At 61.9% G+C, this 55047-nt stretch carries 57 protein-coding genes and 2 pseudogenes (2 of these 59 only partly in view); 36 read left to right on the top strand and 23 right to left on the bottom strand.

The window, feature by feature from the left end; all coding sequences use genetic code 11:
• The 3 genes in view from PRJ_RS18780 to PRJ_RS18770 are tightly spaced (at most 60 nt apart) and all read left to right on the top strand, a layout consistent with a single transcriptional unit that may run on beyond the window.
• Positions 1-1018, top strand: partial view of a lipoprotein-releasing ABC transporter permease subunit gene (locus PRJ_RS18780; protein ID WP_010953141.1) — the 3' portion only. 233 nt of this gene lie to the left of the window's left edge; only the last 1018 of its 1251 coding nucleotides appear in the window; its start codon lies off the left edge, out of view; the stop codon is at positions 1016-1018.
• A 7-nt stretch (positions 1019-1025) separates the two neighbouring features.
• Positions 1026-1709, top strand: a complete 684-nt coding sequence (gene lolD / locus PRJ_RS18775; RefSeq protein ID WP_172830932.1) for a lipoprotein-releasing ABC transporter ATP-binding protein LolD — start codon at positions 1026-1028, stop codon at positions 1707-1709.
• 60 nt (positions 1710-1769) lie between these two features.
• Positions 1770-3011, top strand: coding sequence for a lipoprotein-releasing ABC transporter permease subunit (locus PRJ_RS18770; RefSeq protein ID WP_028697568.1), 1242 nt, complete (start codon positions 1770-1772; stop codon positions 3009-3011).
• A 39-nt stretch (positions 3012-3050) separates the two neighbouring features.
• Here the strand turns inward: PRJ_RS18770 and cinS are convergent, their stop codons facing one another.
• Both cinS and cinR read right to left on the bottom strand, forming a co-directional pair.
• Entirely contained in the window at positions 3051-4403 is a 1353-nt protein-coding gene (gene cinS / locus PRJ_RS18765; RefSeq protein ID WP_104962203.1) for a two-component system sensor histidine kinase CinS, read from the bottom strand.
• Entirely contained in the window at positions 4400-5080 is a 681-nt protein-coding gene (cinR, locus tag PRJ_RS18760; RefSeq protein WP_010953145.1) for a two-component system response regulator CinR, read from the bottom strand. The genes cinS and cinR overlap by 4 nt, the downstream gene beginning before the upstream one ends.
• A gap of 201 nt (positions 5081-5281) precedes the next feature.
• Between cinR and PRJ_RS18755 the strand changes: the two genes are divergently transcribed.
• Together PRJ_RS18755 and queF are read left to right on the top strand one after the other, a co-directional pair.
• Complete coding sequence (locus tag PRJ_RS18755; protein ID WP_104962202.1) at positions 5282-5791, top strand: plastocyanin/azurin family copper-binding protein; 510 nt, start codon at positions 5282-5284, stop codon at positions 5789-5791.
• 68 nt (positions 5792-5859) lie between these two features.
• Positions 5860-6690 (top strand): NADPH-dependent 7-cyano-7-deazaguanine reductase QueF, encoded by an 831-nt coding sequence (gene queF / locus PRJ_RS18750; protein ID WP_104962201.1) that lies wholly within the window; start codon positions 5860-5862, stop codon positions 6688-6690.
• A 31-nt stretch (positions 6691-6721) separates the two neighbouring features.
• On the opposite strand, the gene PRJ_RS18745 is transcribed toward queF, so the two are convergent.
• Both PRJ_RS18745 and PRJ_RS18740 read right to left on the bottom strand, forming a co-directional pair.
• On the bottom strand, positions 6722-6985 hold the full coding sequence (locus PRJ_RS18745) for a DUF4404 family protein (RefSeq protein ID WP_003248815.1): 264 nt from the start codon (positions 6983-6985) through the stop codon (positions 6722-6724).
• Positions 6986-7107: 122 nt separating this feature from the next.
• The gene (locus PRJ_RS18740) at positions 7108-7671 is read right to left on the bottom strand and encodes a hypothetical protein (protein ID WP_012053149.1); all 564 of its coding nucleotides are present in this window, start codon (positions 7669-7671) and stop codon (positions 7108-7110) included.
• Positions 7672-7872: 201 nt separating this feature from the next.
• On the opposite strand from PRJ_RS18740, the gene PRJ_RS18735 reads away from it, so the two are divergent.
• Positions 7873-8580, top strand: coding sequence for a VacJ family lipoprotein (locus tag PRJ_RS18735; protein ID WP_064491079.1), 708 nt, complete (start codon positions 7873-7875; stop codon positions 8578-8580).
• Positions 8581-8614: 34 nt separating this feature from the next.
• On the opposite strand, the gene PRJ_RS18730 is transcribed toward PRJ_RS18735, so the two are convergent.
• Positions 8615-8914: a PilZ domain-containing protein gene (locus PRJ_RS18730; RefSeq protein WP_104962200.1), complete on the bottom strand. Its 300-nt coding sequence runs from the start codon at positions 8912-8914 to the stop codon at positions 8615-8617.
• Between the two features lie 270 nt (positions 8915-9184).
• Between PRJ_RS18730 and rssB the strand changes: the two genes are divergently transcribed.
• Together rssB and rssC are read left to right on the top strand one after the other, a co-directional pair.
• Positions 9185-10366: a two-component system response regulator RssB gene (rssB, locus tag PRJ_RS18725; protein ID WP_010953151.1), complete on the top strand. Its 1182-nt coding sequence runs from the start codon at positions 9185-9187 to the stop codon at positions 10364-10366.
• The gene (rssC, locus tag PRJ_RS18720; protein WP_104962199.1) at positions 10363-10845 is read left to right on the top strand and encodes an anti-sigma factor antagonist RssC; all 483 of its coding nucleotides are present in this window, start codon (positions 10363-10365) and stop codon (positions 10843-10845) included. Before rssB ends, rssC begins: the two co-directional genes overlap by 4 nt.
• 145 nt (positions 10846-10990) lie before the next feature.
• Here the strand turns inward: rssC and PRJ_RS18715 are convergent, their stop codons facing one another.
• The 3 genes from PRJ_RS18715 to dusA all read right to left on the bottom strand — a co-directional run bounded on the left by PRJ_RS18715 (position 10991) and on the right by dusA (position 15117).
• On the bottom strand, positions 10991-12844 hold the full coding sequence (locus tag PRJ_RS18715) for an alkaline phosphatase D family protein (protein WP_104962198.1): 1854 nt from the start codon (positions 12842-12844) through the stop codon (positions 10991-10993).
• Positions 12845-13023: 179 nt separating this feature from the next.
• The gene (gene tal, locus PRJ_RS18710; protein ID WP_020190071.1) at positions 13024-13950 is read right to left on the bottom strand and encodes a transaldolase; all 927 of its coding nucleotides are present in this window, start codon (positions 13948-13950) and stop codon (positions 13024-13026) included.
• A 156-nt stretch (positions 13951-14106) separates the two neighbouring features.
• Positions 14107-15117, bottom strand: coding sequence for a tRNA dihydrouridine(20/20a) synthase DusA (gene dusA, locus PRJ_RS18705; RefSeq protein WP_104962197.1), 1011 nt, complete (start codon positions 15115-15117; stop codon positions 14107-14109).
• Between the two features lie 97 nt (positions 15118-15214).
• Between dusA and PRJ_RS30440 the strand changes: the two are divergent.
• Both PRJ_RS30440 and PRJ_RS18695 read left to right on the top strand, forming a co-directional pair.
• Positions 15215-15352: pseudogene (locus tag PRJ_RS30440) on the top strand (site-specific integrase); the annotation flags it as partial.
• A gap of 211 nt (positions 15353-15563) precedes the next feature.
• Positions 15564-15872, top strand: coding sequence for a chorismate mutase (locus PRJ_RS18695; RefSeq protein ID WP_104962196.1), 309 nt, complete (start codon positions 15564-15566; stop codon positions 15870-15872).
• 45 nt (positions 15873-15917) lie between these two features.
• Here the strand turns inward: PRJ_RS18695 and PRJ_RS18690 are convergent, their stop codons facing one another.
• Positions 15918-16535: a LysE family translocator gene (locus PRJ_RS18690; RefSeq protein ID WP_104962898.1), complete on the bottom strand. Its 618-nt coding sequence runs from the start codon at positions 16533-16535 to the stop codon at positions 15918-15920.
• 174 nt (positions 16536-16709) lie between these two features.
• On the opposite strand from PRJ_RS18690, the pseudogene PRJ_RS18685 reads away from it, so the two are divergent.
• From PRJ_RS18685 to PRJ_RS18665, 4 genes and pseudogenes are all read left to right on the top strand, one after another.
• A pseudogene (locus PRJ_RS18685) lies at positions 16710-16826 on the top strand (IS5/IS1182 family transposase); the annotation flags it as partial.
• Positions 16827-17012: 186 nt separating this feature from the next.
• Positions 17013-17501: a hypothetical protein gene (locus tag PRJ_RS30435; protein ID WP_256597857.1), complete on the top strand. Its 489-nt coding sequence runs from the start codon at positions 17013-17015 to the stop codon at positions 17499-17501.
• Positions 17502-17939: 438 nt separating this feature from the next.
• A complete protein-coding gene (locus tag PRJ_RS18670) occupies positions 17940-18503 on the top strand; it encodes a TetR/AcrR family transcriptional regulator (protein ID WP_104962195.1) in 564 nt (187 codons plus the stop codon).
• Positions 18500-19477, top strand: coding sequence for a DMT family transporter (locus PRJ_RS18665; protein WP_104962194.1), 978 nt, complete (start codon positions 18500-18502; stop codon positions 19475-19477). The genes PRJ_RS18670 and PRJ_RS18665 overlap by 4 nt, the downstream gene beginning before the upstream one ends.
• 75 nt (positions 19478-19552) lie before the next feature.
• Here the strand turns inward: PRJ_RS18665 and PRJ_RS18660 are convergent, their stop codons facing one another.
• The 4 genes from PRJ_RS18660 to PRJ_RS18645 all read right to left on the bottom strand — a co-directional run bounded on the left by PRJ_RS18660 (position 19553) and on the right by PRJ_RS18645 (position 23422).
• Positions 19553-20419 (bottom strand): oxaloacetate decarboxylase, encoded by an 867-nt coding sequence (locus PRJ_RS18660; protein ID WP_104962193.1) that lies wholly within the window; start codon positions 20417-20419, stop codon positions 19553-19555.
• Positions 20420-20551: 132 nt separating this feature from the next.
• Positions 20552-21160: a L(+)-tartrate dehydratase subunit beta gene (gene ttdB / locus PRJ_RS18655; protein WP_004576751.1), complete on the bottom strand. Its 609-nt coding sequence runs from the start codon at positions 21158-21160 to the stop codon at positions 20552-20554.
• A complete protein-coding gene (gene ttdA / locus PRJ_RS18650) occupies positions 21157-22065 on the bottom strand; it encodes a L(+)-tartrate dehydratase subunit alpha (protein ID WP_104962192.1) in 909 nt (302 codons plus the stop codon). The genes ttdB and ttdA overlap by 4 nt, the downstream gene beginning before the upstream one ends.
• A 10-nt stretch (positions 22066-22075) precedes the next feature.
• Positions 22076-23422 carry a dicarboxylate/amino acid:cation symporter gene (locus PRJ_RS18645; RefSeq protein ID WP_104962191.1) on the bottom strand — a complete coding sequence of 449 codons (1347 nt, stop codon included), beginning with the start codon at positions 23420-23422 and terminating at the stop codon, positions 22076-22078.
• A 186-nt stretch (positions 23423-23608) separates the two neighbouring features.
• On the opposite strand from PRJ_RS18645, the gene PRJ_RS18640 reads away from it, so the two are divergent.
• Positions 23609-24535 carry a LysR substrate-binding domain-containing protein gene (locus PRJ_RS18640; protein ID WP_104962190.1) on the top strand — a complete coding sequence of 309 codons (927 nt, stop codon included), beginning with the start codon at positions 23609-23611 and terminating at the stop codon, positions 24533-24535.
• 376 nt (positions 24536-24911) lie between these two features.
• The gene (locus PRJ_RS18635; protein ID WP_104962189.1) at positions 24912-25397 is read left to right on the top strand and encodes a hypothetical protein; all 486 of its coding nucleotides are present in this window, start codon (positions 24912-24914) and stop codon (positions 25395-25397) included.
• 94 nt (positions 25398-25491) lie between these two features.
• Here PRJ_RS18635 and PRJ_RS18630 read toward each other — a convergent pair whose 3' ends face one another.
• Positions 25492-26196: an SDR family oxidoreductase gene (locus tag PRJ_RS18630; protein ID WP_104962188.1), complete on the bottom strand. Its 705-nt coding sequence runs from the start codon at positions 26194-26196 to the stop codon at positions 25492-25494.
• Between the two features lie 99 nt (positions 26197-26295).
• A complete protein-coding gene (locus tag PRJ_RS18625; RefSeq protein ID WP_104962897.1) occupies positions 26296-27189 on the bottom strand; it encodes a LysR substrate-binding domain-containing protein in 894 nt (297 codons plus the stop codon).
• Between the two features lie 213 nt (positions 27190-27402).
• Between PRJ_RS18625 and PRJ_RS18620 the strand changes: the two genes are divergently transcribed.
• The 10 genes from PRJ_RS18620 (at position 27403) to PRJ_RS18575 (ending at position 38501) form a co-directional block, all read left to right on the top strand.
• Positions 27403-27957, top strand: coding sequence for a helix-turn-helix domain-containing protein (locus PRJ_RS18620; RefSeq protein ID WP_014591753.1), 555 nt, complete (start codon positions 27403-27405; stop codon positions 27955-27957).
• A 27-nt stretch (positions 27958-27984) separates the two neighbouring features.
• Positions 27985-29331, top strand: coding sequence for a glutamine synthetase family protein (locus tag PRJ_RS18615; protein WP_104962187.1), 1347 nt, complete (start codon positions 27985-27987; stop codon positions 29329-29331).
• 84 nt (positions 29332-29415) lie between these two features.
• On the top strand, positions 29416-30189 hold the full coding sequence (locus PRJ_RS18610; RefSeq protein WP_104962186.1) for a gamma-glutamyl-gamma-aminobutyrate hydrolase family protein: 774 nt from the start codon (positions 29416-29418) through the stop codon (positions 30187-30189).
• A 69-nt stretch (positions 30190-30258) separates the two neighbouring features.
• Entirely contained in the window at positions 30259-31617 is a 1359-nt protein-coding gene (locus PRJ_RS18605) for an aspartate aminotransferase family protein (protein WP_014591751.1), read from the top strand.
• 173 nt (positions 31618-31790) lie between these two features.
• Positions 31791-32345 (top strand): helix-turn-helix domain-containing protein, encoded by a 555-nt coding sequence (locus tag PRJ_RS18600; RefSeq protein ID WP_104962185.1) that lies wholly within the window; start codon positions 31791-31793, stop codon positions 32343-32345.
• A 123-nt stretch (positions 32346-32468) separates the two neighbouring features.
• Complete coding sequence (locus tag PRJ_RS18595; RefSeq protein ID WP_064493514.1) at positions 32469-32984, top strand: ProQ/FinO family protein; 516 nt, start codon at positions 32469-32471, stop codon at positions 32982-32984.
• A gap of 402 nt (positions 32985-33386) precedes the next feature.
• Positions 33387-33869, top strand: coding sequence for a formate dehydrogenase subunit gamma (locus tag PRJ_RS18590; protein WP_012053129.1), 483 nt, complete (start codon positions 33387-33389; stop codon positions 33867-33869).
• Positions 33863-35422, top strand: a complete 1560-nt coding sequence (locus tag PRJ_RS18585; protein WP_014591748.1) for an NADH-quinone oxidoreductase subunit NuoF — start codon at positions 33863-33865, stop codon at positions 35420-35422. The genes PRJ_RS18590 and PRJ_RS18585 overlap by 7 nt, the downstream gene beginning before the upstream one ends.
• Positions 35419-38301 (top strand): formate dehydrogenase subunit alpha, encoded by a 2883-nt coding sequence (fdhF, locus tag PRJ_RS18580; protein WP_104962184.1) that lies wholly within the window; start codon positions 35419-35421, stop codon positions 38299-38301. The genes PRJ_RS18585 and fdhF overlap by 4 nt, the downstream gene beginning before the upstream one ends.
• Positions 38298-38501: a formate dehydrogenase subunit delta gene (locus PRJ_RS18575; RefSeq protein WP_010953171.1), complete on the top strand. Its 204-nt coding sequence runs from the start codon at positions 38298-38300 to the stop codon at positions 38499-38501. The genes fdhF and PRJ_RS18575 overlap by 4 nt, the downstream gene beginning before the upstream one ends.
• A gap of 113 nt (positions 38502-38614) precedes the next feature.
• Here the strand turns inward: PRJ_RS18575 and PRJ_RS18570 are convergent, their stop codons facing one another.
• Positions 38615-39478, bottom strand: coding sequence for a universal stress protein (locus tag PRJ_RS18570; RefSeq protein ID WP_010953172.1), 864 nt, complete (start codon positions 39476-39478; stop codon positions 38615-38617).
• A gap of 154 nt (positions 39479-39632) precedes the next feature.
• Here PRJ_RS18570 and PRJ_RS18565 point away from each other — a divergent pair, with 154 nt between their 5' ends.
• Entirely contained in the window at positions 39633-40250 is a 618-nt protein-coding gene (locus PRJ_RS18565) for a tRNA-(ms[2]io[6]A)-hydroxylase (protein WP_003248869.1), read from the top strand.
• A 22-nt stretch (positions 40251-40272) separates the two neighbouring features.
• Here the strand turns inward: PRJ_RS18565 and PRJ_RS18560 are convergent, their stop codons facing one another.
• Positions 40273-40698: a YqjD family protein gene (locus tag PRJ_RS18560; protein ID WP_223843500.1), complete on the bottom strand. Its 426-nt coding sequence runs from the start codon at positions 40696-40698 to the stop codon at positions 40273-40275.
• A gap of 22 nt (positions 40699-40720) precedes the next feature.
• Between PRJ_RS18560 and PRJ_RS18555 the strand changes: the two genes are divergently transcribed.
• A complete protein-coding gene (locus PRJ_RS18555) occupies positions 40721-40984 on the top strand; it encodes a hypothetical protein (protein WP_003248880.1) in 264 nt (87 codons plus the stop codon).
• 20 nt (positions 40985-41004) lie between these two features.
• Here PRJ_RS18555 and PRJ_RS18550 read toward each other — a convergent pair whose 3' ends face one another.
• The gene (locus tag PRJ_RS18550) at positions 41005-41484 is read right to left on the bottom strand and encodes an LEA type 2 family protein (RefSeq protein ID WP_020192401.1); all 480 of its coding nucleotides are present in this window, start codon (positions 41482-41484) and stop codon (positions 41005-41007) included.
• A gap of 131 nt (positions 41485-41615) precedes the next feature.
• Here PRJ_RS18550 and PRJ_RS18545 point away from each other — a divergent pair, with 131 nt between their 5' ends.
• Complete coding sequence (locus PRJ_RS18545) at positions 41616-42740, top strand: sigma-70 family RNA polymerase sigma factor (protein ID WP_104962183.1); 1125 nt, start codon at positions 41616-41618, stop codon at positions 42738-42740.
• Between the two features lie 227 nt (positions 42741-42967).
• Positions 42968-45394: a TonB-dependent receptor gene (locus PRJ_RS18540; protein WP_104962182.1), complete on the top strand. Its 2427-nt coding sequence runs from the start codon at positions 42968-42970 to the stop codon at positions 45392-45394.
• 770 nt (positions 45395-46164) lie between these two features.
• On the opposite strand, the gene PRJ_RS18525 is transcribed toward PRJ_RS18540, so the two are convergent.
• Positions 46165-47055 carry a LysR family transcriptional regulator gene (locus tag PRJ_RS18525; RefSeq protein ID WP_104962179.1) on the bottom strand — a complete coding sequence of 297 codons (891 nt, stop codon included), beginning with the start codon at positions 47053-47055 and terminating at the stop codon, positions 46165-46167.
• A 102-nt stretch (positions 47056-47157) separates the two neighbouring features.
• Between PRJ_RS18525 and PRJ_RS18520 the strand changes: the two genes are divergently transcribed.
• The 6 genes from PRJ_RS18520 to PRJ_RS18495 all read left to right on the top strand — a co-directional run bounded on the left by PRJ_RS18520 (position 47158) and on the right by PRJ_RS18495 (position 52691).
• Positions 47158-48237, top strand: coding sequence for an extracellular solute-binding protein (locus tag PRJ_RS18520; protein ID WP_064491662.1), 1080 nt, complete (start codon positions 47158-47160; stop codon positions 48235-48237).
• Between the two features lie 25 nt (positions 48238-48262).
• On the top strand, positions 48263-49228 hold the full coding sequence (gene speB, locus PRJ_RS18515; protein WP_004576768.1) for an agmatinase: 966 nt from the start codon (positions 48263-48265) through the stop codon (positions 49226-49228).
• A gap of 234 nt (positions 49229-49462) precedes the next feature.
• Positions 49463-49780, top strand: a complete 318-nt coding sequence (locus PRJ_RS18510) for a hypothetical protein (RefSeq protein ID WP_010953180.1) — start codon at positions 49463-49465, stop codon at positions 49778-49780.
• 22 nt (positions 49781-49802) lie between these two features.
• Positions 49803-50948, top strand: a complete 1146-nt coding sequence (locus tag PRJ_RS18505; RefSeq protein ID WP_104962178.1) for a PQQ-dependent sugar dehydrogenase — start codon at positions 49803-49805, stop codon at positions 50946-50948.
• A gap of 41 nt (positions 50949-50989) precedes the next feature.
• Positions 50990-52096 (top strand): cell division protein ZapE, encoded by a 1107-nt coding sequence (gene zapE / locus PRJ_RS18500; protein WP_010953182.1) that lies wholly within the window; start codon positions 50990-50992, stop codon positions 52094-52096.
• Positions 52097-52109: 13 nt separating this feature from the next.
• On the top strand, positions 52110-52691 hold the full coding sequence (locus PRJ_RS18495) for a DinB family protein (RefSeq protein ID WP_010953183.1): 582 nt from the start codon (positions 52110-52112) through the stop codon (positions 52689-52691).
• A gap of 72 nt (positions 52692-52763) precedes the next feature.
• On the opposite strand, the gene PRJ_RS18490 is transcribed toward PRJ_RS18495, so the two are convergent.
• The 4 genes from PRJ_RS18490 to PRJ_RS18475 form a co-directional block, all read right to left on the bottom strand.
• The gene (locus PRJ_RS18490; protein WP_010953184.1) at positions 52764-53762 is read right to left on the bottom strand and encodes an alpha/beta fold hydrolase; all 999 of its coding nucleotides are present in this window, start codon (positions 53760-53762) and stop codon (positions 52764-52766) included.
• A gap of 75 nt (positions 53763-53837) precedes the next feature.
• Positions 53838-54275, bottom strand: coding sequence for a YqaA family protein (locus PRJ_RS18485; RefSeq protein WP_104962177.1), 438 nt, complete (start codon positions 54273-54275; stop codon positions 53838-53840).
• On the bottom strand, positions 54275-54703 hold the full coding sequence (locus PRJ_RS18480) for a DUF411 domain-containing protein (RefSeq protein ID WP_010953186.1): 429 nt from the start codon (positions 54701-54703) through the stop codon (positions 54275-54277). Before PRJ_RS18480 ends, PRJ_RS18485 begins: the two co-directional genes overlap by 1 nt.
• Positions 54704-54717: 14 nt before the next feature.
• Positions 54718-55047, bottom strand: partial view of a copper resistance protein B gene (locus tag PRJ_RS18475; protein ID WP_104962176.1) — the 3' end only. 555 nt of this gene lie beyond the right edge of the window; 330 of the gene's 885 nt are visible here — the last part of the coding sequence; its start codon lies off the right edge, out of view; the stop codon is at positions 54718-54720.

Below are 55047 nucleotides of genomic sequence, written 5' to 3'. Positions count from 1 at the left end.
GGCCCTTGCCCAACAAGTAAAGCAGAATCCGCAGGTGGTAGCGGTTGCGCCGTTCACCCAGATGCAGGGCCTGCTGACCCATGATGGCAAGGTGCAGAAGGTGCTGCTCAATGGCATCGACCCCGCTCGCGAGCGCGAGGTGTCGATCATCGACAACTTCGTCCTGCAAGGCCGCCTGGACCAGTTGGCGCCGGGCGAGTGGGGCATCATGATCGGCGACAAGGCGGCGGCCAAGCTGGGCGTTGCCATCGGCGACAAGCTCACCTTCGTCGCCCCCGAGGTCAGCGTGACCCCCGCCGGCATGTTCCCGCGCATGAAGCGCTTCACCGTGGTTGGCACCTTCCACGTTGGTGCGGGCGAGATCGACGGCTACCTGGGCCTGACCAACATCAGCGACCTGTCCCGCCTGCACCGCTGGAAGCCCGACCAGGTCCAGGGCCTGCGCCTGAAGTTCGACGACCTGTTCCAGGCGCCGCGCGTAGCCTGGAGCATCGCCCAGCAGCTGGGCGACCAGGAATTCTATAGCCGTGACTGGACCCGTACCCACGGCAACCTGTACCAGGCGATCCGTATGGAAAAGGCCATGATCGGCCTGCTGTTGCTGCTGATCGTGGCGGTGGCGGCGTTCAACATCATTTCCACCCTGGTGATGGTGGTCAACGACAAGCGCGGCGACATCGCCATCCTGCGCACCCTGGGCGCCACGCCCGGGCAGATCATGCTCATCTTCATGGTCCAGGGCACGGTGATCGGGGTGATTGGTACGCTGATCGGCGCCGTGGTCGGGATCTTCGCGGCACTGAACGTGAGCGCGGCGATCGCCGGCATCGAGACACTGATCGGCCACAAGTTCCTCAACGCCGACGTGTACTTCATCGATTACCTGCCGTCGCAGATCCTGGCCCAGGACGTGTACATGGTCTGTGGAGCGGCACTGGTCCTGAGTTTCTTCGCCACCCTGTATCCGGCCTGGCGTGCGGCCCGCACCCAGCCTGCAGAGGCGCTACGTTATGAGTGAGTCGCGCATGAGTGATAAAGCCGTTCTGAGTTGCCGCAACCTGGGCAAGTCCTACGACGAGGGCCCGGAGTCGGTGCAGGTGCTGTCCGGGCTCAACCTGGAACTGCGGGCCGGTGAGCGGGTGGCCATCGTTGGCAGTTCCGGCTCGGGCAAGAGTACCTTGCTCAACCTGCTGGGCGGCCTCGACCGGCCGACCCAGGGCAGCGTGTGGCTGGCGGGCGAAGAGCTGTCGGCACTGGGCGAGCGTGCCCGTGGCCTGCTACGCAACCGCGAGTTGGGCTTTGTCTACCAGTTCCACCACCTGCTGCCGGAATTCACCGCCATCGAGAACGTGTGCATGCCGCTGCTGATCGGCCGGACGCCCATCCCCGAGGCACGGGAGCGTGCCGAGGCGCTGCTCAAGCGGGTAGGCCTGGGCCACCGCTTGAACCACAAGCCGGCCGAGCTTTCCGGCGGCGAACGCCAGCGCGTGGCGATTGCCCGGGCGCTGGTCAACCGCCCCGGCCTGGTGATGCTCGACGAGCCAACCGGTAACCTCGACCACCATACCGCCCAAGGCATCCAGGAGCTGATGCAGGAGCTGTCCAGCGCTTCGCGAACGGCATTCCTGGTGGTCACCCACGACCTCAACCTGGCGCGGCAGATGGACCGTGTGCTGAAGCTCGACGATGGCCACCTGGTGGCCATCTGATCGACTGCCGGGGTGGCAGGTGCTGCCCCGTTTTCCTGTTTCCATTGGGTGATTTCGTACATGTTCAGACCCTTGCCCATCTTTATCGGCGCGCGCTACACCCGAGCCAAGCGTCGCAACCACTTCATCTCGTTCATTTCGATGACTTCGATGATCGGCCTGTCGCTGGGCGTGCTGGCGATGATCGTGGTGCTGTCGGTAATGAACGGCTTCCAGCGCGAAATGAGCTCGCGCATTCTCGGCCTGGTGCCGCATGCCGCCATCCTGGGCGTGCAGCCGCTGGACGACTGGCACAAGGTGGCCGACGCCGCCATGAAAAATCCGGCGGTGATGGCGGTGGCGCCGATTACCGAGATGGAAGGCATGCTGTCGTACAAGGGCGCCATGCAGCCGATCCAGGTGGGGGGTATCGACCCGGCCGAGGAGGGCAAGGTTTCCATCGTTGGCCAGCACATTGTCCAGGGCCGCCTGCAGGACTTGCAGCCAGGTGAGTTTGGCGTGGTCATCGGCGAGCTGACCGCACGGCGCTTTCGCCTGAACACCGGCGACAAGCTGACCTTGATCGTGCCGGAAATCAGCAAGGAACCGGGTGGCATCACCCCGCGCATGCAGCGCCTCACCGTGGTCGGCATCTTCAAGGTCGGCGCCGAGCTGGATGGCTCGCAGGCCTATATCCATGTTGCTGATGCAGCCGAGATGCAACGCTGGGCGCCAGGCCAGGTGCAAGGTGTGCGCCTGAAGCTGCACGACCTGTATGCCGCTCCGCAGGTGTCCAAGGCGATTGCTGCCGGGCTTGGTGACGCCTACCGGGCCGATGACTGGTCGCATACCCAGGGCAGCCTGTTCAGCGCCATGAAGATGGAAAAGACCATGATCGGCCTGTTGCTGATGATGATCATCGCGGTCGCGGCGTTCAATATCATCGCCACCCTGGTGATGGTGGTGAACGACAAGGGGCCGGACATTGCCATCCTGCGTACCTTGGGCGCCACGCCGGCGCAGATCATGGGCACGTTCATGGTCCAGGGCAGCCTGATCGGCATTGTCGGCACGCTGATTGGTGGCGTACTGGGCGTGATTGCGGCGTTCAATGTCAGCCAGATCGTCGGCTGGCTGGAGCGGGTGAGCGGGCAGCACATCTTTACCTCGGATGTGTACTTCGTCAGCAGCTTGCCGTCGCAGTTGCAGTGGGGGGATGTGGCGATCATCTGCACCGCCGGCCTGGTGATGAGTTTCCTGGCGACCATTTACCCGGCCTACCGGGCGTCGCAGGTGCAGCCGGCGATTGGCCTGGCGGTTTGATGTCTGCCTGAGATCCTGGGGGCGTGAAGCCCCTCAGGGTTACCGGTCTTGAGTGAACTCGATCACGAATCGGGTCCACCCATCCTCGCATTCTGCCCGTATACACCCGCCATGGGCCTGCACGATCGACCGGGTAATCGCCAGGCCCAGCCCCGCATGCTCGCTGCTGCCTTCCCGTCGAGCCGGGTCCACCCGGTAGAAGCGGTCGAAAAGCCGCGGTAGCGCGGCCGGGTCGATAGCCAGCCCGGTATTGGCCACGTTGATCGTCGGCCCCGGCCCCAGGGTCACCTTGATCTGTCCTCCAGCCGGGGTAAAGCGCATGGCGTTGTCCAGCAGGTTGGACAGTGCCCGGCGCAGCATATGCCGGTCACCGTGCAGTACGGCTTCACCCTCGCGCAGCATCTGCACGTCGCTGTCTTCTGCCAGGGGCGCGTAGTACTCCAGCAGCGCATCCACCTCGTCATGCAGCGCCAAAGGCGCGTCCCCTGGTACCAGCAGGCCGTGGTCGGCCTTGGCCAGAAACAGCATGTCGTTGATCATCTGCGCCATCCATTGCAGTTCTTCCAGGTTGCCATGCAGCGCCTCTCGGTATTCTTCGAGGCTGCGTGGGCGGGTGAGGGTGACCTGGGTGTGCGTCAGCAGGTTGGACAGCGGCGTACGTAACTCGTGGGCAATATCGGCGGAAAACGCTGACAGGCGCTGGAAGGCATCGTCCAGGCGCTGCAGCATCGCGTTCATGCTGCTGGCCAGCTCGGCCAACTCTTCGGGCATCTGCGCCACCGGCAGACGGGTGGTGAGGGAGCGCGCTGACACGCTGGCGGCCACCTGGCCCATCTGCCGCAATGGGCGCAGGCCGCTGCGGGCGGCCCAGGCACCCAATAGTGCGGTGATTAGCGCCGACAGGCCGACCGTCAGCCAGATCAGCCGTTGCATGCCCTGCAGGAAGTGCTGGTGGTGGGTGATGTCGAGGTACAGGGTCAGTTGCGGCGACTGCATGGCGCCCTGTGTCAGGGGCACGGACAGGCTGCGGTAGTCGATGCCTGGCGCATGCAGGGTGGCCAGCCCGGTGGCCTGCGCTGCATGCGGCAGCCCGCTGCGGCTTTCGAACCAGGTGGCGCCATTGCTGGCACTGATACGCAGGGCCAGGTCGGCCTGGTGACTCAGTTCATCGCGCAGGGCAGGCAGGCGGGCCTGGAGCTCATCAGCCGTGCTGACGCCAGCCAGTTGCGTACGAAACAATGACAGGCGCGAGTCCAGCAGTTGTTGGTCGAGTTCGACGAAGTGCTGCTCGCTGGCCCGGCTGAACAGCAGACCGGCGCCCAGCGAGACGGTGGCGGTGCAGGCGGCGAACAGCAGGGCCAGGCGGCTGCCGAGGGAAACCCGGCGCATCACTCGGTGCGCTCTTCGAGTACGTAACCCATGCCGCGGACAGTGTGGATCAGCTTGTTGGGGTGCGGGTCGTCGATCTTCAGGCGCAGGCGGCGGATGGCCACTTCGATCACATTGGTGTCGCTGTCGAAGTTCATGTCCCACACCTGCGAGGCGATCAGCGATTTTGGCAGTACCTCACCCTGGCGGCGCAGCAGCAGCTCAAGGAGTGAGAACTCCTTGGCGGTCAGGTCGATGCGCAGCCCGGCGCGCTCGGCGCGGCGGCGGATCAGGTCCAGGCGCAGGTCGGCCAGGCTCAGGATAGTGTCCTGGCTCGGGCTGGTGCCACGGCGCAGCAGGCTGCGTACCCGGGCCAGCAGTTCGGAAAAGGCGAACGGCTTGACCAGGTAGTCGTCGGCGCCCAGTTCCAGGCCATGCACGCGATCCTCGACGGCGTCGCGGGCGGTCAGGAACAGCACTGGCGTATCCAGGCCTGCCTGGCGCACGGCCTGAAGAATCTGCCAGCCGTCGCGGCCGGGCAGCATCACGTCGAGGATCAGCAGGTCGTGGTCGCCGGTCAGGGCGAGGAACTGGCCGGTCTCGCCATCGGTGGCCAGCTCGGTGGCAAAGCCGGCCTCGCTCAGGCCTTGGCTCAGGTACTGGCCGGTGCGGGCCTGGTCTTCGACGATCAGCAGTTTCATGCACTGTCCATATTCTGAAAGTTTGCGCGTAGCCTATGGGGGCTTCACCCTGCTAGCACAGGGGGCAATGTGATGGCTGAAATGATACGTGACGATGTGCCCGCTCGCCCAAGCTGACAAAGTTGTAATGTGCCTGTCAGGTAGCTACCAGTCGCCCCCGGCTAATGTGGCTTCATCCTGCTGTGTATTCCCGGAGCCATCATGAAACACCTGTTCATTGCCGCCACCCTTGCCCTGGGCAGCCTGCCGACTTTCGCTGGCCAGGCGCAGACCTTCGCCTTTGGCGAGCCTGCCCCGGCGGCCAAGGCCACCCGCACGGTCAACGTGGTGCTCAAGGACATCGCCTTCGAGCCAAAAAGCCTGCAGGTAAAAGCCGGCGAGACGGTGCGCTTCGTGCTGGTCAACGAGGGCAAGCTGCCGCACGAATTCAACCTGGGCGACAAGGCCATGCATGCCGAACACCAGAAGGAAATGGTCGCCATGCAAGGCAAGATGTTCACCGAGGCCATGAACCACGAAGGCATGGACCACGGCAAGATGATGAGCCATGGTGACGGCCATGGCCACGTGGGTGGCAACACCGTGCTGGTCATGCCCGGCCAGCGCGCCGAGCTGACCTGGACCTTCCGCCAGTCGGCGCCCATCGAGTTTGCCTGCAACGTGCCGGGGCATTACCAGGCGGGTATGGTCGGGGCATTGACCATTGAGTGACTGGCCCTGCAAGGCGGGGTGCAAAACCGTTAGACTAGAGGTAAATCCGAACCTCTAGGTCAGTTTCCATGCATCCCGCTGCCGAACATTCCCCGCTGGGCAAGTCCAGCGAATACATCGCCACCTACTCCCCGGAGCAGCTGTTCCCGATCCCGCGCACTGCCAAGTGGGCCGAGCTGGGCGTCACTGCACAGACCTTGCCTTGGCAGGGGGTGGATTACTGGAATTGCTTCGAGCTGAGTTGGCTGCTGCCTTCGGGCAAGCCGGTGGTAGCGATCGGCGAGTTCGCCATCCCGGCTGATTCGCCAAACATCATCGAGTCCAAGTCATTCAAGCTGTACCTCAACTCGCTGAACCAGACGGTGTTCGCCTCGCTGGGCGAGTTGCAGGCTTGCCTGGAAAAAGACCTGTCCGCCGCTGCCGGCAAGCCGGTGGGGGTGACGGTGCGCACCCTGGCCGAGGTTGAAGCCCAGGGTGTGGTGGCTTTGCCGGGGCAGTGCATCGATGCACTGGACGTGGCCATCAGCAACTACGAGCAGCCGCAGCCAGAGCTGTTGCGCTGCAACCCGGAGCGGGTGGTGGAAGAAACCCTGCACAGCCATCTGCTGAAGTCCAACTGCCCAGTCACCGGCCAGCCGGATTGGGGCAGCGTGGTGGTCGAGTACAAGGGCAGGGCGCTGGACCACGCCAGCCTGCTGACCTATCTGATCAGCTTCCGCCAGCATGCCGACTTCCATGAGCAGTGTGTGGAACGGATTTACCTGGACTTGAAGAATCTGCTGCAGCCGGAGCACCTGACGGTCTATGCCCGCTATGTGCGCCGCGGTGGGCTGGACATCAACCCGTATCGCAGCACCGGGGCGATCAGCCCGGATAACAAACGCCTGGTACGGCAGTAATACAGGGGGCCGCTTTGCGGCCCCCGCTATTTCAGATCCCCATGCTGTGCAGCGAGTTGGCAATGCTGCGCAGGGTGGCTGTGAGGTCGGGGTGGTCGGCCTCGAAGCGTTCGATCGCCAGATTCACGCCGTCCACCAGGTTGTTGTCTGGCGTGGCTTCCTCAAGTTTCAGTTGCGCCTCGATCTGGCGCGCCTCTTCGTGCAGGGCGGCCAGCTCTTCTTCCGAAAGCGGTACGTTGCGGTCCAGTTGCTCGCGCAAGCTGTTCAGGCGCTCTTGCAATTCGCGGGCAGGCATTGGCTATTCTCCATCAATGGCTTGGCAAGCCATGGACCTCGGCGACGTGGCAAAGGTTCTGGCCTGTCTTCAGGGTAATCTACCTGCTGCCGATTTGCATGATCCGCGTCAAGGCTGCTGTATCAGGGTTTTTCACCCTTGCGCCGGCGCTGGGCGATGTCCACCAGGCAGGTGTCCAGCGCTTCCAGATGGTCGATCACCGAGTGCACGCCCAGGCTGAATAGCGCCAGCGTCGCCTTGCTACGCGCCAGATCCTGCTCTTGCGGGCTCATGGCTTGCCATTGCGCAGAAGTGCGGTCGCATAACGGGCTGCAGGCGGCCAGGCCCACTGTCCACAAGCCGGCGTTAAGGCCAGACTGCAGCAGGCGGGGGTCGCCGCTGACCAATACGCAGCCATCCAGGCGCTCGCTGTCCAGCGCCATCAGTGCCTGCCAGCAAGCGTTCGGCGCCGGCCAGCGCACGCCATTGACCGCATGCCCTGGCAGCCAGTCGGGCAGTACATGGGCCAGGCGCTCGCTTTGCGCGGTATTGAGGTCATCCAGCCAGATGCACGGCACTTGGCGCTGACGCAGGCTGGCAAGGGTGGCCAGGGCGCCGGGGGCGGGTGATGGCGCGCCATGGGTAGCCTGCACCAGGCAGCCGCGCAAACCGAACAGTACAGCAGTGAAGGCGGGCGCAGTGTCCATGGCAACTTCCCCCAAATGGTTCGAAGGCTATGCGTTGATTGTTACCGTCCTGTGACATCGCCCGCTGCGCAACAGTTGTTCACAAAATATTGAGCAAAAATGTGTAAGGCTGTTTATCAGCCCGCAAGTCTCTATACTGCCGCCTTGATAGCAGCGCGACGTGTTGCGCTTGCGGCCAAGAAATTCGATGGAGAAACATCTATGCGTAGGATCGGTGCCAGTGTGATCGAACGAGTCACCCAGGCCTGTGTCTGCGCCAGCATGCTGCTGGCGCCCGCGGCAGCCACCCAGGCCGCCACCGAGGAAGATCCCTGGGAAGCGGTCAACCGCCCGATCTTCCGCTTCAACGACACCCTCGACACCTATGCCCTCAAACCATTGGCCAAGGGCTACCAGGCGGTCACTCCACAGTTCCTCGAAGATGGCATCCACAACATCTTTCGCAACCTGGGGGACGTGACCAACCTGGCCAACAACGTGTTGCAGCTCAAGCCGCATGCGGCGGGCGTGGATACGGCGCGGTTGATCGTCAACACCACCTTCGGCCTGGGTGGCTTCTTCGATGTGGGTACCAAGATGGGCCTGCAGCGCAACGACGAGGACTTTGGCCAGACCCTGGGTTACTGGGGTGTGCCGAGCGGGCCGTATGTGGTCATCCCGCTGCTGGGCCCAAGCACTGTGCGTGATGGTGTGGCCAAGTACCCGGACACCTACACCAAACCCTATCGCTACATCGACCACGTGCCTACGCGCAATTCGATCTTCGCGCTGGACCTGATCGACACCCGCGCCAGCCTGCTCTCGGCCGAAAAGCTGATTCAGGGTGACAAGTACATCTTCATTCGCAATGCCTACCTGCAAAACCGCGAGTTCAAGGTGAAGGATGGCGAGGTCGAAGACGACTTCTGATCTGTGAACCTGGGGCCGCAAAGCGGCCCCTAGTTCAATGCATGGCCAGAATCCGCAGCCCGAACTTCTGCTGCCCGCCCGGCTGGTCGGCAATCCATACCACTTCGGTGCTGGCATGCAGCCCCTTCAGCGCCGGATGGTCGGAGTCGATCCGTACCTCGATCTGATCACCCACCAGAAAGCGCTGTGGCGCCTGCACTTGCAGGCCGCCGCTGGACAGGTCCAGGCACACCGCCGCAATCACCTGGCCTTCGTGCAAAAGGCTGACCTCGGTGTCGATGCGCATGCGAATGAAGTCGCGTTTCTCGCTATGGCTGGAGGGCGTGTGGGGCATGCTGCATCCTTCCCGTCGGGTTGCGCTGGTCGACTTTCTTATAACTCCCGGTGATTTGCCCTGTAAAGAGCGGCGAGGTCGACCCCAGCATGCTTGAAACCCCTGCCGGATGGGAGTACCGTCTGCGCCTTACAAGGTACCTCTGACAGTTGCCGGGCAGGTGTTCTTGTCCTACAACTCAAGTAGAGTGTGACCATAAAGAATTCCCGTAGCTGGCCGTCTGCCTTGCCGACACCGCTGCACCAACCTAAATCGGCGCCGTTCGCCCACATGCAGAAAACCAGTGCAACGCTGCTGATCATCGATGACGACGACGTGGTCCGTGCCAGCCTCGCCGCCTATCTTGAAGACAGTGGTTTCAGCGTCCTCCAGGCCGGTAATGGCCAGCAGGGGCTTCAGGTCTTCGAAGAACACCAGCCCGACCTCGTGATCTGCGATCTGCGCATGCCGCAGATGGGCGGCCTCGAACTGATCCGTCAGGTCAGCGAGCGTGCGCCGCAGTTGCCGGTGATCGTGGTGTCCGGTGCCGGCGTCATGAGTGATGCGGTGGAAGCGTTGCGCCTGGGCGCCGCCGACTACCTCATCAAGCCGCTGGAAGACCTGGCCGTACTCGAGCATTCGGTGCGCCGCGCCCTCGACCGCTCGCGCCTTGTGCTGGAAAACCAGCGCTACCGCGACAAGCTCGAAGCCGCCAACCGCGAACTGGAGGCCAGCCTGCACCTGCTGCAGGAGGACCAGACCGCCGGTCGCCAGGTGCAGATGAACATGTTGCCGGAAAGCCCCTGGGTGGCCGGCGAGTTCGCCTTCGAGCACCAGATCATCCCGTCGTTGTATCTTTCGGGTGATTTTGTCGATTATTTCCGCGTGGACGAGCGGCGCATTGCTTTCTACCTCGCCGATGTATCCGGGCATGGGGCGTCGTCGGCCTTTGTCACCGTGCTGTTGAAATTCATGACCACGCGCCTCATGTTCGAGCTCAAGCGCAGCAGAATGCGTGAGTTCAAGCCGTCTGAAGTGCTCAGCCACATCAACCGCGGCCTGATCAACAGCAAGCTGGGCAAGCACGTCACCATGGTCGGCGGGGTGATCGACGAAGAGTCCGGCCTGCTGACCTACGCTGTCGGCGGCCATTTGCCGTTGCCGGTACTGTACACCCCCGAACATTGCCGCTACCTGGAAGGCCGCGGCCTGCCGGTGGGGTTGTTCGATGAGGCCACCTACCAGGACCTGGTGGTGGAGCTACCCCCGCAGTTCAGCCTCAGCCTGATGTCCGATGGCATTCTGGACCTTTTGCCGGGTGATACGCTCAAAGATAAAGAAGCCGCCTTGCCGGAGATCGTCAAGGCAGCAGGTGGCAGTCTGGATGGGCTGCGTCAACGATTTGGATTGGCTACGCTTGGGGAGATGCCGGATGATATCGCCCTATTGGTGTTGAGCAGGAACCTTCAATGAGTACCGGTAGAATTCAGTTCGCCGAGCAGAGCGGTACCTTCGTACTGAAATTCGTTGGTGAAGTGCGCCTGACCCTGTGTTCGGCGCTGGATGCGACGATCGAGAAGATTTTCACTGCGCTGAACTTCTCGGCGATTGTCATCGACCTGACTGAAACCGAGAGTATCGACAGCACCACGCTGGGCCTGCTGGCGAAGCTGTCGATCCTGTCGCGACAGAAGGTGGGCCTGCTGCCGACGGTGGTGACTACCAATCCGGACATTTCACGGTTATTGCAGTCGATGGGCTTCGATCAGGTGTTCAACATCGTCGATCGGCCGATACCCTGCACCGATTGCCTGACCGACTTGCCGTCGCAGGACCAGAATGAAGATGTGGTGCGCTCCAAGGTGCTGGAGGCGCACAAGATCCTCATGGGCCTGAATGACTCCAACCGCGAAGCCTTCCATGATCTGGTCAATGCGCTGGAGCGGGGCTGATCTCTGGCCTGTGCCGGCCTCTTCGCGGGTAAACCCGCTCCTACGACGGCCTGTGCCCAAACACCAATGTGTGTCCACCCCCAATCAGGTGTAGGAGCGGGTTTACCCGCGAAGAGGCCGGCACAGGCTGTAAAAATTCTGAATCTCACTGCTCCCGGTTTTTAAACTCTGTAGCCTCACCCCCGCTCGCATCCAGCTGATACACCCGCGCCGGCCGCCCCTGTTCATCAAAGAACACCTGTCCCAGCCCGGCACCATTCCACAGCCGTTCCCCGGCCTTGCTGTGGCTGGGCGTACGCGGCACCACCTCCATTTCTCGGCGCTTGGTAAACCAGTTGAGCGGCGAGCGTGGCGCATACAACCAGCGGTTGAGCCGGTCGAGCACATCCAGCAAGCGCCGGGGGAACTCGTTCTTGATTCCGCTGCTGGTCACCTGCCACAAGTGCGGGCTGCGCTGGCGGTGGCGAATCAGCACCTCATACACGAACGAGTAATGCACATCCCCCGACAGCACCACGTAGTGCCCCGGCGTGCGCGAGTGGCGGAAGATATTGAGGATGACCTGTGCTGCACCGCGGTGGGCCATCCAGTTTTCGGCATCCACCAGCAGCGGGTAGCCCAGCCAGCTGAACACCTTCTGCACCGTCTCGATCAGCTTCACCCCGAAAATCGGCGCAGGTGACACGATGACCGCCGAAGGATGATCGAGCAGTGCTTGCTGCAATTCACTCAGCGCTTCCCAGTCCAACAGGCCGGACGGCTTGGCCAGGTTGCTTTCGCTGCGCCAGCGGCGGGTGCGGGTGTCCAGTACCAGCAGCGGTGGTTCTGTAGGCAGGCTGAACTGCCAGCCCTGGAAGCGCAGCAGCTCGCCTATCAACTCATCCTGGTTCTGGCTGGTCAGCACCTGGCAGTGCTTGATCAGCGGATTGCAATCGTCCGGGTTGTTGCCCCAGGCCTGGCAGAGCAGGTAGCCGAGCAAGGCGTTGCCGATGATCCTTCGCGAGAATGGGTGGCCGTAGGCCGTTTCCTCCCACTGCGCCGAGAGGTTCCAGTCGTCGGTGATGTCGTGGTCGTCGAAGATCATCAGGCAGGGCAGGTGGGCCATCACCCGCGCCACCTGACCGAGATTGTCGGCAAACCCCTGGATAAGCGGCAGCTCTTGCCGGTATCGGGCTTGATGCTCGTCGCTGAGCCCGCTGGGGATGCCCAGGTCCACCAGCTGCCAGGGCACCGGCGACCACACCAACAGGTACATGGCCATGACTTCGGCGAAGGTCACCAGGTGGTTGTCGGCGTTGCTGGACGAGAAGATCGGCTTGCGCTTGCCGCCGAAAAAACGCTCGCGCAGGGTATCGTTGCGTTCCAGCGCCGGCAGCAGGTCGGCGCGGTGGTAGTAGCTGGCCGGGTGCTGGTACAGCGCCTGGCTGTCGGCTACCACCGCACCTTCCAGTTGCTCGTCGAACAAGCCCAGGCGCGAGATCAGGCTATGGATGGCGCGCAGCATGGGACCCGCGACATCGTCGGCGTAAACCTGGTCGCCCGTCATCACTAGCACGGCGGGGCGGTCTTCGGGCTTCTTGCACCCCTGCAGCAGCCGGTCGGCGCACAGCAGGCCGTCGGCAGCAGGGTGGTGCGGCTTGCGGCAGGAGCCGTGCAGCAAATGGTCGAGGCGCTCACGCAGCACCAGGCTCGGGCGTGGATTGCCGGGGTAGAGCAGGTGTGGGGCCCAGTCGGCGATACCCTGGCCGTTGATCAGCAGGTCGTAGTCGAGCAGCTGGTTGCAGGGCAGGGGGCTGGCGAATTGGATGTCCAGCAGGTGAACGTAGGCATGCCGGCCAATCGGCACCACTTGGCAATCGACATGGGCCTTGCTTGCCAGGCAGACGAACGCGGGCTGCAGTGGTTGGGTAGTGACCAGCCAGACGGCCAGACGCTGGGGTTCCAGGCGGCGCAGTACCGGGCCGGCGAGAACGAGGGGCAACGGGTTAGGGGAGGTCATCGACAGCTCGGGTGGCTATGGCGGCCTGTTCGCGGGCAAGCCCGCCCTTACATCGATCGGTGTAGGAGCGGGCTGGCCCGCGAACAGGCCCGAGAATTCAATACACAACTAAGGCGTGGCAAACAAAACGGGCGGAAAATACTGAACACTTCCCGCCCGTCGGGCAAACACGAACTGTATCAGGCCTTTTCAGCCATCAACTTCTCCAGCTTTTCCTGGTCCCGCGCAAACTGGCGGATACCTTCGGCCAGTTTCTCGGTGCCCATGGCGTCTTCGTTCATCGCCCAGCGGAACTGGCTTTCGTTCAGGTGCTGCTTGGCTTCACCGGCGTTGCCCGGTTTCAGCACCTGCGGCAACTCACCCTGGTCATCGCTGAGCTGCTGCAGCAATTCGGGGCTGATGGTCAGGCGGTCACAGCCGGCCAGTTGTTCGATCTGGCCGATATTGCGGAAGCTGGCGCCCATGACCACAGTGTTGTAACCATTGGCCTTGTAGTAGTTGTAGATGCGCGTGACCGACTGCACGCCTGGGTCCTCGGCGCCCACGTATTCCTGGCCGGTGCTCTTCTTGTACCAGTCGTAGATACGGCCCACGAACGGCGAAATCAAAAACACCCCGGCATCGGCGCAAGCCTGGGCCTGGGCGAAGGAGAACAACAGGGTCAGGTTGGTCTGGATACCTTCCTTCTCCAGCTGCTCGGCGGCACGAATGCCTTCCCAGGTGGAGGCCAGCTTGATCAGTACACGCTCTTTTGCCACTCCGGCCGCCTCGTACAGGGCGATCAGCTGGCGAGCCTTGTTCAGCAGGGCTGGCTCATCGAACGACAGGCGTGCATCCACCTCGGTGGAGATACGCCCCGGGATGACCTTGAGAATGCCCGAGCCTACCGCCACCGCAAACTTGTCGCAGGCCAGGTCGACATTACCCTTGGCGTCGGCCTTCACCTGTTTAAGCAGGTCGGCGTAGCCCGGGATGGCAGCAGCCTTGAGCAGCAGCGACGGGTTGGTGGTGGCATCGACCGGCTTCAGGCGGGTGATGGCGTCCAGGTCCCCGGTGTCGGCGACCACGGTGGTGAACTGCTTGAGTTGTTCCAGCTTGGAGGTCATGGGCGTGCTCTGTCCTGTGCATTTACTCGACATTACCCGAGCCCCGGCAGCCGCTCAAGGGCCGCCGAAACCCTGCGGACCCGCTGGCCCGCACGGGGCTGTACGAAAGGTGAAGGTTCGAGTCGCAAGCAAGCCCGAGGTTCCCTCCCACTGAGGTCACCGCCCTTGCAACAACTCCACGGCCTGGTCAAACACCGCCAAGGGTTGGGCCGCCCTGTGAATGTCTGCCGACAGCAACTGGCGGAAGCGCCGCGCCCCTTTGAATCCTTGTGCCAGCCCCAGAATATGCCGGGTAACGTGGTGCATCGCACCGCCACTTTCCATATGCGTCACGATGTAAGGCCGCAGTTGCGCCAATGCCTCGCTACGGCTGACCACCGGCGCATCGCTGCCAAACAGTTGCTGGTCTACCTCGGCCAGCAGATAAGGGTTGTGATACGCCTCGCGCCCCAGCATCACGCCATCGAAGGTTTCAAGGTGTGCCTGGCATTCGTCCAGGGTCTTGATCCCGCCGTTGAGCACGATCTCCAGGTCCGGGAAGTCCCTCTTCAACTGCGCTGCGATGTCATAGCGCAGCGGCGGAATCTCGCGGTTCTCTTTCGGCGACAGCCCTTCCAGAATCGCGATGCGTGCATGCACGGTAAAACTTCGGCAGCCGGCCTCACGCACCTGGCCGACGAAGTCGCTCAGTTCGGCGTAGCTGTCACGGCCGTTGATACCAATGCGGTGCTTCACCGTGACAGGCGTCGATACGGCATCACGCATGGCCTTCACGCAGTCGGCCACCAGCGCCGGGTGAGCCATCAGGCACGCGCCGATCATGTTGTTCTGCACCCGGTCGCTCGGGCAGCCAACGTTGAGGTTGACCTCATCGTAGCCTGCTTCTTCAGCCAGGCGCGCACAAGCGGCCAGGTCGGCCGGCACACTGCCGCCAAGTTGCAGGGCCAGCGGGTGCTCAGAAGCATCGTGGCGCAGGAAACGGTGAGCGTCGTTGTGCAGCAGGGCACCGGTGGTGACCATTTCGGTGTAGAGCAGGGTTTGCCGGGAGAGCAGGCGCAGGAAGAACCGGCAATGTCTGTCGGTCCAGTCCATCATGGGGGCAACGCTGAAGCGGCGTGACGGCTCAGGGCGCGTGGTTTGTGGCTTTGAAGCGTTTTCTAGGAGCATTCTGGGCTACGCATTTATGTACCATTTTCCGGGGGCGTGTTGGGTTTGACAGTGGTGCGGGCTACCGCCGCCAAACACACTCGTACCACCGGAGATCATGGCAACGATCAGAGCAAGGAAAAAGGCCGATTCGACGGTTAGCTATACCGTCCAGATCCGCCTCAAGAAAAAGGGTGTCCTAGTCTACCAAAGGTCTCAGACATTCGCCCGCCAGCAGGCTGCCCAAGCCTGGGCGACAGATGGTTGGCGTGGAGGTTCTGCATTTTCGCGATCTGCGCCACGCAGGCGTGAGCTGGTTATTCGAAATGGACTGGGATATCCCTGCGGCGTTACACCCCTCTGCGGAGCGTGAAGCAGACCTAGCACAGAAGCTACACTGCACGCCCCGATCACCCACGACAGCCTGCTCCAATCAATCGCAGGCCTCTGAAAAGGAAGTCAAGCAAATGGATGTACGTTGCACCTCTCTGGACGAAGTCCGTCAACGGATCGATGAAATCGACCGCAGCCTCGTTTCGCTTCTCGCCAAACGTGGAAGGCTCGTGACGCAAGCAGCGGGCTTCAAGAAAACCACCGATGATGTGCGTGCGCCTGCTCGGGTCGAGCAAGTGATCAAGAAGGTTCGTGAGATGGCTGACGAAACCGGTGCCTCGGCCGAGGTGGTGGAACAGGTCTATCGGGCGATGATTTCGGCCTTCATCGCTGAGGAACTGAACACCCATGCGAAGCTGGCCGACGAGGCTTCAGCATCGTGATGAAACGCGGGGCTCATACGCAGCCCCGCCGCTTTCTCCTGCTTGCTATCTCTGGCTCAACGTCGCAATCGAGACGCCAGACGCAACGAAGGTGAGGCCTGCGCCCACGTTCAGCCCATTCACCAGCCGTGGCCGCCGGTACAGGTAGCGAGACAGTCCCGTGGCGAAAATGCCCATCAAGGCAAACCCCAATGCCGTGAGTGCAGCGAACCATACGCCGTAAACCAACATCTGCACGCTGACTGACCCGCGTGCGGGGTCGACGAACTGGGGAATGAACGCCAGCACGAACAAACCTGGCTTGGGGTTGAGCGCAGCCGAAAGCAGACCGGTCAGAAAAATGCTGGGCAGCGATTGCCTGGAGGCCGGCTGAAAGCTTATGAGGTTACGAGCGCGCAGCACCTTGATCCCTAGCCAGAGCAGATAGCCGGCACCCATGAGCTTGATCACCCAAAATGCGAGCACCGAGGTTTGCATCAGTAGGGTCAAGCCTAACGAAGCGGCTGCAACGTGAAACAAAATGCCTGCTCCTGACGCCATGCCGGATACGGCCGCTGCGACTTTACCCTGGCTGAGACCGCGGCCAATGGCCAACACGTTGTCAGGGCCCGGTGCCAGCACCAACAGTACGCAGGCGGCGGTATAGGCGAACCACACGTTCATGGGAAACACGGCTCTCTCCTTAAGCCTGATGAAGCATCCATCCTGACGGTGGGAGACGCCAATAGCAAGGCGGAACCTCAAGGGCTGTTAGCACTGGCGGGCTCGGCCCTGCTTGGTTGGCTGAGGATTCTCCGAACACGTCAGGACGGGGCAGACTACCTGTGCTGACACAGTCGTCCGCTCAAGCGCCAGTTCGGTTATGTGAAGGCTCGCTTTCGTGGCTTGGTCAAGAACACTGCACAACGGACCACGTTGTTTGCGCTGTCGGACCTGTGGATGGGGCGCCGGTAGTTGTTGAACGCTGCGCTATCGGCCGAAAAATGGGCCTGGCGCGGTCGAGATGTTGCTCATTACGCGCTCGGGAAAACGTGATCAGCGTTTCCCTGGCAGTCTGTCGGAATGCGAGAACTTTGGTGTCTGTGTCAGGTCCAACCCGCACTTTAGCTACCCACTCGCGCCTCCGGAGCCGAACAAAAAATGAAAAAACCTTTGGTTGCTGTCTTTGCTTGTGCATTGGCACTCGGGATGACGGCATTCTTGCCCGCCGATATCTCCCCGATCAGTTCCGCCTATGCCAAGGGTGGTGGTGGTGGTGGCGGTGGCGGTGGCGGTGGCGGCGGCGGCGGTGGTCATGGCGGTGGCGGTGGTCATGGCGGTGGCGGCGGACATGGCGGTGGAAACGGCGCCGGACATGGCGGTGGCATGGGAGGGCATAGTGGAAGCGGGAAGGGCCTTGGAAGTGATCACGCTGGAAAGGCGACACGCGATCATGGGGTAAGCGGCAATCATTACGGAAGATCGCGCAACAGCGACAACGGTCATGGCACCACCACCTCGGGTGTCGCTCACTCCAAGGACACTCGCGGTTTAGCCAAGTCCACGGCCATCTCTGGAACGACGCCAGGCGATCATAATTCGAAAGGCCTCAGCAACGCTGTCGGGTCTTCTTCAAAAAATGATCGATAATTTGACCGCATCCATGCCGTACCGGCTTTAGCGTGCACGAAAGCCCAGCGTAGGCCGGGCTAAATGAACGGGTCACCCCCACACCCTGCGAGGGCTAAGCTTTCGCAGGGTGTTTTGTTTTGGAGGCCATCATCACGAGCGAGTCAGCACGGGTCGGGATCGATCTCGGTAAACACAGTTGCCACCGGCATGCCCAAGACACGTTGGGCCAAGCGGTGTTTCGCAAGCGGGTAGACGGCACGATCAGCCACACAGCCCAGATTCGCATCCCAAGTACAGGGGGCGCTTAGCTGGCGTAGCAAGTCTCTGATTGGCCAGGCCTGCATTTTGCTGCTGCGCTCTGTGTCGTAGCGGCCATGCTTCAGGTCGTATCTGGATGCGGCCTGAATCTTACCGGTCAGTATAGTCAGCTCCGTCCCTTTGCCGGAGTGCCTTGAATTGGACAATACCCGTGAGCGTTTGATTGATGCCGCGCTGAAGCTGTTTCTGTCGCAAGGTTTATATGTGACGGGGGTAACGGCCATTGCCGCGATGGCGGGTGTTACCAAAATGACGCTCTACAGTCATTTCCCCTCCAAGGATGCGCTGATAGTGGCTTGCCTTGAGGAGCGTGACCGACGCTGGCGTGAAGAGGTAGCGCGCACCCTGGCCAGGCATCCTGAGCCAGTCAGTGGCATGCTCGCTTTTTTCGATCTGTATGAACGCTTTCTTTTGAAAGATAGCGAGCGCGGGTGCCTGTTCGTTAACAGTGCGGCTGAGTTCCCCCAGTTTAGCCACCCCGTGCATTTAGCAGTGAGCAGGCATAAGCAAGGGATACGCGAAAACCTTGCTGCCTTGGCCATAAGCGCCGGTATAAACGACCCCGACGCAGTTGCCCAAGGGTTGTTTATCTTGTTGGAAGGCAGTTTTGTCAGCGGCGCGATGGGCCAGGACATGCGGGTATTCGACACTGCCCGGCAAATAGCTCATTGCTGGATTCAGAGGCAGGAGCAGAGCGTATGACCCTGGGCCTGTTAGCGGCCATTGCCGCCACCTTTTCCTGGTCACTGCTCTACATTTTTCCGGGGCTGGTCGGTGACTACAGCCTTTTTGACCTGGCGGTGGTGAGCTATGCCTTTGCCGGGTTAGGTAGCCTACTGGTGCTGTTCGTTTACCGCAGCGAAGTGCGGCAATTGCGACTGAGTGACTGGGCCTGCGCCGCACTGCTGGGCTTCTTGGGATACATTGGCTACTTCTTCCTGATCACCACTGCGGTTTTAGCAGCCGGGCCGGTGATCCCCCCTGTGATGATGGGGTCAGTACCGATCGTGCTCGCGATTGCCGGCAACATGCGCAGCGCCAGCGTGCCTTGGCGCGCCATTGCCGGGCCACTGATGGTGGCGGCCCTGGGCATCAGCCTGGTCAATCTGAGCGTGTTTGATGCTAGCCGTGCGGCGGTAGTGCTCCCGACCGCGTCGTTACTGCTTGGGTTGCTTGCATCGTTGTTGGCAATCGCATTCTGGACCGGTTTTGGTCTGTTGAATGAAAGTGCTTTGGCTCGACGCCCAAGCATGTCTCCCATGTTGTGGTCAGCCATGTTGATCTTCATGTGCAGCGTCGAAATGCTGGCGTTCATCCCGGTTGGGCTGTACTTGAAACTGTCTCATTTCGCTAGCTATCCGAGCGGATTGGCAGGTACTCAGGCGCTGATCGTCTGTGGGCTGATTCAGGGGTTAGGGGCCACCCTTGCAGGTGCCTGGGCATGGTCAATCGCAACGCGGCGTCTTCCGCTGGCGCTGAGCGGGCAATTGATCGCCAGCGGATCCATTTATGCAACTACGATGGGCCTGCTCATCAACCAACGCTGGCCGTCTCCTATGGAAGCGCTTGGAACAGGCTTGTTGTTCGTAGGGGTGGTGTGGGCTATTCACGCCTTTTACCGCAAGCAAACACGCCTCCAGACACATGGCGGGATAACAGACCTTGGCCGACACTGATGGGACTGGTTTGCGATCATCCCTTGATTGATTCGTCGCCTGGATCGGAAAGGGGCGTTCAACAGTGCTGAGTTGTTACTTTGAGAAAAGCATGAACTCTGCTGCCCAGTCTTTATATTCGTTTTGCAAGCAATAGCCAGCAACGAGCGTTGAGGCCGATTTGTCAGCGTTAACCTGGCGACGGCGCTGTATGCGCAGGCTTTCATAGGTGGCCTGAACCGAGGCAAAGTATGCTTGATGGCCATCCACCACGATGCGCACGCCGAGTTCTGCCAGGCCAGGTGCATCCCGAAGCTCGCTGTTGCCATAGGTGATTAGCATCACTGGAAGGGTCAATCCATCGGCGATGGCGGCGAGTTCATGAACATCCTTCACACCAACGAGGCACACCGCATCGGCACCCGATCGCTCGAATTCCCTGGTTCTACGGATAACGTCCTGTAGCGGCTGCACACCAGCGTGGGTTCTGGCGATGATGGCGAGTGAGCTATCAATCCTTGCTTCTTGCGCCGCGCGCAGTTTACCGGTGGCTTCTTCGGTGCTGATCAGCTCCAGGGCACCGCTGCCAAAACGGGCAGGCAGGAGGGTATCTTCGATGGTGAGTGCTGCAACCCCAGCCCGTTCTAGCTCGACAACAGTCCTCATGGCGTTAAGGGCGTTACCATATCCATGATCAGCGTCAGCAATTATCGGAAGGCTAGCCACGCGGCCAATTCGGGTGGCCTGTTCGGCGAATTCACTAAGGGTGATTAAAGCGATGTCAGGAGCACCCAACACTTGCAGGGAGGCAACAGAGCCGCCCAGTATGCCAACTTCGAAGCCGAGATCCGAAGCGATGCGTGCGGATAAAGGGTCAAAAACCGAAGCGGTACTCAGGCAAGCGTGACCGTTGAGAAGAACACGGAAGCCATTTCGCAATTGATGATGACTGCGGTTGTGCATGGCTGTCTCTGAGCGTATTTGGGATGTATGACGCGTCGCGTTCCACTACTTTGGACGTTCAGCGAGTACGTTGAGAGGGCAGGGGATGGCGGTGTTGGGCGGTGGAGTTGATCACCTTCACCGCCCATTCGCTTATTTGATGAACCGTACTTGGCTATTGATCTTCTCGATCACCGCGCCTTTGCGTTCATTGAACCGGGCTTTGTTCTGCTCGAACAGGTTATTGCCCTTGGTGTCGATAGAAATGATCAGCGGGCCGAACTCTCGTACACGGTTGACCCATAGCGTTTCCGGCATGCCCAAGTCCTGCCATTCGGCGCGTTCGATCTCTTCCACCTGGGTCGCTGCCAAGACTGCACAGCCGCCTGGAAACACTGCATGCACAGCCTTGTTCTCAAGGCAGCCAGTGGTGGTCTCCGGGCCCATACCGCCTTTGCCGACGATCAGCTTTACCCCAGTTTGCTCGATGAACTGTTTCTCGAACTTTTCCATGCGCATGCTAGTCGTCGGGCCGATCGACACCATTTCAAAGCTGCCATCGTCCTTTCTCTTGACGATGGGGCCTGCGTGAAAGATCGCGCCGCCGCGAAGATTTACAGGAAGCTCCCGGCCTAATTCGATAAGCCGGCGATGTGCAACGTCTCGGCAAGTCACCAACTGGCCAGTGAGGTAAACCACGTCGCCAACGTTCAGGCTTGCCAAATCTTCGTCACTTATTGGAGTGGTCAGGATCTTTTTCACAGTGCTACGCCTTCATGGGAGAGGATGTCATAAGTGAGGTCGGCATTGATGCGGATCTTGCCGCGGCGGTGCGCCCAGCAACCTGTCGATACCGCGACGCCGATGGTCGAGGGGTGTCGGGCCGACGATTCGATGTTCACGCCCATCACGCTGCTGTTGCCAGTCAAACCCTGGGGGCCAATGCCGATTTCGTTCAGGCCTTCCTCCAGCAGCTTCTCCATCATCGCTGCACTTTCGTTGGGATGGCTGGAATCCACTTCGCGCAGGATGGCCTTTTTCGAAAGGCGTGCCGCGGTCTCGACCGAGGTCGATACACCCACGCCTACCAGCAAAGGCGGGCAAGCGTTGACACCGCGGGAGGTGATGACATCGAAGACGAACTCTGTGACCCCTTCGTAGCCTTGCCCTGGCATCAGCACCTTGGCCGAGCCCGGCAACGTACAGCCACCACCCGCCATGTACACATCGACAATGGCGTAGTCGGCATCGGGGATGATTTCCCAGTCCAGCCACGGGATCTTCGAGCCGGTGTTGGTGCCGGTGTTCTTTTCGATGAAGGTTTCAACTGCGTTGTGGCGTAGCGGGCCCTTGATGGTCGCCTCCTTGGTGGCGTTCTCGAGGATGCCCTCCATTTCGCCCAGCAGCGGGAAGCGTGCACCGGCGGAAATGAAATACTGGATCACACCGGTATCCTGACAGCTGGGGCGGTTCAGCTTGTCAGCGTAATCCTGGTTGTCGGCCATCGAGTCGTAGACGGCGATGGCCAGCGGGTTGGTTTCCGCTGCGCGCAGCTTGGCGGTCTTTTCTTTTACATCCTTGGGCAGGCGCTTGCCGATGTAGGCGGTGAACTTCGCCAAGACGTCGGTCAGCGATTCCACAGCGGCTTCTTTGTCTACGGTTTCCATGTTTACTTCCTCAGTGCATCACAAGGTTTTTTGGGTCAGAGTCAATGGCAGGCTTGGTAGCCGAAGGCAGTGATTCGTTTTTTTCTGGCTCGCCCACCACTTGGCCATCCAAGACCTGATTCATCCTGGTGCTATCGAGGGCGCCGACCCATTTGGCGATGGCCATGGTGCCCACGGCGTTGCCGATGGTGTTGGTAATGGCGCGAGCCTCAGACATGAAGCGGTCTACGCCAAGAAGCAGAACCATGCCGGCTACAGGGATGTTGTCCATGGTGGCCAGGGTTGCGGCCAGGGTGATGAAGCCCGAACCCGTGACGCCTGCAGAGCCTTTGGATGTGAGCAGGAGCACGCCCAGGACGATCAGCTGGTCCATGAGGGTCAGTGGGGTATTGGTTGCCTGCGCGATGAATATCGCCGCCATTGTGTAGTAGATGCATTGGCCGTCAGGGTTGAAAGTCAGCCCCGAAGGAATGACCAGGCCTACTACCGGTTTCGAGACGCCGACCTTCTCCAGTTTGTTCATCATTTGTGGCACAACAGACTCCGATGAGCTGGTGCCCAATACGGTGAACAGCTCCTCCCGCAGGTACTTGAGGAACTTCCACAAGCTGAACCCAGACATCCGAGCGATTGAGCCGAGAACGATCACCACGAACAGGAAGCAGGTCACGTACATAGTTGCCATCAGCTTGCCCAGCGAAACGATGGAGCCCAGGCCATATTTGCCGACGGTGAAAGCCATGGCGCCACAGGCTGCCAGCGGAGCAATGCGCATCACCATGCCGACGATGTAGAACATGCCGTGAGAAAACGACTCGAGCACATCGACTACGGGCTTGCCGCGTTCTCCTAGATTGGCCAGCGCAATGCCGAGTAAGGTCGAGAACAGCAGAATCTGCAGGATTTCGTTCTTGGCAAAGGCATCCACTACGCTGCCGGGGATTACATGCAACAAGAAGTCGGTGAAGCCGCCCGATCCGCTAACGGCAGCAGCGGTGTAGGTAGAGATGGCATTGCTATCCAGGGTGGCAGGGTCGATGTTCATGCCTTGGCCAGGTTGCACCAGGTTCACAACGATCAGGCCCAGCACCAATGCGAAAGAGGAGAGAACCTCGAAGTAGATCAGGGCCCGGGCACCGACACGGCCGAGCTCCTTCATGTTTTCCATTTTGGCGATGCCGAGAACCACGGTTGCAAAGATGATCGGTGCAAAAACCATCTTGATCAGTTTGATGAAGGCATCACCCAGTGGCTTCATGTCTGCGCCGACCTCCGGCCAGAGCACGCCTAGCAGTACCCCAATTGAGACGCCAATCAGTACCTGCACATACAGCTTACTTATCCATCGTTTGGCCATTGCCGTCTCCGAATTATTGTTGTGAGTCGGATTTATGTGGCGACTGGGCTAAGCGGCAGACAGGCAAGACCGGCAAAGCTAAATAGCCCAGCGTTTTTGTGGTTAATCAGGCAGGCCTAAGGTAATGGTTTTTTCTGAGTGGTGTAATAGACTCAGATTTAAGACATTATTTCCTTGAGGTTAATTATGAATCCTGTGTCGGAACTTGCTTTTTTCAGCCAGTTGGTGGCGGCTGGCAGCCTGGCAGCGACAGCCCGTGAGCTGAACCTCACTCCCCCCGCTGTAACCAAGCGGCTTGCGCAATTGGAGAAGCGTCTTGGCGTTCGTTTGTTGAACCGAACGACGCGCAGCATCAGCCTCACGGCCGAAGGTGAGACGTACCTGATCAATGCAAAACGCATTCTCGGTGAGATCGAGGAGATGGAGCGGCAGGTATCCAGCAGCAGGGCCGAGCCAAAGGGTTTGTTGCGCGTGAATGCACCGCTGGGCTTCGGCCGCACCCATGTAGGGCCAGCCATCTCACTCTTCGCCAAGCGCTATCCAGAGGTTGAAGTTCAGCTTCACCTGACGGACCGGCCTATCCATCTCCCTGATGACGCAATTGACGTGGCGATCCGTTTTGGTGAGCTGCCTGATTCAAGGCTCATTGCCAGGAAAATAGCGGTTAATCGCCGACGTTTGTGTGCAAGCCCTGAGTACTTACGTACCCACGGAACTCCTGAGACGGCAAAAGACCTGGTCCGGCACAACTGTATCGTGTTGCGTCAAAATGAATCCGCATTCGGGATATGGCGTATGTCTAAAGGCAAACAGTTCGACGCCATCAAGGTCCACGGGAGCTTGAGTACTAACGATGGAGAGGTAGCGTTGACTTGGGCGCTGGACGGGCATGGGATATTGATGCGAGCGGAATGGAACCTGGCCGGTTATCTACGTACAGGTCAGCTTGTGGAAGTCTTGAACGATTATGAGACCGAGCCGGCAGACATTTACGCTGTCTATTTAGAACGCCTGAATTTATCTGCGAAAGTCGCTTATTTTGTTGATCATTTACGAGAGTTTTTCAAAAGCAAAGCTGAGAACCTTACTGGCGGTCTTGATGCGTGGAAATGACGCTGGCGAAGCCGCATCGGCTTGGTTGAGTTACGCCTGATGATGCGCATGAGGTCTTCTTGGCGATCCTCCCGCGTTAAAAAATGAAGCCAGGGGCGAGCATGAACGGCAGAAGGTTGGGCCGTTCCACGCGAAGAGGCGGTTTGGATTGCCATCGGCGCCGCCGGCACAACCCTTGTCGACACACAGTGTTTGGGTGATGGCGCATTATTTAACTTTGCGCCGGTAGCCCATGAATGTTTGCGCGCGCCCCTCACGACTTGCTTAGGTGTCAGCGACACCTTTCAACGTGCACCAGTTTGCGTCCTTAATCGAGGCCTATACTTAACAGCAACGTTCCATTCCCTGCCCGCCATTCCCTATAAGGATCTGAACCATGACAGCATCCAAACTCGTCGCCCTGGCTTTGGCGGGTGTTCTTTTTCCTGCTCTAACCCTTGCCCAGCAGGCCTCCAGCGCCGCCGAGCCGACTCAACAGTCGATGAACATTGAGCAATTTGATCAGGAGATGGCGAAGGCTCAAGAAAATCTGAAAAAAATGCAGGATCAAATGAGCCTTATCCACAAAACTACCGATCCAGTCCAGCGCCAGAAACTCATGCAAGATCACCAGGCGATGATGCAGCAAGGAATGCTCATGATGAAGGGAATGATGGGGTGCTGCGGCGGCATGATGGGCGGTCGCATGATGGGGAGCGGCCACATGATGGGCTGGGGGCAGATGGGCAGCCATTACGCCGGAATGACGCCTGAGCAGATGAGGCAGCACCAATACATGATGGACAGATACATGGGAATGCAACAGATGATGATGGATCAGATGATGCAGCATCAGCAGCAGATGGGCACGCCGTCTCGCTAACCTAATACCCGCCGCCGGCCAGCAAGGGTGACGCTGACCGATAGCTTCGAAGGAGGTGGGGGTCGCCGTTGCGTATGCTGCGGCCAACGGGCAATCAAACGCTACGTGTGACGCCGCCATCGACTTTGATGTTCTGCCCGGTGATGTAGGCAGCGCCTTCGCTGGCAAGAAACGCAATGGTGGCGGCGATTTCCTCGCAGGTGCCATAGCGTTTGAGCGGCACGCTGTCGCGGCGCTGTTCGGTGGCCGGCAGGCTGTCGATCCAGCCGGGGAGGACGTTGTTGATCCTCACGTTGTCCCCGGCGAATTGGTCGGCGAAGATTTTGGTGAATGCGGCCAGGCCCGAGCGGAACACTGCAGACGTCGGGAACAGCTCACTGGGCTCGAACGCCCAGGCGGTGGAAATGTTGATGATCACACCCCCTTTCTGGCGCTGCATGTAGGGCGTCACCAGGCGAGTCGGGCGAATGACATTGAGCAGATAGGTGTCCATGCCCTTGTGCCAGTCTTCGTCGCTGATTTCCAGGATTGGCGCGCGCGGACCATGGCCGGCGCTATTGAGCAGCACGTCGATGCGCCCCCACTTTTCCACCACGACATCGACCAGGCGTTTCAGGTCCTCAACCGACTGGTTGCTACCCGTTACGCCAATTCCACCAAGCTCGGCAGCCAGGGCTTCGCCCTTGCCCGAGGAGGACAGGATGGCAACCTTGAACCCGTCAGCGGCCAGGCGCCGTGCCGCTGCTGCGCCCATTCCACTGCCACCTGCTGTGATGATCGCAACTTTTTCTACTGACATGCTGCCTCCGGAACGTTAATCGCTGAATGCTTAGGCGCACTAAAATTAGCAGCAGTTGTGGCAGCGAGGGAGACAGCTAAACTTCACCAAGGCAGTAGATTAACTATTTCCTGCCTGTTGCTTGAACCAGCGCTGGACAATGCCTAGCGACTCCGGCTGCTGCAACTTTCGTGGCCACACCAGGTAGAACGACTTATCGAGCCTGAGTTGCTGAGCGAAGACCTGGGTCAGCCTGCCCGCGACGATGTCATCACTGACGAACGCCAGGCTTGCCAACGCAATACCCTGACCACTGATGGCGGCATCAATGGCCAATGAAGTCTGGTTGAACCGCAGGTTTCTGGCAGTCGCTTGCCCGTGTTGCGGGAACAGTTGTGCAAGGAACCGAGGCCAGAAATCATGGGCATCGTGGAGCAGGGTGAACGCTTGAAGCTGCTCGAAGCTGGTGGGGACTTTGCTGGCTTCGAACAACCTTGGGCTGGCCACGGCGACGATACGCTGTTCCATCAACAGTTCGCTGTTCAAGCCCGCGCCGATGTCGGGCTTGCCATAGCGGACTGCGAGATCCACGCCGTCGGTATTGAAGTGGGACAGCCGATCTGTGGCCAGTACACGTAAATCGATGTCCGGATGGCTGTGCGCAAAGCTGCCCAGCCGGGGAATGAGCCATTTGGAGGCAAAGGTTGGTGTCACGCTGACCGTCAGGTGAGACGCCTGTGGCCGCAGCAGGCGGGTTGCCTCATCGATCATCGCCAAGGCGTTGCGAATGCTGCCGCTGTAGCCCAGCCCCGCATCGGTCAGTGCCAGGCCCCGGGGCAGGCGCTCGAACAAACGAAGGTTCAGGCTCGCTTCCAGCCCGCGTATCTGTTGTGCCACTGCCGCCTGGGTCACCCCCAGCTCTTCGGCGGCCAGGCGGAAGTTCAGGTGGCGGGCAACCACTTCGAACACACGTAGCGCATTGAGCGAGGGCAAATCAGGGAAACCGTTTGGCATGGCGATGGACAGGGTCGGGCTGGAGGATTCAGCCACGAGGCTACTCGCCGAGCGCCAGTAAAGAAACCCGCGCCACCGCAGCCAATCCGCCACGCTGCGCAGCAAGCCCTCTGTTGGCGGCTGCACATTTCCATCGTTCGGCTTGACGCGTGAAATTTTTCATGTAAATTTTCATGAAAAATAAGTCTAAAAATTTCACGGCAGTCCGAAACGATGAAGATGCACGAAGAGGTTGAAGCCCTCGCGATCCTTATTCACGACCTGCGCAAATTCAAGAACCTGACCTTGGGTGAACTGGCCGAGCGCATCAACCGCTCGGTGGGTTTCCTCTCCCAGGTCGAACGCGGCGTTTCGCGCCCGACCGTGGCAGACCTCACCGCTATCAGCGAAGCGCTTGGCGTATCAACCGCGTACTTCTACAACCTGAGCAAGCCCCGCAGCATTGGCTGGGTCACGCGCCCCCACGAGCGGCGCACGTTGTACCTGGAGTCGGGCATCACCGACGTACTGGCTTCGCCGACCATCGCAGGCGCCTTCTCCATGCTCGACAGCCTTCTCGAGCCGGGCGCCACCAGTGGGGAGGCGTACTTGAGCGACCGTTCCGAGCAGGGCTGTTTCGTACTCGAGGGCGAACTCACGGTGTGGCTGGACCAGGGCGATGCCGTGACCCTGCAAGCCAACGACTGCTTCCAGCTGCAACCCCATGCGCCGTTCCGTTACGCCAACCTGACGGATAAAACCACCCGCGTGCTCTGGGTCTTCAATTGAATTCGTTCACCTCACAAGGATAAGAAGATGAGTGTCATCTTTCCGGATCTGCTGGCTGAAGTGCGCTCGTTCCGAGCAGAACACCCGGCAGTTCGCTATGTCGACCTGATTGCGCTGGACATCCCCGGGCACTTCTACGGCAAGCGCTACCCCATGGACATGCTGGAAAAAGTCGCAGCCGGTGCGCCTCTGAAGCTGCCGCAGAACTGCGTGCTGCTGGGTACCCAGGGCGGCCTTTACCCGATTGGTGACTATTGCTTCGCCGACGGCGACCCGGATGCTGCCCGGCGCCTGGTGCCGGGTACGCTGAAGCCGGTGCGCTGGGAAAAGGAAGTGATCGCCCAGATGCTGATCACGTCCGACGGCACTGCAAAGCCGATCGAATTCGAGCCTCGTGAAGTGCTGGCGCGTGTGCTTCAGCGTCTGGCCAAGCGTGGCATCCGCCCGGTGGTGGCGTTTGAACTGGAGTTCTACCTGTTCGACCGCAAGCTTGATAACGGCCTGCCACAGTACCCACGTGACACGGCAACCGAGGATGAAGACGATCAGCCGAACATGCACATCGAGCGGTTGTCGCGCTTTTCGTCGGTCCTGCACGAGATGGTCGATGGCGCCAACGAGCAGGGCGTGCCGGCGAACGTCATCACCGCAGAGCTGGGCCCAGGCCAGTTCGAGATCAACTTCTCCCACAGCGACGATGCCCTCAGTGCGGCGGACTGGTCGGCACTGTTCTGCCGCAGTACCCGCGGTATCGCGATGAAGCATGGCTACCGTGCCAGCTTCATGAGCAAACCCTACCTGGACGCGCCAGGCAGCGGCATGCATGTGCACGTCAGCCTGTACGACGCCGCCGGCAATAACATCCTGGCGGGAAGCGAACAGCGCAAGCTGCGCCATGCGGTGGCAGGCTGCCTGGAACTGCTGCCGCATTGCATGCCGATCTTTGCCCCCAACCACAATGCCTACCGACGTTATGGCGCCATGGTCAACGCGGCGAGCAAGGCCAGCTGGGGTTTCGAAGACCGTGACGCGTGCATCCGCATCCCCGAGTCCGACCCGCGCAACCTGCGCATCGAGCACCGCCTCGCTGGTGCCGACGCCAATCCGTATCTGGTACTGGCGGCCATTTTGACCGGGATGGAGCATGGCCTGGATCGCGGCGTGGAGCCCATCGCCCCGCTGAACGAAAACCGCCAGAGCGGCATCGACTTCCCCAAGGATGCCCTCAGCGCCTTGGCCGCCATGCGTCATCACCCGGTGGTCAACCAAGGCCTGGGCAGCGAGTTCGTGATGGTCTATTGCGAAAACAAATACCAGGAGCAACTGGACTTCATGCACCACATCGATGCCCGCGAATACCGCTGGTTCCTGTAGGTGCCGAGGTTGGAACAGCGACGCTGCACCCTCCCTTTCTACCGTTTCAATACAACGCGCAATATGGATTTGCCGGAGGAAGATATGCCACGTGTGCCCGTGATCGGCATTACCGCATGCACCAGCATGATTGAGCTGCATGCAACCCAGACCATCAGCGAGAAGTACGCGCGCGCGGCAGCCAAGGCGGCGTGTGGGCTGCCCATCGTCATTCCCAGCCTCGGTGAGTTGATGGACAGCGCCGATATTCTCGACGTGGTGGATGGGCTGATCTTCACCGGTTCGCCGTCCAACATCGAGCCGTACCACTACAACGGCCCGGCCAGTGCTGCGGGCACCCATCACGACCCTCTGCGCGATGCCAGCACGTTGCCGCTGATGCGCGCCGCCATCGCCGCCGGCGTACCGGTACTCGGCATTTGCCGTGGCTTCCAGGAAATGAACGTGGCGTTGGGTGGCACCCTGCATCAGAAGGTCCACGAGACCGGCATGTTCATGGACCACCGCGAAGGCAAGGATGAGCCCCTCGACAAGCAATACGGGCCGCGCCACACCCTGCATGTAGAGCCTGGCGGCATGCTCGACCGCATGGGTTTGCCGGCGATATTCGACGTCAATTCCATCCACGGCCAAGGCATCGACGTACTGGCCCCCGGGCTGAGGGTGGAGGCGCTGGCACCCGATGGCCTGGTGGAAGCGATTTCGGTAGAGAGCAGCAAGGGCTTTGCCCTGGGCGTGCAATGGCACCCCGAGTTCCAGGTCATGGATAACCCCCATTACCTGGCCATCTTCCAGTCCTTTGGCAAGGCCTGCCGGCACCGCTCGGTATTGCGCCAGAGGCTGTTGCTGTCTGCCTGAGCAGCCACCTTTCCCACCTGTAGAAAATACCCTCGCAGCGCGGCTGCGCAACTTGATGGAGTGAAGTCAATGAGTGAACAGAATTCGCAGACCCTTGCCTGGCAAACCATGAGCCGCGACCATCACCTGGCCCCGTTCAGCGATGTCAGGCAACTGGCCGAGAAAGGCCCGCGCATCATCACCTCGGCCAAGGGTGTGTACCTGTGGGACAGCGAGGGCAACAAGATTCTCGATGGCATGGCCGGCCTGTGGTGCGTGGCGGTCGGCTATGGTCGCGATGAGCTGGCCGAGGTCGCCAGCCAGCAGATGAAGCAGTTGCCTTACTACAACCTGTTCTTCCAGACCGCGCACCCGCCTGCGCTGGAGCTGGCCAAGGCGATCGCCGAGGTGGCCCCGCAAGGCATGAACCACGTGTTCTTCACCGGCTCCGGCTCCGAAGGCAACGACACCGTGCTGCGCATGGTCCGCCATTACTGGGCACTGAAGGGCCAGAAGAACAAGAAGGTCATCATTGGCCGCATCAACGGCTACCACGGCTCTACCGTGGCGGGCGCGGCCTTGGGCGGCATGAGTGGCATGCACCAGCAGGGCGGGGTGATCCCGGATGTCGTGCACATCCCGCAGCCATACTGGTTCGGCGAAGGCGGCGACATGACCGAGGCCGACTTCGGCGTTTGGGCGGCCGAGCAACTGGAGAAGAAGATCCTCGAAGTTGGCGTGGACAACGTTGCTGCCTTCATCGCCGAGCCGATCCAGGGCGCCGGTGGCGTGATCATTCCACCGCAGACCTATTGGCCGAAGATCAAGGAAATCCTGGCCAGGTACGACATCCTCTTCGTCGCCGACGAAGTGATCTGTGGGTTCGGCCGTACCGGTGAGTGGTTCGGCACCGATTACTACGACCTCAAGCCTGACCTGATGACCATCGCCAAGGGCCTGACCTCCGGTTACATCCCCATGGGCGGGGTGATTGTGCGTGACGAGGTGGCCAAGGTCATCAGCGAAGGCGGCGACTTCAACCACGGCTTCACCTATTCCGGCCACCCTGTAGCGGCGGCGGTGGGCCTGGAGAACCTGCGGATCCTGCGTGACGAGCAGATCATCCAGCAGGTGCACGATAAAACCGCGCCTTATCTGCAACAACGCCTGCGCGAACTGGCCGACCACCCGCTGGTAGGCGAAGTGCGCGGCCTGGGCATGCTCGGTGCGATCGAGTTGGTGAAAGACAAGGCCACCCGTGCCCGTCATGAAGGCAAAGGTGTCGGCATGATCTGTCGCCAGCACTGCTTCGACAACGGCCTGATCATGCGCGCTGTAGGCGACACCATGATCATCGCGCCACCGCTGGTGATCAGTATCGAAGAGATCGACGAACTGGTGGAGAAAGCCCGCAAGTGCCTGGACCTGACCTATGAGGCTGTTCGGTAGCGGCAGAAGCTGTTCTCAGCACCTGTGAGATCGAGCACCGCTTGCGCGGTGCTCGATCGGTGCCGCAATCGTACATTTCACGTCAGGCACCACCCGCAAAGCATTTTGCTTTGTGAAATGAATCCTGTACTTTTCTGGGCATCCATTTCCCGTCTGAAAGTCGCGATTCAACCATGAAAGTGCACGAAGAAATCGAAGGCCTGGCAGTACTGATTCGCGACCTGCGCAAGTTCAAGGGCCTGACTCTGGGCGAGCTGGCACAGCGCATTGGCCGTTCGGTGGGTTTTCTGTCCCAGGTCGAACGCGGCGTATCACGCCCGACCGTGGCCGATCTCACAGCCATCAGTGAAGAGCTCGGTGTATCCACAGCCTACTTCTACAAGCTGGAAAACCCCCGTGAACTCGACTGGGTGACCCGCCCGCACGAGCGTCGCACGCTGCACCTGGCGGGTGGTATCACCGATGTGCTGGCATCGCCCTCGATAACGGGCGCGTTTTCCATGCTCGACAGCCATTTGCAGCCGGGGGCCAGCAGTGGCGAGGAGTACCTGGACGACAGCTCGGAGCAGGGTTGCTTCGTGCTCGAAGGCGAACTGACGGTGTGGTTGGGCGATGCTGAGCCGGTCACGCTGCACGCCAATGACAGTTTTCAGTTGCAACCCCACGCCCGTTTCCGTTACGCCAACCTGACCGACAAGCCCACACGTGTGCTTTGGGTGTTCAGCTGAGGGCCGTCGCACGGGCATGCGCGTTGTGCTTCGGCTAGCCGGGAAAGTTGGCCTGCAAGCAATGTGCAGGCTGCATGGGGTATCCTTGCACCACGCAATCAACTTCGAAGCAGTGAATGAACAATGGGTTTTGAACAACTAGCTGAGCTACGAGACCGCCTGCGGGCGGAAAAAGGGCAGGTAAAGGCCGATAGCGCGAAACCGCCCAAGCGCAAGTCGCCCCCGCAGGCGAAGCCGCGTGAGATGGACCCGGCGGTGGCAGCGATCTGGCCACTGCAGAAGCATTTTCCCTTGGCTTTCCCGGTCAACCCGGCCCCCAAGGTGCCGCTCAAGGAGGGCATTTTCAAGGATGCCGAGCAACACCTGGAGCTGCTTGGGTTGACCCGCGAACAGCTCAAGCTGGGCATTTCCACGTGGTGCCGGGGCGCTCGATACTGGGCGAGCATGGTGGAGAATGCACCGCGCCTTGACCTGAATGGACAGGCCGCAGGTACTGTGACCGCCGCTCAGGCGCTGCATGCCAAGCAGCAAGCTGCGCGGCAACGCAGCCAGGACCGACGCAATCGTGCGAAGTCAAAGGCCCAGGCCCAGGCTCCGGCCCCCGCCGCCGACACCGCAACGGTGCAGTCTACCGACTGAGCTCAGTCGCGTTCTGCCCCGTAGCCATGCTGGATGGCAGCCCATTGCCGGGGCTGCCGTCTGGCAGGCCCGGCAATGGACCAGGTTCGGTTTCGAGGGCCTGGTGCATGCAACGATGGTTTCAAGACCCACCTGATCGGCAAGCCGTGGCAGATGATGCCGGGGCGTAATCACGTGCGTCGGTTTCAGAATGCGCCTGGTCGCTCGCATACAACCCCTCGGCGCTACAAGTGCCATGCTAGCAGGATGCCCAAGGGTCAGTGCGCGCAGACGTGCGGCCGTGGGCGAGGAGGCCACCCGTACCATGCAACTGTGACGTGGACGGTGCGCCGCAGCAGAACACGCCGGAAACCTGCCCTTTAAAAACAATCAGGCAGGGTCCGTGATGCCGAGGTCCGCTGTATGCCTGATGAATTGCTCCACCTGCCTGTAATCCAGCGCATTCTGGCCCGCGACAAGGACACCCCCGGTGCCCTGTTGCCGATCCTGCATGCCGTCCAGCACGAGATAGGTTACATCCCCGATGCCTCGGTCCCCGAAATCGCCCATGCCCTGAACCTCAGCCTGGCTGAGGTACGTGGGGTAATCAGCTTTTATCACGACTTCCGCACCGCGCCGCCCGCGCGCCACACCCTGCGCCTGTGCCGTGCCGAGTCGTGCCAGAGCCGTGGCGCCGAAGCCCTGGCCGCGCAATTGCGTGAACAGTTGGCACTAGACGATCACGGCACCAGCGCCGACGGCGCCATCAGCCTGCGCCCTGTTTATTGCCTGGGGGCCTGTGCCTGCTCGCCAGCGCTGGAGCTGGACGGCCAGGTGCACGCGCGCCTCACCCCTGAGCGCCTGCGGGACTTGGTCAACGGTTGCCGGGAGGACTCAGCATGCTGAAGCTGTATATTCCCTGTGATTCGGTAGCCCGTGCCGTGGGTGCCGACCAGGTTGCCGAGGCCCTGCTGCGCGAGGCCGAGCGCCGCCAGTTGCCGCTGGACATCCAGCGCACCAGCTCGCGCGGGCTTTACTGGCTGGAGCCGCTGATCGAGTGCGACAGTGCGCAAGGGCGCCTGGGTTTCGGCCCGATTACGCCACAGGATGTGCCGTCACTGCTTGATGCCCTGGCGGGCGAACCCGGTGGCCACTCGCTGGCATTGGGGCCGGTCGAAGAAATACCCTATCTCAAGACCCAGCAACGCTTGCTGTTCGCTCGCGCTGGCATCACCCGCCCATTGTCGCTGGATGACTATCGTGCCAACGGCGGTTTCGCAGGCCTGGAGGCCGCTGTGGCGCTGGACGGTGCCGAAGTGGTTGCCGCAGTACTCGACTCCGGCCTGCGTGGCCGTGGTGGTGCGGCGTTCCCGGCCGGCATCAAGTGGCGCACCGTGCGTGATGCTGGCGCCGGGCAGAAGTACGTGGTGTGCAACGCCGACGAGGGTGACTCGGGCACGTTCGCTGATCGCATGCTGATGGAAGGCGACCCCTTCCTGCTGATCGAGGGCATGATCATTGCCGGCCTCGCCGTGGGTGCCGACAAGGGCTATATCTATGTGCGCTCGGAGTATCCCGATGCCATCCGGGTACTCGACCAGGCCTTCGCCATCGCACGTGACGCTGGCTACCTGGGTGCTGACGTAGCCGGCAGCGGCCAGGCGTTCGACCTGGAGGTGCGGGTGGGCGCCGGCGCCTATATTTGCGGCGAAGAAACCGCGCTGCTCGAATCCATCGAAGGCAAGCGTGGCATCGTCCGCGCCAAGCCACCGCTGCCTGCGCTGCAAGGGCTGTTCGGCCTGCCGACGCTGGTGCACAACGTGCTTACCCTGGCTTCGGTGCCCATCATTCTGGCCAAGGGTGCAGCGTTCTATCGCGATTTCGGCATGGGCCGCTCGCTGGGCACCATGCCGTTCCAACTGGCCGGCAACATTCGCCAGGGTGGCCTGGTCGAGCGCGCGTTCGGCCTGACCCTGCGCGAGCTGGTGGAAGGCTATGGCGGTGGCACGGCCAGTGGCCGGCCGCTGAAGGCCGCGCAGGTCGGTGGCCCGCTCGGTGCCTGGGTACCTCCCAGCCATTTCGACACCCCATTGGACTATGAAGCGTTTGCTGCCGTGGGCGCGATGCTCGGCCACGGCGGTGTGGTGGTGGCCGACGATACGTTGAACATGGCCAGCATGGCGCGTTTCGCCCTGCAGTTCTGTGCCGAGGAGTCCTGCGGCAAGTGCACCCCGTGCCGTATCGGTTCCACCCGGGGCATGGAAGTGGTCGACCGGCTGATCGCCAGCAGCGACATCACCGAGCGCCATGACCAGGCGCTGTTGCTGCGCGACCTGTGCGACACCCTGCAGTACGGTTCGCTGTGCGCCATGGGCGGTATGACTGCCTATCCGGTGGCCAGCGCGCTCAAGTACTTCCCCGCCGATTTTGGGCTGACCACCACGGAGGCCGCACAGTGATCAATTTCTTCGACCCCGCTTCTGATAAAAGCAGCGACCTCGGCACCCCGGCCCGCGAAAGCGACGTGCAGGTCAGCCTAAGCATCGACGGCCGCGCCATCAGCGTGCCTGCTGGCACCTCGGTCATGCGCGCCGCCGCCATGCTGGGCACCAGCATCCCCAAACTGTGCGCCACCGACAGCCTCGAAGCCTTCGGCTCCTGCCGCATGTGCATGGTGGAAATCGAAGGCATGCGCGGCTACCCGGCATCCTGCACCACGCCAGTCAGCGAAGGCATGGTGGTGCGCACCGAAACCCCGCGCCTGGCCGGCCTGCGCCGCAACGTGATGGAGCTGTACATTTCCGACCACCCGCTGGACTGCCTGACCTGTTCGGCCAACGGTAATTGCGAGCTGCAGACCGTCGCCGGCCAGGTGGGCCTGCGTGAGGTGCGCTACGGCTATGACGGCGCCAACCACCTGGACGAGAAAAAAGACGTTTCCAACCCGTATTTCGACTACGAGCCGAGCAAGTGCATCGTCTGCAGCCGCTGTGTGCGCGCCTGCGAGGACATCCAGGGTACGTTCGCCCTGACCATTACCGGGCGCGGTTTCGAATCGCGGGTGGCGGCCGCGGGGGGCGAAAACTTCCTGGCTTCCGAATGCGTGTCGTGCGGCGCCTGCGTGCAGGCCTGTCCGACCGCGACCCTGACGGAAAAGAGCCTGGTGCAGCTTGGCCAGCCTGAGCGTTCGGTCATTACCACCTGCGCCTACTGCGGCGTTGGCTGCTCGTTCCGCGCCGAAATCAAGGGTGACCAGCTGGTGCGCATGGTCCCGGACAAGAACGGTGGCGCCAACCACGGCCACGCCTGCGTCAAGGGCCGCTTTGCCTGGGGCTACGCCACCCACCCGGACCGCATCACCAAACCGATGATCCGCAAGCGCCTGGAAGACCCGTGGCAGGAAGTCAGCTTGGACGAGGCCGTGACCTATGCTGCCAGCGAGTTCCGCCGCATCCAGCTCAAATACGGGCGCGACTCCATCGGCGGTATCACCTCCAGCCGCTGTACCAACGAAGAAGCCTACCTGGTGCAGAAGCTGGTGCGCACGGCCTTCGGTAACAACAACGTCGACACCTGCGCACGGGTATGCCATTCGCCCACCGGTTATGGCCTGAAGCAGACCCTGGGTGAGTCAGCCGGCACGCAAAGCTTCGACTCGGTGATGCAGGCCGACGTTGTGCTGGTGATTGGCGCCAACCCCACCGATGCGCACCCGGTGTTCGGCTCGCAACTCAAGCGCCGCCTGCGCCAAGGGGCGCGGCTGATCGTGATCGACCCACGGCGCATCGACCTGGTCGACTCGCCGCACGCCCGCGCCGACCTGCACCTGCAACTGCGCCCGGGCACCAACGTGGCCATGCTCAACGCCCTGGCCCACGTGATCGTTACCGAGGGCCTGCTGGCCCAAAGCTTCATCGATGCCCGCTGCGAAACCGAAGACTTCGCCCGTTGGCGCGACTTCGTCAGCCTGCCAGACAACGCCCCCGAGGTGCTCGGCCCGGTTTGTGGCGTGCCCGCCGAGCAGATCCGCGCTGCGGCCCGGCTGTATGCCACCGGCGGCAACGCGGCCATCTACTACGGCCTGGGGGTGACCGAGCACAGCCAAGGCAGTACCGCAGTGATGGGCATCGCCAACCTGGCCATGGCCACTGGCAACATCGGCCGTGAAGGGGTAGGGGTGAACCCGCTGCGCGGGCAGAACAACGTGCAGGGCTCGTGCGACATGGGCTCGTTCCCCCACGAGCTGCCCGGCTACCGGCATGTCTCCAACGAGGGCGTGCGCGCCGAGTTCGAACAGGCCTGGGGCGTGACCTTGCAGCCTGACCCGGGTCTGCGCATTCCCAACATGTTCGAGGCAGCGCTGGATGGCAGCTTCAAGGCGCTGTACTGCCAGGGTGAGGACATCGCCCAGAGCGACCCCAACACCCAGCACGTCACCGCGGCCTTGCTGGCCATGGAGTGCGTGGTGGTGCAGGACATCTTCCTCAACGAAACTGCCAAGTTCGCTCATGTGTTCCTGCCGGGCAGTTCCTTCCTGGAAAAGGACGGCACCTTCACCAACGCCGAGCGGCGAATTTCGCGGGTGCGCAAGGTCATGGAGCCGCTGGCCGGCAAGGCCGACTGGGAAGCTACCGTGGCCCTGGCCAACGCCCTAGGCTACCCGATGAACTACCGCCATCCTTCCGAGATCATGGACGAGATCGCCCGCCTGACGCCGACCTTCCGTCGTGTCAGCTACGCTGAACTCGACCGCCATGGCAGCCTGCAGTGGCCGTGCAACGACGCTGCCCCAGACGGCACGCCGACCATGCACATCGACCAGTTCGTGCGTGGCAAGGGGCGCTTCATGCTCACCGGCTACGTGCCCACCGACGAAAAGGTCAACAACCGCTACCCGTTGCTGCTGACCACCGGGCGCATTCTCAGCCAGTACAACGTCGGCGCCCAGACCCGGCGTACCGGCAACGTCGCCTGGCATGACGCCGACCGCCTGGAGATCCACCCGACCGACGCTGAAAGCCGTGGCATCCACGACGGTGACTGGGTCGGTATCGGCAGCCGCGCCGGGCAGACTGTGCTGCATGCCAAGGTCAGTACGCGGGTGGCGCCGGGAGTGGTGTACACCACCTTCCACTTCCCGGAGTCGGGTGCCAACGTGATCACCACCGACAACTCCGACTGGGCCACCAACTGCCCCGAGTACAAGGTGACGGCAGTGGAAGTGGTGAAAGTGTTCCAGCCATCGCAATGGCAAAAGCGCTATCAGGACTTCAGTGATGAACAGCAGCGGCTGCTGAAAGAGCGCCGCACTGCGGAGAAAGCCGAGGTTCGCCGATGAGCAGCGAAAACCTGGTCAAGATGGCCAACCAGATTGCCCATTACTTCGACAGCGAACCAGACCGGGCGCTGGCGGTGCAAGGGGTGCGGCAGCATTTGCAGAGCTTCTGGACGCCGGCGATGCGCCGGCAGCTGGCGGAATGGAGCGAGGCCCATGCGGGGGAAGGGCTTGACCCGAAGGTGCGGGAGGCGTTGGTCTAGACTCCCGGGCGGCAACGGAACCTTGGGGCGGGTTTGCCGGCGAATGTGGCGTTGAAATCAATGACGCATTCGCGGGTGAACCCGCTCCTACAAGGGGCCTGCATATTGCCTACTCAGCCGCGGGCCAGCTCCGCCAGGTGGGCGATGGCTTCCTCGCTCTTGAGCACCAGCACATCACCCTGCAGCGCATCCAGCACCACTTCCGAGGTATTACCAATCAACGCCCCGGAAATGCCCGTGCGGCACACCGTGCCCATCACCGTCACCACGGCATCGAGCTTCTGTTCGGTATGTGGAATCAACACATCCGCCGGCCCTTCGGCCACATGCAGGCATTCTTCCCTGATGCCGTACTCAGCCTGGAACGCGCTGCACGCTTCACGGTAGCGCTTTTCGATCGTATCGCTCAGCTGGAACGCCGGGTCCGACGCTGACAGCATCGGCGACGGGTGGGCACTGATGACGTGCAGTTCTCCCTTGGCCAGTTTGGCAATCTCGAAGCCGTGGTCGATGATGCTGGCATGCAGGCGGCGGTGGTCTTCGTCCTGGTTGCCCACGTCCACCGCCGCCAGGATCTTGCCCCCGGTCCATGGCCGCTCGCTCTTGACCATCAGCACGGCACACGGGCATTGGCGCAGCAGCTTCCAGTCGCTGGGGGTGAGCAGGGCCTTTTTCAGCGGGTTGTCCGGGCGGTGGTCCTTGATCACCAGTTCGCAGCCTTCGGCCTGCTGTACATGGATGATGGTGTCGTGCAGGTTGTCGCGCCAGCCCTCTTCATGGGTGACATTGTCGAAGCCGTCATCATGCAACTGGCTGCTCAGCAGGCTCAGCAGCGCACTGTGATCATGCCGTTTGTCGCACATCAGCAAGTGCAGGCGCGCGCCGGTGATGCCGGCAATCAGCTTGGCCCGTGTAAGCGCCCGGCTGTGGGCGTGCGCGGGGTCGAGGACGACGAGGATGCTGCGGACGGCTTGCATGGGCGTAAACTCCCTTCGATGATGGCGACCAGTGCCTGACTATAGTCGGCGCTTTACCCTCCAGCGCTTGATGTACATCAAGCATAGTCACTGGCGTCGCCAGCCGCCGCCGGTATAATCGCCGACCCTGCCTGTTCTGTGTGGTTGCACGCTTATGTCCCTGATCCCCGAAATCGACGCCTTTCTTGGCTGCCCGACGCCAGATGCCTGGATCGAAGCGGCGCTCGCCGACCAGGAAACCCTGCTGATCGACCACAAGAACTGCGAGTTCAAGGCCGCCAGCACGGCCTTGAGCCTGATCGCCAAGTACAACACTCACCTGGATCTGATCAACATGATGTCGCGCCTGGCCCGCGAGGAGCTGGTGCACCACGAACAGGTGTTACGCCTCATGAAACGCCGCGGTGTGCCGTTGCGTCCTGTGTCGGCAGGGCGTTATGCGTCGGGGTTGCGCCGGCTGGTGCGCGCCCACGAGCCGGTCAAGCTGGTGGATACGCTGGTGGTGGGGGCGTTCATCGAGGCGCGCAGTTGCGAACGTTTTGCCGCGCTGGTGCCGCATCTGGATGAAGAGCTGGGCCGCTTCTACCACGGACTGCTGAAAAGCGAAGCGCGCCACTACCAGGGCTATCTGAAACTGGCGCACAACTACGGTGATGAAGCGGACATCGCTCGCCGCGTCGAGCTGGTACGCGCGGCGGAAATGGAGCTGATCCAGTCACCAGACCAGGAGCTGCGCTTCCACAGCGGCATCCCGCAGGCTTTGGCCGCCTGATGGGCACCAGGCGGCGCAGGCCTTAATTGCGCCGGCCCAGTAGCAGGCCTACCGCCAGCCCGAGGCCGGCGGAAATGGCAACGGTCTGCCAGGGGTGGCCGCCGATGTAGTCCTGGGTGGCGTCCACCACCGGTTGCGCCTTGCTGCGCACGTTGCTGGCCGCCTGGCGAGCCTGACGAAGTTTCAGGCTTACCTGGGCGCGCAGCGTCTCGGCTTCTTCGCCCACCAGGGCGGCACTGTCGTTCAGCAGTTTTTCCGATTCTTCTATCAGCGATTGCAGTTCGCTGAATACCTGGTCCTTGATCTGATCGCTGTCAGCCAGCGTGGCGTTTTTCCGGGCCATGAACTCGTCCTCGTCAATGGGGGTGTGAACAATGGATGCCGCCACGTCGGGAAAGTTGCGGCGGCTTTCCGATGATGGGTTGCCTGGGTGTAAGATAGCGGCCATTTTCAAACCTGCAGGTAACTTCATGAGTTTCAATCTGGCCAACATGAGCTTCGAGGAACGGGCGCAGATCGAGGCAGAGAAGGCCCGGCTGTTCGAGATGTGGCAGAACAACCTGGGCAAAGCCAAGGGCGAAGCCGCCCGGCTGATTGCCGAAAAGCCACGGCGCAAGGGCAAATGGGCCGAGTGGGTGCGCGCCGAACTGGACGGCATGACGCCGCCTGAATACGCCAGCATGGTGCGCAGCGAAGTCAACAAGCTGATGGCCGCAGCCAGCGCCAACCGCTGAGCACACCCGCCCGGCGCTTGTCAGTAGGTGCCCTTGGGCAGGTCCAGCTTGCCTTCATCGGTAAAGCGCACGGTCCCCAGCGGCCCGCCGGCCAGTTTGCCGCGCAGCTTGTAGGGTAGACCCTGCAGCGAATCCAGCTTGCCCAGCCCATAGGCCTGGCGCAGGAAGGAAAATGCCGTGATGCTTACCGGCACCACGATCACCGCTTCGTCGTAGCGGCCAATATGCCCCTGCTGGTCACTGACCCCAGCGGCCAGCGGCTGGCCGTTCACTTCCAGGTTCAAGGCGATGCCGTTGTAATCGATCGGCGCCTCATTGGGGTTTTGCACCCGCATTTTCACCGCCATGCGTAGTTCCAGCTCCTGACCGGGCAGTGGTTCGATGCCGATCACGCTGATGTTTACCGGGTCGCGTGGCTGGAACAGCGCACAGGCCCCCAGGCCACAGGCCAGCAGCAGGACCAGGAACAGGCGGGTGTAGCGGTAAAGACGGGCAGTCATGGGCTGTGACCTTGCCGGAATGGAGCTGGCAGTGTGGCAAATGCGCGTCGGCGTTGAAAGTATCGGTTCATATGAAAGATACTGTTTCTCATTAACGCTCGATAACCTCTCTTACTGGCTGTTCCCCAATCATGCTGACTTCACCCATGTCGGGCCTGCTGGCAAGTTTCCAGGAGCACTACGACGACCTGCTGCAGTTTCTGACACGGCGCATGAGCGACCGCCAGCGCGCGGCCGATGTGGCGCAGGAAACCTACCTGAAGCTGGTGAACATCGACGAGCAGGCGGTGCCGGTGTTGCACGCACGCAGTTTCATCTTCCGCGTCGCCGGCAACCTGGCGATTGACGCCTTGCGCCGTGAGCAACGCATCGCCGCCAGCCACGACGACAGCGACGGAGCCTGTGAGGTGGCCTGCCCGGCGCCCGCCCCTGAGGCGGCGTTGCTGGCCCGCGAGCGTTTGCAGATTCTTGACCAGGCGCTGTTGCAGTTGCCCGACAATGCCCGCCAGGCGCTGTTGCTCAACCGTGTCGAGGGCCTGACCCAGAAGCAGGTCGCTCAACGCCTGGGGGTTTCCGAGAGCATGGTGGCAAAGTATATCGGCCAGGCCTTGCGCCATTGCCGCGGCCGGCTGAAGCAGGCGGGTGTGGCGGCTTCGGTGGTGTTGCTGGTCGCCGCCGTGGCGGGTTGGCAGCAAGCCCCGATGCTGCTGGCCGATTACCACACCGCCGTGGGCGAGCGGCAGGTCATTACCCTGACAGATGGCACACGGGTGACGCTGAACAGCGCCAGTGCCTTGAGCGTGGCGTTCAGCGAGCATGAGCGGCGTGTGGTACTCGATGCGGGTGAGGCGTTGTTCGAGACCGCCGATGATTCACGTCCGTTTGTGGTCGAAACGGCCGGTGCGCAGGTGCAGGGCAATGCTGCCACCTTCAGCGTGCAGCGCGATGGCCACGTCGTGTTGGCTCGCGGTGAAGCCAAGGTGGGTGAACATGAACTGGCAGTGGCGGCCGATGCCGGCACGCAGATGGCCTGGCAGCGTGGCAAGCTGATCTTCAACGGCAAGCCGCTGGGGCAGGTGCTGACCGAGCTTGAGCGATACCGGCATGGGCGCATTGTGTTGTCCGACAGCAAGCTGGCTGCGATGGAAGTGAGCGGGGTGTTTGACCTGGATGAACCTGAGGCCCTGTTGCGGACGTTGGAGCAGCGGTATGGCCTGAAGGTGACTTACCTGCCGTGGTTGGCCGTGGTGCATTGATCAGCCTGTGCCGGCCTCTTAGCGGCAAGCCCGTTCCTGCACAGATCGCACAATCTTCAGGCGGGCGCAGTCGTTGTAGGAGCGGGCTTGCCCGCGAAGAGGCCGGACAGAAATAAAAATATTTTCCATTTGGCACTGCAAGTTCCTGCAAGCCAGATCGTCGTAGTGAGACTGATCAGCAACCCATTCTCATTTACGACTTGTCAGGAAGCTCATTCGTGCCTCTGATGCTCAAGCCCTTGCACCGCCGTCGCGGTTCTTTTCACCATGCCTTGATGTCTTGCAGTGCCGTTGCCCTGTTGCTCGGCCCCCTGCACGCAGGGGCCGCGACGACTGCCGAACAGACCCAGATGCAAGCTCGCCAGGTCCAGCTCGACCTGCCAGCCCAACCGCTGGACCAGGCGCTGACCACCTTCGCCGACCAGGCCGGCCTGCACCTGCTGTACACCACAGGCGATGTCGTCGGCCAGGTCAGCCCGGCGTTGCAAGGCAACTACAGTGTCGAGCAGGCCTTGCAGCAGTTGCTGGCCGGCAGCGGCATGAGCTGGCAGTTCAGCGAGGCTCGCACCGTCACCCTGCGCAAGGCCGAGGCCGCGCCGCAGGCGGTCAACCTCAAGCCGATCGAAGTCAGCGTAGCCTCGCGCACCAGCACCGCCATCAGCGAAATCCCCGGGACCGTCTGGGTGGTCGACCAGCAGCAATTGCGCGAGCAGATCGACAGCGGCGTCAGCCTGAAGGAAGCCATCGGCAAGCTGGTGCCGGGCCTTGACCTGGCGCCGGAAGGGCGCACCAATTACGGCCAGAACATGCGTGGGCGCAACGTGCTTGTGATGATCGACGGGGTCAGCCAGAACAGCTCTCGCGGCCTGTCGCGCCAGTTCGACAGCATTTCGCCGTTCAACGTCGAACGCGTCGAAGTACTGTCTGGTGCCAGCGCCATCTACGGCGGTGGCGCCACCGGCGGCATCATCAACATCGTGACCAAGAAGGGCGAGCCTGGCCCGGCGCGCTTCGAGACCCAGTTGGGGGCCAGCAGTGGTTTCAACAACAGCGACGACCTGGCCACCCGCTTCGCCCAGTCCGTCAGCGGTGGTAACGAGCGGGTCAATGCCCGGTTGGGTATTTCCGGTGAGCAGAACGAAGCCTTCTACGATGGTGCTGGCGACCAGATCTTCATCGACAACACCCAGACCGACCTGCAGTACAATCGCACCATCGACGTACTCGGTACCTTGGGCCTGCAACTGAACGACCAGCAGAGCCTCGACCTGTTGGCCCAGTACTACGACTCGGGCAACCACGGCAGCACGGGTATCTACTTCCCCAACCTGAACTACAACGCGCCATCCGACCTGGAAGACGCCGAGCTGCGCAGCGGTTATTCATCGGACCTGGAGCCGCGTACGCGGCGCTTGCTGCTCAACGCCAATTACCACCACACCGACGTGTTGGGCCAGGACTTCTACCTGCAGGCTTCGTACCGGAAGGAAGACGACAACTTCTACCCGTTCCCGTACTACAACCGTGCCACACCCACCGGCTCGCGCGGGGTGTACTTTGCCGCCTCGCAGCAGAACTTCGAAGTCACCAGCCTCAAGGGCCTGTTTGCCAAGCAGTGGGATACGCTGAAGCTGACCTACGGCGTTGACCTGGACCGCGAGCGCTTCAACGCAGAGCAGACCACCTTCAACGCCCAGACCTCGTCCGAGTCGGGTGGCCTGGAACTGGAAAAAGACAGCAAGGCCGCACGCTACCCCAGCTACCGGGTGGATGGTGTGTCGGTGTATGCCCAGCTGGACTGGCATGCCACCGACAACCTGACATTGTCCGGTGGTGCCCGGCGGCAGCAGATGGACGTGGATGTCAGCGACTTCAAGGGTGTGCCAGGTGGCAGTAACGACTATCAGGTCAACCTGTTCAACGTCGGTGCCATCTACGACTTCAAGAACGGCCACCAGGTGTGGAGCAACTATGGCGAAGGCTTCGACCTGCCTGACCCGGCCAAGTACTACGGCAAGCCGGGCCTGAGCGTGGCCGATAACCCGTTGGCCGGCATCAAGAGCCGCCAGGTGGAATTGGGCTGGCGCTATGCCGACCTGGATTGGGATGCGCAGGCAGCGCTGTACTACATCTGGTCGGACAAGATCATCAACGTCGATTCGCAAACGCTGACCATCGACGTGGAAGAGCAGAAAAGCCGCGACTTCGGCTTTGAAGGTGCACTGACCCGGCACTTCCAGACCGGCTGGGAAGCTGGCGGCACATTGCACATGACACGCTCCGAGGAAGAGGCCGAAGACGGCGGCTGGATCAAGCGCGATGCCCGTTATGCCTCGTTGTCCAAGGCCACCGCGTTTGTCGGCTGGAAGGGCGATGGGCGCAGTGCACGCTTGCAGGCCAACCATGCCTTCAGCCTGAAGGACGATGCCGATCACGAGATTGACGGCTACACCACCTTCGACCTGCTGGGCAGCCAGGACACCGGTTTCGGCACCTTCAGTGCCGGTATCCAGAACCTGCTGGACAAGCAGTACAGCACGGTATGGGGACAGCGTGCGACGTTGTTCTATTCGCCGACCTACGGGCCGGCGTATCTGTATGACTACCAGGGGCGTGGGCGGACCTATACGCTGAGCTGGAGCATGGCTTACTGATTGTGGCGGCCTGAACGGGCCTGTTCGCGGAGGCAACGGTGAACGCCTGGTGGAAATTGGCCAGCAGGGCCGGCCCCTTCGCGGGTAAACCCGCTCCTACACGACGGTGCCTGTGCCCAGCCACCGATGCGTGTCCACCCTCGATCCGGCGTAGGAGCGGGTTTACCCGCGAATACGGTAGCGGCGTCAACGGTGAACGCCTGGTGGAAATTGGCCAGCAGGGCCGGCCTCTTCGCGGGTAAACCCGCTCCTACACGACGGTGCCTGTGCCCAGCCACCGATGCGTGTCCACCCCCGATCCGGCGTAGGAGCGGGTTTACCCGCGAATACGGTAGCGGCGGCAACGGTGAATGGCGGGTGGTAATTGGCCAGCAGGGCCGGCCTCTTCGCGGGTAAACCCGCTCCTACACGACGGTGCCTGTGCCCAGCCACCGATGCGTGTCCACCACCGATCAGGCGTAGGAGCCTGCGCCCAACCACCGATGCGTGTCCAGCACCGATCAGGCGTAGGAGCGGGTTTACCCGCGAATACGGTAGCGGCGGCAACGGTGAACGGCGGGTGGAAATTGGCCAGCAGGGCCGGCCTCTTCGCGGGTAAACCCGCTCCTACACGACGGTGCCTGCGCCCAACCACCGATGCGTGTCCACCCTCGATCCGGCGTAGGAGCGGGTTTACCCGCGAATGCGGTAGCGGCGTCAACGGTGAACGCCTGGTGGAGATTGGCCAGCAGGGCCGGCCCTTTCGCGGGTAAACCCGCGAAGGGGCCGGTTCAGGCAAACGCCGCCAGCAAATCCTGCGCAAATACATGGGCTGCCTCGCCAACCCCCTGTGCCCGGTGCCGGGCCAGGGTGAACGGCACCCCAAAATCAAGCTCAGGGTCCAGCGCCCATAACAGCCCCTCGGCCTCCCAGGCCTGTGCACAATGGCATGGCAAGTAGCCAATATGCCGACCAGACAGAATGAACGTCAGCACGCTTTCGATCTGCTCCGCCACTGCCGTGCTGCGTCTGCTCTGGAACGGTTCGCCCCCTTTGAGAAAACGGTACGGATGGCGCACCTGGTCCATGTCCAGCAACCGCTCAAGCCCAACATCCGTTTTGCCATACAGCACATGCCCCCTGCCGCAATACAGCCGCTGTCGTTCTGCGAACAAGGGCTGGTAATCAAAGGCCGCCTGGTTGCCGGAAAAATAGCTGATGGCATAGTCCAGCCGCTGCTCCAGCAACAGCCGTTCCAGCTCCGCCGGCGGTGCACTGACAAGCTCCAGTTGCACCGATTCCTCTCGCCTACGAAATGCCGCAATGGCCGCCGCCAGTTTCAGGCTCACCGCCTTGTCCTGATTTTCCGCCATGCCTATGCGCACAGTCCCCAGCAGCCGCCCGGCAACGCCGTTGGTCTGCTGGCGAAACTGCTCGATGTTCAGCAGCAGCCCACGCGCCGCCTCCAATAGCAATTCACCTTTTTCCGTCAGGCGAAAACCACCCTTGCCGCGGCTGCACAGGCGGTAACCCAAGCGTGCCTCCAGTTGCGCCATGCGCTGGCTGATGGTGGGCTGGCTCAGGCCCAGCACGCCTTGAGCGGCGCTGAAGCCACCTGCCTCGACTACAGTGACGAACAGCCGCAGCAGGTGCAGGTCGGGATCGTGCACTTGTCCGAGCATTACATTGCTCCTGATGAATGTCAGCTTTGCAAACTTGTCATTGGTGCAATGTAACCCGGCTGGCATGCTCGCGGCATCCACCCATTTACCGAGGTGTCCGCCATGCGTCGATCGTTGTGCCTTTTGTCTCTGGTTCTGGCCCTGCCGCTGCAGGCCGAAGAGAAGGTCGTCAACCTCTACAGCTGGGCCGATTACGTCGCCCCGCAAACCCTGCAGCGCTTCGAACAGGAAACGGGCTACAAGGTGCGGTACGACACCTTTGACACCCCCGAAGTGCTGGAAACCAAGCTGTTGACCGGTGGTAGCGGCTACGACGTGGTGGTGCCGTCATCCACCGTGCTGGCCCGGGCGCTCAAGGCCAATGCCCTGCAACCGCTGGACGCTCAGGCCATGCCTGGTTATGGCAACCTCGACAAGGACCTACTGGGCAAACTGGCCGAGGTTGACCCCGGCAACCGCCATGCTGTGCCGTACACCTGGGGCACGCTGGGCCTTGGGGTAAATGTGGAGGCAGTACGCCAGCGCCTTGGCGATGTACCGCTGGACAGCCTCGACCTGTTGTTCAAGCCCGAGTACGCCACCCGCCTGAAGGGTTGCGGCATCGCTTTGCCTGACTCGCCCCAGGAGGTGATCGGCGTAGCCCTGAATTACCTGGGCAAGGACCCTTACAGCCAGAACAAGGATGACCTGGCTGCCGCGCAGAACCTGCTCAGCCAGTTGCAGCCGTCGATCAGCTACGTTGCCAACGGCCGGCAGATCAACGACCTGGCCAATGGCAGCGTGTGCCTGGCGTTGACCTACAACGGTGATGCCGCGATGGCCGCCGACCAGGCCCGTCGTGCCGGCAAGCCGTTCGAGGTGATCTACCGCATCCCCCGTGAAGGCACGCTGGTATGGCAGGACAACCTGGTCATCCCCAAGGACGCCCCGCACCCCGAGGCCGCACGGGCGTTCATCGCCTTCATGCTCAAGCCAGAGTCGGTGGCAGCGCTGACCAACACGCTGTTCTTCGCCAATGCCAATCAGGCTGCCACGCCGCTGGTGGACGAAGCGGTGCGCAACGACCCGGATATCTATCCGTCGGCCGAGGTGCGTCAGCGCCTGTATGCCGACCGCAGCATGGCCTTGGCCGACCTGCGCCAACGCAACCGTCTGTGGACCGCCTTCCGCAGCCGGCAGTAGCCCATGACAATCAAGGAGCCCGACCGTGGACCAAGCCGCAAGCAATGACCAGGCCATGACCCGCGATAGCCTGTATGGTACCGCCGCAGAAAGCACCTACGCCGGTGTTGTCAGTTTCTCCCGCCGCCGCTACAGCCGCGACTTGCGCGGTGTGGATGTGGTGGTCAGCGGTGTGCCGTTCGACACGGCCACCAGTAACCGCCCCGGCGCGCGCTTCGGCCCGCGGGCGATCCGTGCGGCCTCGGTCCAGCAGGCCTGGGCCCGCCATTGGCCGTGGGCGTTCGACCCGTTCGACCACCTGGCGGTGATCGACTATGGCGACTGCCCCTTCGACAGCGGCACGCCGCAGTCGGTACCGGACAGCATCGAGGCCCATGCCGAGCACATTCTGCAGGCGGGTTGCGCCATGCTCACCCTCGGTGGCGACCACTTCATCAGCTACCCGCTGCTCAAGGCTCACGCCCGCCGCCATGGCCCGCTGGCGCTGATCCATTTCGATGCGCACAGTGACACCTGGCCGGACGAGGCGGGCAAGCGCATCGACCACGGCACCATGTTCTGGCATGCCGCCCGCGAAGGCCTGGTTGACCCCGCCCACTCGGTGCAGATTGGCCTGCGCACGACCAATGACGACAGCCAGGGCTTTGCCATTCTCGACGCCAGGCAAGTGCACCGCCAGGGCACAGAGGCGGTGATTGCAGCGATTCGCCAGCGGGTGGGCGAGCGGCCGGTGTACCTGACCTTCGACATCGACTGCCTCGACCCGGCCTACGCGCCCGGTACCGGAACGCCGGTGTGTGGCGGGCTGAGCACGGTGCAGGCGCTGGAGATTCTGGGTGGGCTGCGTGGCATCAACCTGGTAGGCATGGACTTGGTGGAAGTGGCGCCAGCCTATGACCATGCCGATATCACCGCCTTGGCCGGGGCAACCCTGGCCATGGAGATGCTGTGCCTGTATGCGGCGCGGCACAAGGTGGACAACGGCCAGTAGATTTTTGTGGCCATTCGCGGGCAAGCCCGCTCCCACACGTGTCTCACAGGGCCAGAAATCTGTGGGTGACCGTGGGAGCGGGCGCGCCCGCGAATGGCTGCAAAGCAGCCCTCCGCGGCCCATACTGAAACATCAGGAATCATCTCCACCCGCATTCACACTTTTGCCGCGAACCCCTCGCGCCTTAGGCTATCAAACCCACCAGGCGCGGCATTTTCGTACAGGAGGTGAAGCATGACCCCGACATTGCCTATCCTGGCCCTCGGCCTGGCCTTGTGCCTGCCCGCGCACGCGGCTGCGCAGCAGCCCGTGCAACGTGCTGCCGGCAACAACAACCCTTACAACAGCCCGATCCAGCGGGCCAACCCCAACAGCCGTCAAGGCAGCATGCCGGCTGCGCCACCGGTACGTGGCCCGTCCACCGACCCGTACCAGCGCCCACCCACCCTGGACAACCGCGGCATCGGTAACGGCGACAACCTGCGTCGTCAGCAGCAAACCCCGAACCTGGAACCCACCCGGCCACCGCGCGACAACCCACGTGCGCCTTAAGCCCACTTGAAAGGAATCCGGCATGCTTCGAGCACCCTGGCTAGCCACCCTGACCGCCGCCGCGCTACTGCCACTGTGGGCGCATGCGGCGGCCGAACAGCGGTTCCCCAGCGAAGAAGGTACCTTGATCGTCGACACGCTTGCCGATGGCCTGCGCAACCCCTGGGCCCTGGCCTTCCTGCCCGGTGGCAAGGACATGCTGGTGACCGAGCGCGCCGGCAACCTGCGGCTGGTCAATGCCGAAGGCAAGGTTGGCCCGTCGATCAGCGGTGTACCCAAGGTCTGGGCCGAAGGCCAGGGCGGCTTGCTGGATGTGGCGCTGTCACCGGAGTTCGGCAAGGACCGCACCGTCTACCTGTCCTACGCCGAGGAGGGCAGTGACGGCAAGGCCGGTACTGCAGTCGGCCGCGGGCAGCTGTCCGAAGACCGCGCCCGGCTGGAAAATTTCACCGTGATCTTCCGCCAGCAGCCCAAGCTGTCGGTGGGTAACCACTTCGGCTCGCGGCTGGTGTTCGACCGCGACGGCTACCTGTTCATCGCCCTGGGCGAGAACAACCAACGTCCCACTGCCCAGGACCTGGACAAGTTGCAAGGCAAGGTCGTGCGTATTCTGCCGGACGGCGAAGTGCCCAAAGACAACCCCTTCGTCGGCAAGGACAACGTGCGTCCGGAGATCTGGTCGTACGGCCACCGTAATCAGCAAGGCGCCGCGCTCAACCCCTGGACCGGTCAACTGTGGACCCACGAACACGGCCCGCGCGGTGGTGATGAAATCAACATCCCAAAGCCTGGCAAGAACTATGGTTGGCCGATTGCGACCCACGGCATCAACTACTCGCTGCTGCCAATCCCCGAGGCCAAGGGCGAGCATGTGGACGGCATGGTCGACCCGCACCATGTCTGGGAAAAGTCACCGGGTATCAGCGGTATGGCGTTCTACGACAGCCCAACGTTCAAGGCCTGGGACCACAATCTGTTCATGGGGGCGCTGGCCACTCAGGAATTGATCCGCTTGCAACTGGAGGGCGACAAGGTGGTGCACGAAGAACGGTTGCTCGGTGACCTGAAGGCGCGTATCCGTGATGTGCGGGTGGGGCCGGATGGTTACCTGTATGTACTGACCGATGACAAGGACGGTGCGCTACTCAAGGTCGGCCTGGCCGACTGACGCGCGCCTGCACCGAGGGTGACAGTCGGGTAGAATGCGGCATGGCCCTCGACCCCCAAACCCTCTACCAGCAAGCCCTGAGCACTCGGGGCTACGTCGCTGACCCCGCCCAGGCCCGCGTCGTCGAGGCCTTGCAAGCCTGCTTCCAGTCCCTCGAGCAGGGTCGCCCCACCCAGGGCCTCTACCTCTGGGGCCCGGTCGGGCGCGGCAAGACCTGGCTGATGGACCAGTTCCACCAGTGTCTGCGCATACCGAGCCGGCGCCAGCACTTTCATCACTTCATGGCCTGGGTGCATCAACGCCTGTTTCAGCTCAACGGCACCGCCGACCCGCTGCTCGCCCTGGCGGGGGAGCTGGCGCGGCAGATCCGCGTGCTGTGCTTCGATGAATTGTTCGTCAGCGACATCGGTGATGCGATCATCCTCGGCCGCTTGTTCCAGGTATTGTTCGATCAGGGTGTGGTGATCGTCGCCACCTCCAACCAGCCACCCGAGCAGCTCTACCGCGATGGTTTCAACCGCGAGCGGTTCCTGCCTGCCATCGCCGCCATCGGTCGTCACATGCAGGTCCTGCCGGTAGCGGGCGAGCAGGATCACCGTCTGCACCCTGGTGAAGCGCGGCAGCGCTATTGGGTAGCCGAGGCGGGGCAGGCCAGCCAGTTGGGCGAGGTGTTTCGCCAGCTCAGCCCGGAAGATGCCGGCACTGATCAGCCCTTGGGTATTGGCTCAAGGCACATTCACGTCGTGCGGCGCAGTGAGCAGGCTATCTGGTGTCGTTTCACCGATCTGTGCGATCAACCTTTGGCGGCCATGGAGTTCATGGCCTTGTGCGACCGTTTTCCCTCGATTCTGGTATCCGGCATTCCGGCGCTGGGCGGGGAGCAGCGGGCGGGGCGTATTGCCCGTGGCACCGAAGATGGCGCGGCGAGGGTAGTGGCGGGCGACCGTGAACTGCCTGCGCTGTCGCCCAAGGACGATGCGGTTCGCCGCTTCATTGCCCTGGTCGACGAATGCTATGACCGCCGGGTGGCGTTGTACCTGGAGGCACAGGTGCCGCTCGATGCCCTCTACACTCAAGGGTATCTGGCGTTCCCGTACCAGCGCACCCTGAGCCGGCTACGGGAGATGCAACTGCAACGCTTCGCCTGAAAAGGAGCCGACCATGCAGCCGTTATCGCATTATCTGCTGACCCAGGCCTATAACAATGGCTGGGCCAATCACCGCCTGTACAAGGCCTGCCTGCAACTGACCCAGGACGAGTTCGTCGCCCCGCGTTGCAGCTTCTTCCCGTCGATCAAGGCCACCCTCAACCATTTGCTCACGGTGGATTGGTTCTACCTGCATATGCTCGAGTGCGAGCAGCGCGGCGAGCAGCCCGATGCCGACGGCGAACGCTTTTTCGACCCGGAACAGCCGTTTGCCACCTGCACCGACCTGCATGCCGAGCAGGCCCAGGCTGATCACCGTTTGATCGCCTACTGCCGTGGGCTGAGTGATGGCGACCTGGGCCGCTATGTGAGCGTCGTGCGGCCTGATCGGGTGCAGCGCGAGCAGCGGCTGCGTTTGCTGGCGCATCTGTTCGAACATCAGGTGCATCACCGTGGGCAGGTGCACGCGATGCTCAGTGATACAGCGGTCAGGCCACCACAGCTGGATGAGTTTTTCTGCGAGGAAGAGGCCGAGTTGCGGGCGGGCGACTTTGCCGAGCTGGGCTGGACAGAAGAGCAGGTCTGGAAAGTGTAATGGCACCCTGTGGCAGCAGCGGTCTTGTGCAAAGTACAAAAGCGTACGCTGCCACAGGGGCCAATCATTGGCTCACTTGCCCAGCCATTCGACCAGGGTGCGATTGAACCGCACCGGTTCCTCGATTTGCGGCGCGTGCCCCATGCCTTCGAATGTGATCAGCTCACCTTTGGGTATCAGCCTGGCCACCTGCGGCCCCAGCTCTGCATAGTTGCCCAACCTGGCCTTTACCTCCGGCGGCGCGATATCGCTGCCGATGGCCGTGGTGTCCTTGTCGCCGATCAGCAGCAGGGTCGGCATCTGCAGGTGCTTGAATTCGTGGTACACCGGCTGGGTGAAGATCATGTCGTAGATCAGCGCCGAGTTCCACGCCACCGCTTCATGCCCCGGCCCTTTGTTCAAGCCCACCAGCATCTGCACCCAGCGTTCGTACTCAGGCTTCCAGCGCCCGGCGTAATAGGTTTTGCGTTCATATGCACGTACGCCTTCGGCATCCAGTTTGAGTTCGCGGGCATACCACTGGTCCACGGTGCGGTAGGGCACCCCCAGGGCTTTCCAGTCTTCCAGACCGATCGGGTTGACCATTGCCAGGCGTTCCACCTGCTGGGGGTACATCAGCGCATAGCGGGTGGCGAGCATGCCGCCGGTGGAGTGGCCTAGCACAATGGTCTGCTTCACACCCAGCTGTTCGAGCAGGGCATGGGTGTTGTCGGCCAGTTGTTGAAAGCTGTACTGGTAATGCGCCGGTTTGCTCGACGTACAGAAGCCGACCTGGTCGGGCGCGATGACCCGGTAACCGGCCTTGCTCAGGGCGTCGATGGTGGTTTCCCAGGTGGCGGCGCAGAAGTTCTTGCCGTGCATCAGCACCACGTTGTGGCCGTTGGCCTGGCCCTGGGCGGGCACGTCCATGTAGCCCATCTGCAGGGCCTGGCCCTGGGACTTGAAGTCGAAATGCTTTAGGGGGTGCGGGTAGCTGAAGCCTTCGAGCTGGGGGCCGTAGGTAGGCGACTCGGCAGCGATGGCCGAACTGCTGGCAAGGCAGGCCAGGGCAAGGGCGGTTGCGCGCAGCATGGGGGCACTCCGTGTAGGGCCAGGTTGAATGGGGCGACTGTAACAGGCAGTGGACCACGCGAAACCTGAAAGGTGTTACCAGGCGTGAAACCAGCCCAGGGTAATCATCGCAAGCACCGCATAGCGGCCAGCCTTGGCCAGGGTCACCAGCAACAGGAAGCGCCAGAATGGCTCACGCATTATCCCGGCGATCAGCGTAAGCGGGTCGCCGATCACCGGCATCCAGCTGAGCAGCAGCGACCATTGCCCCCAGCGTTGGTAGCGCTGCTGCGCACGCGCCAGTTGGGCTGCGCTGAAAGGGAACCAGCGTTTCTCGCGCAGGTGCTCGATGGCCCGGCCCAGCAGCCAGTTGACCACCGAGCCGAGCACGTTGCCCAGGGTAGCTACCAGCAGCAGGGTCGCCCATGCCTCGGGCTGGCGCAGCAACAGACCGACCAGCACGGCCTCTGATTGCAGCGGTAGCAGGGTGGCGGCACCAAAGGCGCTGAGAAACAGCGCCCCCAGGCTGAGCATCAGTAGTTGGCGACCACGGTGTCCTGGCCATCCTGGGTCACCCCGATGACCTGGTAGGCATCCTTGTGGTCACCCATCTCCATGCCGGGCGAGCCCATGGGCATGCCCGGCACCGCCAGGCCCTTGAGGTCGTTGCGCTTGGCCAGCAGGCGCACCTGCTCGGCCGGCACGTGGCCTTCGACGAACTTGCCGCCGATCACCCCGGTGTGGCACGACGCAAGGCGTGGCGCCACGCCGAGGCGTTGCTTGACGGCGCTCATGTTTGGCTCGACGTGGTCGTTGACGGTAAAACCATTGTCACGCAGGTGGCTGATCCAGGCCTTGCAGCAGCCGCAGTTGGGGTCGCGGTAGACGTCGATGGTCTCGGCGGCCTGGGCGAGGCCGGTGACGGCCAGCAGGCTCAGGGTCAGCAGGTGTTTGCGCAGCATGGTGAAGCACTCCTTTAAAAACGCAGGCGGATACCGGCGACCAGGCGGGTCTGGCCCAGATCTTCGCCGTCTTCTCGGGCCTGGTTGGCACGCGAGCCGTGCAGGCGGTTGAAACTGAGCCCGACGTAGGGGGCGAAGCCGCGCGTGATTTCGTAGCGCAGGCGCAGGCCCACCTCGCTGTCGGCCAGCCCCGCACCTTGTTCGCGCCCGGCGTCGTTGCGCCCGTAGAGGTTGGCCTCCAGGGTCGGCTCCAGTATCCAGCGGTTGGTCAGCAGCATAGCGTAAGCGGCTTCCAGGCGCAGCGCCGTCTGTTGCCGCTCGCCTGCATAGGCGGTGGCTTGCAG

It is taken from the genome of Pseudomonas sp. XWY-1, from assembly GCF_002953115.1.
Lineage (GTDB): Bacteria > Pseudomonadota > Gammaproteobacteria > Pseudomonadales > Pseudomonadaceae > Aquipseudomonas > Aquipseudomonas alloputida.
The sequence above is the reverse complement of the archived record's forward strand: the minus strand, read 5'-3'. Positions and strand labels throughout refer to the sequence as shown.

Excerpts from the sequence above, each read along its gene's own strand:
- rssC (WP_104962199.1), top strand. The coding sequence starts at position 10,363 with ATGAGTACCGGTAGAATTCAGTTCGCCGAGCAGAGCGGTACCTTCGTA.
- PRJ_RS18745 (WP_003248815.1), bottom strand. The coding sequence starts at position 6,985 with ATGCCTGCCCGCGAATTGCAAGAGCGCCTGAACAGCTTGCGCGAGCAA.
- PRJ_RS18735 (WP_064491079.1), top strand. The coding sequence starts at position 7,873 with ATGCGTAGGATCGGTGCCAGTGTGATCGAACGAGTCACCCAGGCCTGT.
- PRJ_RS18505 (WP_104962178.1), top strand. The coding sequence starts at position 49,803 with ATGCTTCGAGCACCCTGGCTAGCCACCCTGACCGCCGCCGCGCTACTG.
- PRJ_RS18560 (WP_223843500.1), bottom strand. The coding sequence starts at position 40,698 with ATGGCCGCTATCTTACACCCAGGCAACCCATCATCGGAAAGCCGCCGC.
- PRJ_RS18485 (WP_104962177.1), bottom strand. The coding sequence starts at position 54,275 with ATGCTCAGCCTGGGGGCGCTGTTTCTCAGCGCCTTTGGTGCCGCCACC.
- PRJ_RS18740 (WP_012053149.1), bottom strand. The coding sequence starts at position 7,671 with ATGGACACTGCGCCCGCCTTCACTGCTGTACTGTTCGGTTTGCGCGGC.
- PRJ_RS18480 (WP_010953186.1), bottom strand. The coding sequence starts at position 54,703 with ATGCTGCGCAAACACCTGCTGACCCTGAGCCTGCTGGCCGTCACCGGC.
- PRJ_RS18625 (WP_104962897.1), bottom strand. The coding sequence starts at position 27,189 with ATGCCAAACGGTTTCCCTGATTTGCCCTCGCTCAATGCGCTACGTGTG.
- PRJ_RS18495 (WP_010953183.1), top strand. The coding sequence starts at position 52,110 with ATGCAGCCGTTATCGCATTATCTGCTGACCCAGGCCTATAACAATGGC.
- PRJ_RS18690 (WP_104962898.1), bottom strand. The coding sequence starts at position 16,535 with ATGAACGTGTGGTTCGCCTATACCGCCGCCTGCGTACTGTTGGTGCTG.
- PRJ_RS18640 (WP_104962190.1), top strand. The coding sequence starts at position 23,609 with ATGAATCCTGTGTCGGAACTTGCTTTTTTCAGCCAGTTGGTGGCGGCT.
- PRJ_RS18770 (WP_028697568.1), top strand. The coding sequence starts at position 1,770 with ATGTTCAGACCCTTGCCCATCTTTATCGGCGCGCGCTACACCCGAGCC.
- PRJ_RS18715 (WP_104962198.1), bottom strand. The coding sequence starts at position 12,844 with ATGACCTCCCCTAACCCGTTGCCCCTCGTTCTCGCCGGCCCGGTACTG.
- PRJ_RS18510 (WP_010953180.1), top strand. The coding sequence starts at position 49,463 with ATGACCCCGACATTGCCTATCCTGGCCCTCGGCCTGGCCTTGTGCCTG.
- lolD (WP_172830932.1), top strand. The coding sequence starts at position 1,026 with ATGAGTGATAAAGCCGTTCTGAGTTGCCGCAACCTGGGCAAGTCCTAC.
- PRJ_RS30435 (WP_256597857.1), top strand. The coding sequence starts at position 17,013 with ATGAAAAAACCTTTGGTTGCTGTCTTTGCTTGTGCATTGGCACTCGGG.
- PRJ_RS18730 (WP_104962200.1), bottom strand. The coding sequence starts at position 8,914 with ATGCCCCACACGCCCTCCAGCCATAGCGAGAAACGCGACTTCATTCGC.
- PRJ_RS18600 (WP_104962185.1), top strand. The coding sequence starts at position 31,791 with ATGAAAGTGCACGAAGAAATCGAAGGCCTGGCAGTACTGATTCGCGAC.
- PRJ_RS18645 (WP_104962191.1), bottom strand. The coding sequence starts at position 23,422 with ATGGCCAAACGATGGATAAGTAAGCTGTATGTGCAGGTACTGATTGGC.
- queF (WP_104962201.1), top strand. The coding sequence starts at position 5,860 with ATGCATCCCGCTGCCGAACATTCCCCGCTGGGCAAGTCCAGCGAATAC.
- PRJ_RS18635 (WP_104962189.1), top strand. The coding sequence starts at position 24,912 with ATGACAGCATCCAAACTCGTCGCCCTGGCTTTGGCGGGTGTTCTTTTT.
- PRJ_RS18755 (WP_104962202.1), top strand. The coding sequence starts at position 5,282 with ATGAAACACCTGTTCATTGCCGCCACCCTTGCCCTGGGCAGCCTGCCG.
- PRJ_RS18550 (WP_020192401.1), bottom strand. The coding sequence starts at position 41,484 with ATGACTGCCCGTCTTTACCGCTACACCCGCCTGTTCCTGGTCCTGCTG.
- cinR (WP_010953145.1), bottom strand. The coding sequence starts at position 5,080 with ATGAAACTGCTGATCGTCGAAGACCAGGCCCGCACCGGCCAGTACCTG.
- PRJ_RS18595 (WP_064493514.1), top strand. The coding sequence starts at position 32,469 with ATGGGTTTTGAACAACTAGCTGAGCTACGAGACCGCCTGCGGGCGGAA.
- PRJ_RS18565 (WP_003248869.1), top strand. The coding sequence starts at position 39,633 with ATGTCCCTGATCCCCGAAATCGACGCCTTTCTTGGCTGCCCGACGCCA.
- PRJ_RS18575 (WP_010953171.1), top strand. The coding sequence starts at position 38,298 with ATGAGCAGCGAAAACCTGGTCAAGATGGCCAACCAGATTGCCCATTAC.
- PRJ_RS18540 (WP_104962182.1), top strand. The coding sequence starts at position 42,968 with ATGCTCAAGCCCTTGCACCGCCGTCGCGGTTCTTTTCACCATGCCTTG.
- PRJ_RS18555 (WP_003248880.1), top strand. The coding sequence starts at position 40,721 with ATGAGTTTCAATCTGGCCAACATGAGCTTCGAGGAACGGGCGCAGATC.
- dusA (WP_104962197.1), bottom strand. The coding sequence starts at position 15,117 with ATGCTCCTAGAAAACGCTTCAAAGCCACAAACCACGCGCCCTGAGCCG.
- zapE (WP_010953182.1), top strand. The coding sequence starts at position 50,990 with ATGGCCCTCGACCCCCAAACCCTCTACCAGCAAGCCCTGAGCACTCGG.
- PRJ_RS18665 (WP_104962194.1), top strand. The coding sequence starts at position 18,500 with ATGACCCTGGGCCTGTTAGCGGCCATTGCCGCCACCTTTTCCTGGTCA.
- PRJ_RS18610 (WP_104962186.1), top strand. The coding sequence starts at position 29,416 with ATGCCACGTGTGCCCGTGATCGGCATTACCGCATGCACCAGCATGATT.
- PRJ_RS18695 (WP_104962196.1), top strand. The coding sequence starts at position 15,564 with ATGGATGTACGTTGCACCTCTCTGGACGAAGTCCGTCAACGGATCGAT.
- PRJ_RS18585 (WP_014591748.1), top strand. The coding sequence starts at position 33,863 with ATGCTGAAGCTGTATATTCCCTGTGATTCGGTAGCCCGTGCCGTGGGT.
- PRJ_RS18660 (WP_104962193.1), bottom strand. The coding sequence starts at position 20,419 with ATGCACAACCGCAGTCATCATCAATTGCGAAATGGCTTCCGTGTTCTT.
- PRJ_RS18520 (WP_064491662.1), top strand. The coding sequence starts at position 47,158 with ATGCGTCGATCGTTGTGCCTTTTGTCTCTGGTTCTGGCCCTGCCGCTG.
- ttdA (WP_104962192.1), bottom strand. The coding sequence starts at position 22,065 with ATGGAAACCGTAGACAAAGAAGCCGCTGTGGAATCGCTGACCGACGTC.
- PRJ_RS18590 (WP_012053129.1), top strand. The coding sequence starts at position 33,387 with ATGCCTGATGAATTGCTCCACCTGCCTGTAATCCAGCGCATTCTGGCC.
- PRJ_RS18545 (WP_104962183.1), top strand. The coding sequence starts at position 41,616 with ATGCTGACTTCACCCATGTCGGGCCTGCTGGCAAGTTTCCAGGAGCAC.
- PRJ_RS18605 (WP_014591751.1), top strand. The coding sequence starts at position 30,259 with ATGAGTGAACAGAATTCGCAGACCCTTGCCTGGCAAACCATGAGCCGC.
- PRJ_RS18490 (WP_010953184.1), bottom strand. The coding sequence starts at position 53,762 with ATGCTGCGCGCAACCGCCCTTGCCCTGGCCTGCCTTGCCAGCAGTTCG.
- tal (WP_020190071.1), bottom strand. The coding sequence starts at position 13,950 with ATGACCTCCAAGCTGGAACAACTCAAGCAGTTCACCACCGTGGTCGCC.
- rssB (WP_010953151.1), top strand. The coding sequence starts at position 9,185 with ATGCAGAAAACCAGTGCAACGCTGCTGATCATCGATGACGACGACGTG.
- PRJ_RS18615 (WP_104962187.1), top strand. The coding sequence starts at position 27,985 with ATGAGTGTCATCTTTCCGGATCTGCTGGCTGAAGTGCGCTCGTTCCGA.
- PRJ_RS18570 (WP_010953172.1), bottom strand. The coding sequence starts at position 39,478 with ATGCAAGCCGTCCGCAGCATCCTCGTCGTCCTCGACCCCGCGCACGCC.
- PRJ_RS18630 (WP_104962188.1), bottom strand. The coding sequence starts at position 26,196 with ATGTCAGTAGAAAAAGTTGCGATCATCACAGCAGGTGGCAGTGGAATG.
- PRJ_RS18525 (WP_104962179.1), bottom strand. The coding sequence starts at position 47,055 with ATGCTCGGACAAGTGCACGATCCCGACCTGCACCTGCTGCGGCTGTTC.
- PRJ_RS18620 (WP_014591753.1), top strand. The coding sequence starts at position 27,403 with ATGAAGATGCACGAAGAGGTTGAAGCCCTCGCGATCCTTATTCACGAC.